52 protein-coding genes (2 of these 52 cut by a window edge) are annotated in these 57671 nt (G+C 49.9%); 11 read left to right on the plus strand and 41 right to left on the minus strand.

Going from position 1 to position 57671, the window contains the following annotated elements:
* On the minus strand, positions 1 to 226 hold the 5' end (the start) of the coding sequence (gene pyrF, locus UNDKW_RS16800) for an orotidine-5'-phosphate decarboxylase (protein WP_162059605.1). The gene continues 596 nt to the left of window position 1, outside the view; only the first 226 of its 822 coding nucleotides appear in the window; its start codon is at positions 224 to 226; its stop codon lies off the left edge, out of view.
* A gap of 179 nt (positions 227 to 405) precedes the next feature.
* Here pyrF and UNDKW_RS16805 point away from each other — a divergent pair, with 179 nt between their 5' ends.
* Both UNDKW_RS16805 and UNDKW_RS16810 read left to right on the plus strand, forming a co-directional pair.
* Entirely contained in the window at positions 406 to 858 is a 453-nt protein-coding gene (locus UNDKW_RS16805; RefSeq protein WP_162042109.1) for a MarR family winged helix-turn-helix transcriptional regulator, read from the plus strand.
* A gap of 256 nt (positions 859 to 1114) precedes the next feature.
* Positions 1115 to 1534 (plus strand): organic hydroperoxide resistance protein, encoded by a 420-nt coding sequence (locus UNDKW_RS16810; protein ID WP_162059606.1) that lies wholly within the window; start codon positions 1115 to 1117, stop codon positions 1532 to 1534.
* 106 nt (positions 1535 to 1640) lie between these two features.
* On the opposite strand, the gene UNDKW_RS16815 is transcribed toward UNDKW_RS16810, so the two are convergent.
* From UNDKW_RS16815 to UNDKW_RS16865, 10 genes are all read right to left on the minus strand, one after another.
* The gene (locus UNDKW_RS16815; RefSeq protein ID WP_174247600.1) at positions 1641 to 2171 is read right to left on the minus strand and encodes a YcnI family protein; all 531 of its coding nucleotides are present in this window, start codon (positions 2169 to 2171) and stop codon (positions 1641 to 1643) included.
* Positions 2172 to 2381: 210 nt separating this feature from the next.
* Positions 2382 to 2831: a copper chaperone PCu(A)C gene (locus UNDKW_RS16825; protein WP_162059608.1), complete on the minus strand. Its 450-nt coding sequence runs from the start codon at positions 2829 to 2831 to the stop codon at positions 2382 to 2384.
* 22 nt (positions 2832 to 2853) lie between these two features.
* On the minus strand, positions 2854 to 3429 hold the full coding sequence (locus UNDKW_RS16830) for an SCO family protein (protein WP_162059609.1): 576 nt from the start codon (positions 3427 to 3429) through the stop codon (positions 2854 to 2856).
* Positions 3430 to 3542: 113 nt separating this feature from the next.
* A complete protein-coding gene (locus UNDKW_RS16835) occupies positions 3543 to 3959 on the minus strand; it encodes a DUF2946 domain-containing protein (protein ID WP_162059610.1) in 417 nt (138 codons plus the stop codon).
* Between the two features lie 178 nt (positions 3960 to 4137).
* Positions 4138 to 11889 (minus strand): putative Ig domain-containing protein, encoded by a 7752-nt coding sequence (locus UNDKW_RS16840; RefSeq protein ID WP_162059611.1) that lies wholly within the window; start codon positions 11887 to 11889, stop codon positions 4138 to 4140.
* 296 nt (positions 11890 to 12185) lie between these two features.
* Positions 12186 to 14642 carry a hypothetical protein gene (locus tag UNDKW_RS16845; RefSeq protein WP_162059612.1) on the minus strand — a complete coding sequence of 819 codons (2457 nt, stop codon included), beginning with the start codon at positions 14640 to 14642 and terminating at the stop codon, positions 12186 to 12188.
* On the minus strand, positions 14639 to 15205 hold the full coding sequence (locus UNDKW_RS16850; protein ID WP_162059613.1) for a hypothetical protein: 567 nt from the start codon (positions 15203 to 15205) through the stop codon (positions 14639 to 14641). Before UNDKW_RS16850 ends, UNDKW_RS16845 begins: the two co-directional genes overlap by 4 nt.
* A gap of 124 nt (positions 15206 to 15329) precedes the next feature.
* Positions 15330 to 15548: a hypothetical protein gene (locus tag UNDKW_RS16855; RefSeq protein WP_162059614.1), complete on the minus strand. Its 219-nt coding sequence runs from the start codon at positions 15546 to 15548 to the stop codon at positions 15330 to 15332.
* Positions 15549 to 15641: 93 nt separating this feature from the next.
* On the minus strand, positions 15642 to 17117 hold the full coding sequence (locus UNDKW_RS16860; protein WP_232063015.1) for an HlyD family type I secretion periplasmic adaptor subunit: 1476 nt from the start codon (positions 17115 to 17117) through the stop codon (positions 15642 to 15644).
* Positions 17118 to 17200: 83 nt separating this feature from the next.
* Complete coding sequence (locus UNDKW_RS16865) at positions 17201 to 19429, minus strand: peptidase domain-containing ABC transporter (protein WP_162059615.1); 2229 nt, start codon at positions 19427 to 19429, stop codon at positions 17201 to 17203.
* A 439-nt stretch (positions 19430 to 19868) separates the two neighbouring features.
* Here UNDKW_RS16865 and UNDKW_RS16870 point away from each other — a divergent pair, with 439 nt between their 5' ends.
* The 6 genes from UNDKW_RS16870 (at position 19869) to UNDKW_RS16890 (ending at position 23904) form a co-directional block, all read left to right on the plus strand.
* Positions 19869 to 20555 carry a hypothetical protein gene (locus tag UNDKW_RS16870; protein ID WP_162059616.1) on the plus strand — a complete coding sequence of 229 codons (687 nt, stop codon included), beginning with the start codon at positions 19869 to 19871 and terminating at the stop codon, positions 20553 to 20555.
* Between the two features lie 6 nt (positions 20556 to 20561).
* The gene (locus tag UNDKW_RS16875) at positions 20562 to 21836 is read left to right on the plus strand and encodes an acyltransferase family protein (RefSeq protein ID WP_162059617.1); all 1275 of its coding nucleotides are present in this window, start codon (positions 20562 to 20564) and stop codon (positions 21834 to 21836) included.
* Positions 21837 to 21853: 17 nt separating this feature from the next.
* The gene (locus tag UNDKW_RS16880) at positions 21854 to 22351 is read left to right on the plus strand and encodes an RNA polymerase sigma factor (RefSeq protein WP_162059618.1); all 498 of its coding nucleotides are present in this window, start codon (positions 21854 to 21856) and stop codon (positions 22349 to 22351) included.
* 1 nt (position 22352) lies between these two features.
* A complete protein-coding gene (locus UNDKW_RS16885; RefSeq protein WP_162059619.1) occupies positions 22353 to 23042 on the plus strand; it encodes a hypothetical protein in 690 nt (229 codons plus the stop codon).
* Positions 23043 to 23314: 272 nt separating this feature from the next.
* Entirely contained in the window at positions 23315 to 23443 is a 129-nt protein-coding gene (locus UNDKW_RS30860; protein WP_255431512.1) for a hypothetical protein, read from the plus strand.
* A 17-nt stretch (positions 23444 to 23460) separates the two neighbouring features.
* The gene (locus UNDKW_RS16890; protein ID WP_162059620.1) at positions 23461 to 23904 is read left to right on the plus strand and encodes a hypothetical protein; all 444 of its coding nucleotides are present in this window, start codon (positions 23461 to 23463) and stop codon (positions 23902 to 23904) included.
* A gap of 79 nt (positions 23905 to 23983) precedes the next feature.
* Here the strand turns inward: UNDKW_RS16890 and UNDKW_RS16895 are convergent, their stop codons facing one another.
* A complete protein-coding gene (locus UNDKW_RS16895; protein ID WP_162059621.1) occupies positions 23984 to 24439 on the minus strand; it encodes a tetratricopeptide repeat protein in 456 nt (151 codons plus the stop codon).
* An 84-nt stretch (positions 24440 to 24523) separates the two neighbouring features.
* Between UNDKW_RS16895 and UNDKW_RS16900 the strand changes: the two genes are divergently transcribed.
* Together UNDKW_RS16900 and UNDKW_RS16905 are read left to right on the plus strand one after the other, a co-directional pair.
* Positions 24524 to 25316 (plus strand): IS5 family transposase gene (locus UNDKW_RS16900; RefSeq protein WP_162059447.1). Its coding sequence is split into 2 segments (ribosomal slippage): positions 24524 to 24789 and positions 24788 to 25316, totalling 795 coding nucleotides; the frame shifts between segments, so codons are not numbered across the junction.
* A 303-nt stretch (positions 25317 to 25619) separates the two neighbouring features.
* Positions 25620 to 26611, plus strand: a protein-coding gene (locus tag UNDKW_RS16905) for an IS630 family transposase (RefSeq protein ID WP_162057283.1) whose coding sequence is annotated in 2 segments (ribosomal slippage) — positions 25620 to 26082 and positions 26082 to 26611 — 993 coding nt in all. Because the reading frame shifts where the segments join, the coding sequence is not laid out codon by codon here.
* Positions 26612 to 26683: 72 nt separating this feature from the next.
* On the opposite strand, the gene UNDKW_RS16910 is transcribed toward UNDKW_RS16905, so the two are convergent.
* The 8 genes from UNDKW_RS16910 to rpsP form a co-directional block, all read right to left on the minus strand.
* Positions 26684 to 27757 (minus strand): acyltransferase family protein, encoded by a 1074-nt coding sequence (locus UNDKW_RS16910; protein WP_162059622.1) that lies wholly within the window; start codon positions 27755 to 27757, stop codon positions 26684 to 26686.
* 44 nt (positions 27758 to 27801) lie between these two features.
* The gene (locus tag UNDKW_RS16915; protein WP_162059623.1) at positions 27802 to 28371 is read right to left on the minus strand and encodes a GNAT family N-acetyltransferase; all 570 of its coding nucleotides are present in this window, start codon (positions 28369 to 28371) and stop codon (positions 27802 to 27804) included.
* Between the two features lie 106 nt (positions 28372 to 28477).
* Positions 28478 to 29428: a CobD/CbiB family protein gene (locus UNDKW_RS16920; RefSeq protein WP_162042128.1), complete on the minus strand. Its 951-nt coding sequence runs from the start codon at positions 29426 to 29428 to the stop codon at positions 28478 to 28480.
* A 276-nt stretch (positions 29429 to 29704) separates the two neighbouring features.
* Complete coding sequence (locus tag UNDKW_RS16925) at positions 29705 to 30373, minus strand: CoA pyrophosphatase (protein ID WP_162059624.1); 669 nt, start codon at positions 30371 to 30373, stop codon at positions 29705 to 29707.
* Between the two features lie 119 nt (positions 30374 to 30492).
* On the minus strand, positions 30493 to 30876 hold the full coding sequence (gene rplS / locus UNDKW_RS16930; RefSeq protein ID WP_162042130.1) for a 50S ribosomal protein L19: 384 nt from the start codon (positions 30874 to 30876) through the stop codon (positions 30493 to 30495).
* A 132-nt stretch (positions 30877 to 31008) separates the two neighbouring features.
* A complete protein-coding gene (trmD, locus tag UNDKW_RS16935; protein ID WP_162059625.1) occupies positions 31009 to 31755 on the minus strand; it encodes a tRNA (guanosine(37)-N1)-methyltransferase TrmD in 747 nt (248 codons plus the stop codon).
* Positions 31756 to 31924: 169 nt separating this feature from the next.
* Positions 31925 to 32467, minus strand: coding sequence for a ribosome maturation factor RimM (gene rimM, locus UNDKW_RS16940; protein WP_162059626.1), 543 nt, complete (start codon positions 32465 to 32467; stop codon positions 31925 to 31927).
* A 17-nt stretch (positions 32468 to 32484) separates the two neighbouring features.
* Complete coding sequence (gene rpsP / locus UNDKW_RS16945) at positions 32485 to 32736, minus strand: 30S ribosomal protein S16 (RefSeq protein ID WP_110255824.1); 252 nt, start codon at positions 32734 to 32736, stop codon at positions 32485 to 32487.
* A gap of 271 nt (positions 32737 to 33007) precedes the next feature.
* On the opposite strand from rpsP, the gene UNDKW_RS16950 reads away from it, so the two are divergent.
* A complete protein-coding gene (locus UNDKW_RS16950) occupies positions 33008 to 33436 on the plus strand; it encodes an NINE protein (RefSeq protein WP_162059627.1) in 429 nt (142 codons plus the stop codon).
* A 292-nt stretch (positions 33437 to 33728) separates the two neighbouring features.
* Here the strand turns inward: UNDKW_RS16950 and UNDKW_RS16955 are convergent, their stop codons facing one another.
* The 21 genes from UNDKW_RS16955 to UNDKW_RS17055 all read right to left on the minus strand — a co-directional run.
* On the minus strand, positions 33729 to 34862 hold the full coding sequence (locus UNDKW_RS16955; protein WP_162059628.1) for an ROK family protein: 1134 nt from the start codon (positions 34860 to 34862) through the stop codon (positions 33729 to 33731).
* 158 nt (positions 34863 to 35020) lie between these two features.
* Complete coding sequence (locus tag UNDKW_RS16960; protein ID WP_162059629.1) at positions 35021 to 35842, minus strand: DUF1868 domain-containing protein; 822 nt, start codon at positions 35840 to 35842, stop codon at positions 35021 to 35023.
* A gap of 38 nt (positions 35843 to 35880) precedes the next feature.
* The gene (locus UNDKW_RS16965) at positions 35881 to 36714 is read right to left on the minus strand and encodes an ABC transporter permease (protein WP_162059630.1); all 834 of its coding nucleotides are present in this window, start codon (positions 36712 to 36714) and stop codon (positions 35881 to 35883) included.
* Positions 36714 to 37559, minus strand: a complete 846-nt coding sequence (locus UNDKW_RS16970; RefSeq protein ID WP_162059631.1) for an ABC transporter permease — start codon at positions 37557 to 37559, stop codon at positions 36714 to 36716. The genes UNDKW_RS16965 and UNDKW_RS16970 overlap by 1 nt, the downstream gene beginning before the upstream one ends.
* Positions 37549 to 37779 (minus strand): TOBE domain-containing protein, encoded by a 231-nt coding sequence (locus UNDKW_RS16975; RefSeq protein WP_162059632.1) that lies wholly within the window; start codon positions 37777 to 37779, stop codon positions 37549 to 37551. Before UNDKW_RS16975 ends, UNDKW_RS16970 begins: the two co-directional genes overlap by 11 nt.
* Before the next feature lie 32 nt (positions 37780 to 37811).
* The gene (locus tag UNDKW_RS16980; protein ID WP_162059633.1) at positions 37812 to 38594 is read right to left on the minus strand and encodes an ABC transporter ATP-binding protein; all 783 of its coding nucleotides are present in this window, start codon (positions 38592 to 38594) and stop codon (positions 37812 to 37814) included.
* Positions 38575 to 39864: an extracellular solute-binding protein gene (locus tag UNDKW_RS16985; RefSeq protein WP_162059634.1), complete on the minus strand. Its 1290-nt coding sequence runs from the start codon at positions 39862 to 39864 to the stop codon at positions 38575 to 38577. Before UNDKW_RS16985 ends, UNDKW_RS16980 begins: the two co-directional genes overlap by 20 nt.
* 16 nt (positions 39865 to 39880) lie before the next feature.
* Complete coding sequence (locus UNDKW_RS16990) at positions 39881 to 42628, minus strand: TonB-dependent receptor (RefSeq protein WP_162059635.1); 2748 nt, start codon at positions 42626 to 42628, stop codon at positions 39881 to 39883.
* Positions 42629 to 43326: 698 nt separating this feature from the next.
* Positions 43327 to 45117 carry an acyl-CoA dehydrogenase gene (locus tag UNDKW_RS16995; RefSeq protein ID WP_162059636.1) on the minus strand — a complete coding sequence of 597 codons (1791 nt, stop codon included), beginning with the start codon at positions 45115 to 45117 and terminating at the stop codon, positions 43327 to 43329.
* A 259-nt stretch (positions 45118 to 45376) separates the two neighbouring features.
* Positions 45377 to 46306: an electron transfer flavoprotein subunit alpha/FixB family protein gene (locus UNDKW_RS17000; RefSeq protein ID WP_162059637.1), complete on the minus strand. Its 930-nt coding sequence runs from the start codon at positions 46304 to 46306 to the stop codon at positions 45377 to 45379.
* Positions 46307 to 46394: 88 nt separating this feature from the next.
* Positions 46395 to 47147 carry an electron transfer flavoprotein subunit beta/FixA family protein gene (locus tag UNDKW_RS17005; RefSeq protein ID WP_162059638.1) on the minus strand — a complete coding sequence of 251 codons (753 nt, stop codon included), beginning with the start codon at positions 47145 to 47147 and terminating at the stop codon, positions 46395 to 46397.
* A 433-nt stretch (positions 47148 to 47580) separates the two neighbouring features.
* Entirely contained in the window at positions 47581 to 47808 is a 228-nt protein-coding gene (locus tag UNDKW_RS17010; RefSeq protein WP_162042138.1) for a sulfurtransferase TusA family protein, read from the minus strand.
* 337 nt (positions 47809 to 48145) lie between these two features.
* Positions 48146 to 48664, minus strand: a complete 519-nt coding sequence (locus UNDKW_RS17015; RefSeq protein WP_162059639.1) for an NUDIX domain-containing protein — start codon at positions 48662 to 48664, stop codon at positions 48146 to 48148.
* Positions 48665 to 48671: 7 nt separating this feature from the next.
* Positions 48672 to 49190, minus strand: a complete 519-nt coding sequence (locus UNDKW_RS17020) for a GNAT family N-acetyltransferase (RefSeq protein WP_162059640.1) — start codon at positions 49188 to 49190, stop codon at positions 48672 to 48674.
* The gene (gene alaS / locus UNDKW_RS17025) at positions 49187 to 51799 is read right to left on the minus strand and encodes an alanine--tRNA ligase (protein WP_162059641.1); all 2613 of its coding nucleotides are present in this window, start codon (positions 51797 to 51799) and stop codon (positions 49187 to 49189) included. Before alaS ends, UNDKW_RS17020 begins: the two co-directional genes overlap by 4 nt.
* A gap of 258 nt (positions 51800 to 52057) precedes the next feature.
* Positions 52058 to 52492 carry a hypothetical protein gene (locus UNDKW_RS30105; protein WP_197892916.1) on the minus strand — a complete coding sequence of 145 codons (435 nt, stop codon included), beginning with the start codon at positions 52490 to 52492 and terminating at the stop codon, positions 52058 to 52060.
* Positions 52493 to 52660: 168 nt separating this feature from the next.
* The gene (locus tag UNDKW_RS17035) at positions 52661 to 53953 is read right to left on the minus strand and encodes a hypothetical protein (protein ID WP_162059642.1); all 1293 of its coding nucleotides are present in this window, start codon (positions 53951 to 53953) and stop codon (positions 52661 to 52663) included.
* 2 nt (positions 53954 to 53955) lie between these two features.
* A complete protein-coding gene (locus tag UNDKW_RS17040; protein ID WP_162059643.1) occupies positions 53956 to 54735 on the minus strand; it encodes an outer membrane lipoprotein-sorting protein in 780 nt (259 codons plus the stop codon).
* A gap of 9 nt (positions 54736 to 54744) precedes the next feature.
* The gene (locus UNDKW_RS17045; RefSeq protein ID WP_162059644.1) at positions 54745 to 56139 is read right to left on the minus strand and encodes an ABC transporter permease; all 1395 of its coding nucleotides are present in this window, start codon (positions 56137 to 56139) and stop codon (positions 54745 to 54747) included.
* A complete protein-coding gene (locus tag UNDKW_RS17050) occupies positions 56136 to 56855 on the minus strand; it encodes an ABC transporter ATP-binding protein (RefSeq protein WP_162059645.1) in 720 nt (239 codons plus the stop codon). The genes UNDKW_RS17045 and UNDKW_RS17050 overlap by 4 nt, the downstream gene beginning before the upstream one ends.
* Positions 56856 to 56904: 49 nt before the next feature.
* Positions 56905 to 57671: the 3' portion of a MerR family transcriptional regulator gene (locus tag UNDKW_RS17055; protein ID WP_162059646.1), read on the minus strand. 295 nt of this gene lie beyond the right edge of the window; 767 of the gene's 1062 nt are visible here — the last part of the coding sequence; its start codon lies beyond the right edge, outside the window; its stop codon occupies positions 56905 to 56907.

Genomic DNA, 57671 nt, shown 5'->3' on the forward strand with positions numbered 1-57671 from the left:
CTTCGAGCTGATCTTCTGCGCGCAGGGCGGCAAAATAGGCAATCTGTGGTTTAAAGGAGCAACCAAGGTCAGCAGTCGCATCAACCACGGTTTTACAGAATGTATAAATAGCATCCGGCTTACCGGCCAGATCAGCAGGGAAGCGGCTGACATCAGGGTCCAGGCCTACGCACAACAGCGAATTATTGGCTGTCCAGGCAGCGGAAAGTTTTTCTATGAAAGTCACGGTTTACCTCTTACAGTGGGGCGTGGCGGCGCACGCGCAATGGCCGACATTATACCTTGTGCGTCTTGCCAGGCTGCGCAAAAGACGATGCCCATACTTTGCAGAAGTGCCGCATTGCTGGCAAAAACTGTTTATCATGCCTGCATATCATCCATTTACGAATTTGCCAGAGTGCCAAAATGAAAACACCCGCAGAAACACCCATCAACATGCTGGCACTGGAAAACCAATTCTGCTTTGCCCTGTATTCGTCGTCCCTGGCGCTGACCAAGGCTTACAAGCCCATGCTCGATGCCTTGGGCCTGACCTATCCGCAATACCTGGTCATGCTGGTCTTGTGGGAGCAGGATGATGTGCTGGTCAAAGACATAGGCCATGCCCTGTTCCTTGACTCAGGCACGCTGACACCTCTGCTGAAGCGCCTGGAAGCCAATGGCATGCTGCAAAGGCATCGTGATGAGACTGACGAGCGCCAGGTAAGGATCACCCTGACGCCATCAGGCAGGGAATTGCGCAATGCCGCCCTCGACATCCCGCAAAAAATCCTCTGTGCCAGTGGGCAAAGCAAAGAGACCCTGATGGAATTGCGCAGCCAGCTCAGTGATTTGCGTAATGAGTTATTAAATCCTTGAGTTATTAAATCCTTGAATTTTCAAGTTATGGGTGACCAAACCCATGAGTTAAAAAATTCTTAATATTTTCCTTCGTTTGTACTAAGCTGTTATTCGCATGCTATCGCGATGATAGAAAAAAACAATCACAATTTAGATTGCGCACAATTAAATTGTTCGCTATAGTTCATCCATCGACTTGATAGTCGTAAGAAAAAACCAGGAAACAAATGCAGCAAACCCCAAATAACCCAGCAAATTAAATCAGGAGTTCATCATGCAAGTACTTTACACAGCAAACGCAACAGCAACTGGCGGTCGTGATGGCCGTGCCGTTTCCAGCGACAATCAACTTTCCGTCAAACTGACAACACCAAAAGAACTTGGTGGCGCAGGTGGCGAAGGCACTAATCCTGAGCAATTGTTTGCTGCCGGTTATTCCGCCTGCTTTATCGGCGCGATGAAATTTGTTGCCGCCGCTGGCAAAATCGCCCTGCCAGCAGATGTCTCCATCAATGGTCTGGTGGGCATAGGCCCAAATGGTAAAGGCGGCTTTGGACTGGCGGTGACCCTGAACGTCAGCCTGCCTGGCATGGACCGCGCAGCAGCAGAAGCACTGGTACACAAGGCACATGAAGTTTGCCCCTATTCCAATGCCACACGCGGCAATATCGAAGTGACTTTGAATATCCTGTAAGTTCAGGTGTCAGACTCGCCTGACAACTCAGGTGTCAGCAATTGAATAAGAAAAAATCCCCAATCGTGATGTCATGACTGGGGATTTTTTAAGCGTATCAAAATACTTAATGATGATGCCCGGCTTCCGCTTTTTCCAGAACCTCCAACACTGGCGCTGGTGTTTTCAAGCCCTTGGCAGTCTGGCCATCTGCCGGGATTTCCACCCAGTCCAGCCTGCCTTTTTCACATAACTGTGTCACCTTGAAATACACCTTGCCTGCTTTCTCTGGCAATTTCACCTGTATCGAAAACTCATCATAATAAGCATCAGGCAAGGGGCCACCAGTCCAGCTGACTTCACGCACATCCTGAGTGATAGTTTTACCGTGTGAGTTATAAGGCACGCTGAGCGGCTGTATGCTGGTATCGATTTTCCAGCCCGCCTTGGGCATGGGTTTGGCACCGCTGACATTTTCAGGAATGCTGACCCTGACCGCATTAGTGGCACTGCCCTCACAACCATGGCCGATTTTGAATGTCAGCTTATGGTAGGTGCCTGCGGCGGCAGTAGCCTGCTCCAGCGTGACGTGGGCATGGGCTGCCTGCGCCAGCAGGCTACTTGCGGTGAACATGCTGATAAACAGAAATTTTTTCATGTGATTATCCTCGGGGTAGTTTGCTGATGTGCAGGCAATGGCAAAAACTCTATCACCGCTGGCCTGGCGACGCGCGACATGGCCTGATGCAAATAAAATGCATAGGCATGCCACACTGCCAGTGCGCAGATTGCCGCAACATTAAAGCACTGCAGCAGCTTGATAAAACTGCTCCGCCCTGCTCTTCTGCTTGTACTCATATTGCCCCCATCAATGCTGTGTTGCCTGGTTCAGGGGCTTGGCAATAGCCTTGATCTCCAGGGTTTCACGCTTCTTGTCCTTGCCTTCTACAACCAGGGTCACAGGCACCACATCCCCCTCCTTGACCTGTGCCTTCAAATCCAGCAGCATGATGTGGTAAGAGCCGGGTTTGAGTTCCACCAGCTTGCCTGCAGGCAGGTCCAGGCCATCGACGGGACGCATCTTCATCATATTGTCGGTCATTTCCATTTTATGGAGTTCAGCCACACCCGCGACTGGCGAGCGCACTTCCAGCAGGCGTACATCCTTGACGGACTTGATCTGCATGAAAGCACCTGTCGCCTTTTGCTGCGCAACCGTGGCACGCACCCAGGCATCACTGACTGTGACCTGCGCCTGTGCGGAGATTGCAAATACAGTAGTAGCTACCGCCATCATGATTTGATTGATTTTGTTCATCGTGTTTTTCCTTTAATGTAATTCAGGCAGTCATCAGTGTGCGCAAGTCTGCTGCACATTGCTCTGCGGTTTGTTCATGCTTCAATGCCAGGCGTATCTTGCCTTTGTCATCAAACACATAGCTGATTGCGGTATGGTCCATGGTATAAGAGCTGCCGCTGGGCACCTTCTGGTAAAACACCTTGAAAGCTGCGGCCACTTCCTGCGTCTCTTTCATGTCGCCATACAGGCCCAAAAAGCTCGGGTCAAATGCTTTCATGTATTGTGCCAGCAATTCAGGGGTATCTCTTTCCGGGTCTATGGTAATGAAAATAACCTGCAATTGCTCAGCCTTGTCTCCCAGCAATTTGCGTATTTGCACTGCACGGCTCAGGGCCGTTGGGCAAATATCAGGGCACTGGGTAAAACCAAAAAATATCAGCAGATGCTTACCCTTGAAACTGGCAAGGCTGTAGTCCTTGCCATCATGCCCGCGCAGATGAAAATCATTGGCATAATTGGCACCCGTAATATCAATGCCTGTAAAAGTCACAGGCGTGTGGCTGCAAGCCAGCAAAGACAGGCTGCCCAGCAGCGTCAGTACAGAACGACGTTTCATGTTGATGTCTTTTCTTCATTCATCGTCATTAATCATAATGAGATGATGGATTGATATCGTCTTACCTGCTCACCAACAAAACAGGTGAACAAGGGGTAAAACAGCAGTGAGAATCAAACCAGATGGAGAGGCGGGCCACGCGGCTGCGCCGCCGTCCAGATGAATAAAACGTGGGGAGATTGATAAAACAACAAAGGCGCTGCCTCGGCCAACTTGCCCTCTGGCGGGCTAGACAAAGCGCCAGGCAACACAAAATCAAGCCCTGCATGCGGCACACAATAAGCACAATGCGCCGCCATATGCTGCTTGTCTTGCGCAGACTTGCCCGCAACCAGCTTGATCAGCTTGCCCGTCACGGCATCAACCAGCTTGACACCCTCGACACTACAAACCTCGACCACCCCAGGCGCGATGACAACAGGCACGCCCGCCCCCATCCCGCCAGCCATGGCAGGCAGCAAACCATTGAACAACAAGGCAAGACATGCAAGCCATATCGTCAGGTGCCGGAATAAGGAAGAAATGCGCATGGGCAGATTATAACAAAACCTGCATCATTCAAAAAAATATGCGGGTAAATGAATCGCAGGTTTGCACTTGCACAAAAAAACAAAAAGGGCTGGTCTTGTGACCAGCCCTCCCGTCCTGCTCATTAGCGCTTGTTCAAAACAAGTTTCAGATCAGACATAGATCAAATACAGATCAAACTCACATCAACAACAAAGCCCCCGTTTCCAGTTGCGGCCTATTGTGCAAAGTCTGGCCCTTGTTATTGTTAAAGTCATTGGCTGCCAGGCTGGTCTGCACGACGCTCAAACCGATACCGGTCAGGTTGCCGTTCAAACCATACTGATAACTGAGGTCACCGCCAATGGCAACCGTATTCGATCCATACAGATGCGCATCGAGCATGGAACTCATGACTGCCCACTGGTTCAGGCTTGGTGTGGCCGCCAGGCTGGCATCAAACTTCTGAACCAGTTTGCTAAAGTCAAATACTTCAACTTTGCTGTTCTTGGTCTTGTCAGTTGATGCAGCATCGTAGTCTCCACCCTCGGTGATGAATTGCAGGCGATCCACACCACGCAAGCCCTGATTGGTGTACCAGTCCTTGAGGGTGATGCTGTCGCCCTGGCCCAGGTTGAGCACCAGGTCCATGCCAGCCTTGCTCAGTGACAGGTCGGCATATTTGATGCCTTTGCCAAGAGAGATCGTATTGCCATTGACCTTGTTGTTTTTGTAGATGTCTGCACCGTCACCACGGTTGAAGGCAAATACATTGAGGCCCTGACCTGGGTCTATGGTGTCATTGCCTTTGCCACCGGCATACCAGTGGTTGCCGACGTTCATGGTGATCACATCATCACCGTCACCACCATCGACCAGCTTGTTGCCATAGTCGCCGGTGATGACATCATTGCCTGCACCACCTTGTGCGACGTCATTGCCGTTGGCGAGGGTGATGGTGTCGATGCCGTTGCCGCCATTGACGTAGTCATTGCCATAACCTGCGCTGATGGTGTCGTCGCCATTGCCACCGTACAAGGTGTCGTCCTGATCACCGCCATCAATGGTGTCGTTGCCGTCACCGCCATCGAGCATGTCATTGCCATTGCTGCCGGTGAGTTTGTCGTCTCCGGCACGGCCATACAGGATGTCGATGCCATCGCCACCATCAAGCGTGTCGTTGCCATTGCCACCGTCGAGGGTGTCGTTACCGCTACTGCCATCGAGCAGGTCGTCACCGTCTTCGCCATACAGGGCGTCGTTACCGCTTTGACCGTAGAGGCGGTCATTGCCGACACCGCCGTAGGCAACGTCTTCGCCATTGCCACCATCGAGCTTGTCGTTGCCGTAGCCACCATACAGCGTGTCATTGCCATCCACACCAAAGATGGTATCGTCGTTACGGCCACCACGCACAACTTCGGCAGCATTACCGCCATTGACAGTGACCTGTTTGACCAGCAGGTCATCCCAACTGACTTGTTTGCCATCGGAGAGGATGAATTTCTCGATAGGGGAAATGACTTTGCCTTGTGCATCGAGAGTGACTTCAAAGTCGATACCCTGGCTTGCATCACCAGTTGCAGTAATCGCGCGGATTTGGGCAATTTTCTTATTGCCTACTGTCGCTACCGAACCGATGAGGTTGTCGAGGCTTAAGCCACTGGCGAAATTGAGGCTGTCAACACCGGCTGTATCGCTGATGAAGTCAAGGCCATCACCTTGGGCATAGTAGTACTGGTCGTCACCTGCATCACCATTCAAGAGGTCATTGCCTGCACCGCCAGTTAGACTGTCGTTGCCGGCACCAGCGGAGAGGGTATCGGCACCAGCGCCGCCACTCATGACATCGGCAGCAGTGGTGCCAGTCAAGACATCTGCGGCATCGGTGCCGGTGAGACCACCAGGTGCTGCACCCGCAATATGCAGGACGAGTTTGTTTGTGGCTGTCAGGCCGCCTTTGTCTTTGGCCTGGATAGTGACGGACAAGTCTCCCACAGCAGCTTGATCAGGCGTACCGCTCAGGGTTTTGGTGACAGCATCAAATGTCAGCCAGCCTGGCAGCGGGCTGCCGTTTGCCAGTGTGGCGCTGTAAGTCAGTACGTCACCTGCGTCGGCATCGGTGAAGGTGCCTGCCGGCAAGGCAAAGCTGAAGACGGCTTTTTCTGTCAGGCTTTGATCTGTCAGGGTCTTGGCTGCCACTGGTGCTGTATTTGGTGCGACATAGTCTGCCACGTGCAAGTTCAACGTTGTTTTAGCTGTGAGACCACCTTTGTCCTTGACTGAGATGGACAGGGACAGGTCACCTACGGCAGCGTGATCCGGTGTGCCACTGAGGGTTTTGGTGGCAGCGTCAAATGTCAGCCAGCTTGGCAGCGGGCTGCCGTTTGCCAGTGTAGCGCTGTAGGTCAGTACATCGCCTGCATCGGCATCTGTGAAGGTGCCCGCAGGCAAGGTAAAGCTGAAGACAGCTTTTTCTGTCAGGCTTTGATCTGTCAGAGTCTTGGCTGCCACTGGTACTGTATTTGGTGGGACAAAATCTGCCACATGCAAATTCAACGCCGTTTTAGCTGTCAAACCACCTTTGTCTTTGACGGAAACGGACAAGGCCAGATCGCCGACAGCAGCATGATCAGGTGTACCGCTCAGCGTCCTGGTGACTGCATCAAACGTCAGCCAGCTTGGCAGAGGGCTACCATTGGCCAGTGTGGCGCTGTAGGTGAGTATGTCGCCTGCATCGGCATCAACAAAGAGCGTATCTGGAATGACCAGGCTAAACGCTTTTGTCTCCGTCAGTGCCTGATCTGCGAGACTGGCTTTCACTTCTGGTGCGGTATTGATTGCTACTGCAGCCGTCACGCTCAAGCTGAAGTCCAGGCTGGTTGTCAGTTGGCCGCCATCTTTTGCGGTCACGCGAATGGCCAGTTCACCTATGTCATCGTGACTTGGTGTGCCGCTCAACTTTCTGGTTGCCGGATCAAACTTGAGCCAAGCTGGCAAGGCATCGCCATTACCAAGACTCAAACTATAAGTAAGAATGTCCCCCACATCCGCGTCGCTGAAGAGGCCATCAGGCAAGGTGAAGCTGAAAACTTTGTTCTCTGCCACTTTTTGCAAAGCGATGGAACCGATTGCAACCGGGGCTGTATTGGCACCCAACATTGGTCTCGCTGGTGCATGCGCTATCATATCCGCAAGAGTGAACTTAGTACCGTCGGCAAATTCGAAGAGCTCGACACCGAAACCAGTGGCATCCTGCTCATTGGCGAGTACGATACTCACACCCTTGCCACCCCAAGAGATATTCAGGGTTTGATGAGGTGTGTCTGCTTCGAACCTGCCCCAGGTGAATTTGAGGTCGGACAGATTAATACCGGCTTCAAAGATAACTGTGTCTTTTGGAAGCGTACTTTGATCAATATCGACATCAACAGAAAACTCACCAGGAGACTTAGTTTTGCTGCTTTCACTGATTCCTGAATCATAAATGACATCCCAACCCTCGTCACCAGCAAATAAGCGATACCAGTCTCCCTGCGCAGCGCCATTCATGAAATCATCACCTGTTCCACCAATAATTTCATCCCTGCCATACGAGCCCAAGATAGTGTCGTTGCCAGCTCCGCCATACACAAAGCTACCAGACATGCCATTATCATTAACGTAATATACTGATTTCAAATCCCCAGGTGTAGAGTCAAAAACACGCATATCTGGGTCTGCCAGATCAAATCCAACCAATTCACTGACTGGTGCAAATTTATCAATGCCACTGTCAACAAAATCGTCTCCGCCGCCAGCATCAACATGCTGATAACCATATCTACCGCCCGCAGCGCCAGCATACAAGATATGATTATCTGAGTTACCGGCTCGTATATCTTCCACACTCATAGCTATTTTTGTACTGGTCTCGTAATATCGCGTCTTCCTGCTAGCTACCACGGGAACGACCACATTGACTGATTGCAGATTCTGGTACAAATTAAAATAACCTGGCTCTTTCTTAATAACGCCGGTCGCTGGATCAATTTTATCGACATAAACCGGCGTAGCATTTGCAGGAGTGATAAAACTCCCATTTGACTTTGCCACTTCATCCAAATCAATTCTGCGCACAAAGGTTGCGTCGCTTTGGAAAGAAGTATTTTGGCTGACCTTGATCTCCTGAGTAGCTATATGATCAGAAATCTTCGTGGTTTGCACATTCACATCGGGGTCAAACGCCGCAATCTCAGCCTCATCTGATACAGTCTTTGTAGTCGTCATCGCCAATACGGTCGTTGTATTCGTTGCAGTTACCCACATATCACCATCCCACCAGTGGTGAACAACAGTCCCGCTAGCCTTTTGATTGGCGGACATAAATTTTTGATGTGCGCCCATGAAGTTGGTTCGGTATGCATCATTTTTTTGCGCACTGCTTGTTCCAGCCGGAACAGACGTTGAAGTCACGGCAAGGCTAGTCAGCGAGGCAGAGACTCCGGCCACCGTCTTGACGTTCCAATTCATACTCGTAGAAAAGTAATTATTAACGGTCAAACCGTCTGCGCCACCGGCGAGGCCAATATACAAATTATCGCCCTGCCGTTGTACTGCTAAATCACTTAACGCAACTCCCGCCTTGAGGCTAACCAGATTAGTTTCACCTGCAACCTCTCTAATCACATCCTGACCACTACCGAAACCCAACATATAGGTATCCATGCCGTGACCACCAACGAGTATGTCATCGCCAGCACCACCATCAAGAGCATCATCGCCTTTACCACCGTACAATATGTCCTCATTGCCAGTACCGGTAAGGCTTACAGAGTCTGCATACAAGCGATCCATGAACTGGTCGTGACTAAGTACACTATCATCAGCAAATTTGAAAATGGTATTGGCCAGGCTCAAACCGTCTTTCAGCAATATCTGGTCACCATTACTCCCTATCTGCACTTGCAGATAACTCTCACCAGCATTTTTCACCAGGTGTCCGCGTAAGTCTGAGATTTGTATGCCCGCGCCAAATTTGATGGTGCTGGTCCCTTCAGCGTCAATAATGGTATCTACGCCATCGCCAGTCCTGTAGATATAAGTATCGTTACCAGTGCCTCCCAGTAAAGTGTCATCACCGCCAGCACCTTTGAGCGTATCTTCACCATCAAGGCCGTTGAGCAGGTCATTTCCCTTTGCGCCCACCAGCCTGTTTTTTTCACTATTGCCGGTCAGGTTTTGCACTTCAGCCCTGCTGGCCAGCAAATCTTCATGAGTCAGCACTACGCCATTGGCAAATTCGTAGGTTTCAATAGCACCGTCTGCGCCACCAAGTATGGTGATCTGGTCGCCGCCGCCATAGGCAACGACCAAGTCCCTGCCATCCTGGCTCACACTGACCTGCAAATCTTCCGCAGTAATTCCTGCACCAAAGCGTATGACGTCGGCTGACATATTGTCATGGAAACTGTAAGTTCCATCTGCAATGACGTCTTTACCGTCACCGCGATTGAACACATAGGTATCACTGCCAAAGTCATCAATCAATCTATCGTTACCGGCACCGCCCTGGTAAGTATCATCACCATAACCGCCGAGCAATATGCCATTACCACTGCCATCTATGAGCGTGTCATTGCCGTAATCTCCACCCAGCACATTATTGCCAAGACCACCTTCTATGAAGTCATCATCCTCACCGCCAAACAAGCGATCATTGCCGTCGCCACCACGCAAGGTATCGTTGCCATCATCTCCAAAAATCAGATCATTACCCGCCCCGCCAGTAATATTGTCGTCACCAGCGCGACCATGTATCAATGCATCACCTTCGCCAGCTTTGAGTTGGTCATTACCCGGCGTACCATCAATGGCAGCAGGCAGGTTCATTTTGGCAATGGCATCCTTATTCAGGACCACGCCATTACTAAAGCTGATGCTGCTGATGTTACCCAGACTGGCAGCACCGTTTTGCAGGGTGATGGTGTTGTTGCCGCTCTTGAACACCAGGTCTTTGGGACTTGTAGCAGCTGCAAGCTTGAAATCAGCACTGCTAAAGCCTGCACCCAGATTCAATACAGAGCTACCGCCAGCATCATTGATGAAAACATTGACAGGCGTACTGTTAGATTGAGCTATGTAGTAAGTATCATTACCCAGACCGCCGTCCATGGTATCGGCTTCACCACCATACAAGCTGTCATTACCGGCACCAGCCAGCATCTTGTCATTGCCATAGGTGCCGTAAATGCGGTCATCAACTGAGGTGCCTTGCATGGCATTGTCGCCATTGACAGATGTGGCCTGTCGGATATCAACACCCTTGGCCAGCAAATCAGCATACGTCACGCTGCTGTTGTCAGCAAACACCACCGCATCAAGCGCGTGGCTGGCTTGCAGATCTTGAATGTTCGTTGCAGACAATTTGATCGAATCGCCTGAGGCCAGGTTCAGTTGCAAGGAGCCACCTGAAGTCGTCAGGCTGATATCACTCGCAGCGATGCCGGCGCCCATGATAATGCGGTTACCGCCGATGGCTGTTTGACCATTAGAACTCAAGCCAGCGTCATTGATCTCATCAGCACCATCGCCTTTTTTGAAGATATAAGCATTATTACCGTTGCGGCCAGTAATTTTGTCGTCACCCGCGCCGCCTGTGATGGTAGATTTGCCACCATTGGCAGTGATATGGTCATTACCAAAGCCACCAACAACGGTATCACTTTCTGTATTTGACTCTACATCCATGCCACCGAGGTGGTTAGCTTCAAGCAGTTGCTGGTTCGTGATTACGCGTCCATCAGCAAACTTGTAGATAGCAATGGTTCCATTCATTCCCCCTTTGATGATGATGGCATCACTTTGTGAGTAACGAAGTATCATGTCACCCGAGCCAGATTCAGTAGCTTTCAAATCAGCCACCGCAATGCCAGCACCAAACTCTATAATGTTAGCGCCAGCATTATCCTCTATGCCATCGGTCATATTCTGTATGGTTTGTGAATCACCTATATTGAAACGATAGGTATCGGCACCGGCACCACCTTCAAGCACATCAACACCAATGCCACCATCCAGCGTATCATCACCGCCATCGCCTTTGATGTGGTCATTACCCTTGCCACCTACCAAGAAGTCATCGCCCTGATCGTTGACTTCTACGCTTTCACTGCCATTGTCGCCGTACAGCACGTCGTCGCCGTCACCACCGATGACAGTATCATTGCCGCCACCACCATCAACAACGTCGTCACCAGCCTGGCCATCAAGGTAGTCATTGCCATAATTGCTGCCCAGCTTTTCCATACTGATGAAACCATCATCACCATACATCTGGTCATTGCCAGTGCCACCATACAAGGTATCTGAACGACCGCCGCCGACGAGAGTGTCATTACCTTCACCACCGTCAAGATAATCTGATCCATGCAAGTCTGCGTCGAGTATTTTTTTACCATCGACGTAGCCATCTCCCCACAAGACATCATCCCCCTTGCCACCATCAAGCCTGTCGTCACGACCACCGCCAGTGAGGGTGTCATTACCGTCACCGCCATCAAGAGAGTCATTGCCATGCACGCTGAGTGGCGTCAAATTATCATAGACATCATCACCATAGATATCGTCATCACCTTCACCACCCAGGACAGTGTCTGCGCCACCCTGGCCGAATAGAATATCGTTACCCTTGCCGCCATCGATCAAATCGGCAGCATGCAGAGAAGATTTGACTTTCCATGCGTCCATTTTGCTGCCATCGAGAAGATCGAGATAATTAGCAGGGGAACTATCACCCCAGATATAGTCCTTGCCATCATTGCCATTCAAGACGTCTGCACCGCCACGGCCCCAGATATAGTCATCACCCTTGCCACCGCTGACTGTGTCATTACCCAGGGAAGCCAGAATCTTGTCATTGCCAGCACCACCGTCGGAAATACTGCCAACATCAATGATATCAGGGTCAGACATAACTCCCGGAAAACTGTATACCTCGTGAACACCATCATTTGTAAAGAAACTATGCACGTCAATAACCGAATAGTCATCCTTACCTGATGTGTAAATTCTATTTGATGATCCATACAAATTTTTTTCATATAATAGCTCGTGCGTTACGAGATCGATGCCGCTGTACACTTTTACACTTTGATTCCAATTAGGATTTCGTTCTAATTGCAAATATCCATTATTAACCAGAGAAACGACTTGCAATTTATAGTAATAATCCCGCATTCCAAAATATTTAATACCAAATTGAGCCTGATTCATAATGCCCCGACTGCAAATATCCAGTCGTCACCATCGCCACCATTGATAGTATCCCTGCCATTGCCGTCTATGATAATGTCGTCACCGTCATCACCATTGAGTAAATCGTTCCCTTTATCCCCACCTATAAGGTCATTCCCGCTACCGCCGTTAACGACATCATTGTCGCTGCCACTGCTACGCGGTATCACGCCATCATATTGCCTACCATCGTAACGTTCACCAGCAATCAAGACGTCATTACCAGCCCCTCCATCCAGTGTGTCATTTCCCCAGCCACTCTCCAGGTAGTCGTCGCCATCATTACCTTCAAGCCAGTCATTTGTTCCTATACCATAGACTGAATCAATCATTTCACCCACACTGCTGGAAAGGCTATCGTTGCCTTCTCCGCCTATCATGTGAACGTTGTCGACATTGTTGCTGAGGCCATCATGCTTGACGACGCCCTGGTCACCTCGTACCACCAAATCAAAACCTGGCTCCGTTTCTTTATCTGGAGGTCCTTCCAGATCAATACCAAGGTGTTTGTTTTCCCATTTCTTGATGGTGATGCTTTTACTGTTATCACTGCCTTCTTTTTTGATGACCAGCTCTTTACCACCCGCGCCATCATCGAGCACGGTGTAAATGTAAGTGACACCATTACTGTCTTTGCCCTTCCAGACCCCTTCAGTGACCTTCTTGCCACCAGTCAGCACGCCACCGTCGATTTGAACAGCACCACCTTCGTCGCTATCGAAAATGGTGTCCTTGCCATAATTGCCGTCGAATAAATACGTGTCATCGCCTTTGCCACCGAGCAGGATGTCATCATCCTCGCCACCAGTGAGTTGATCGTTCCCTTCATTTCCTTCGAGGTGGTCGTTACCTTTGCCGCCATTCAAAGTGTCGTTGCTTGCCCCACCATATAAATCATCACTAAAATCTCCACCGTTCAACAAGTCGTTCAGTTCTCCCCCAAAGACAAAATGCTGTCTCTGTGCGTCACCTGTCATGCCTGAACCCAAACGTATATCTGTTTTTAAAGCCAAATCTTTGAATAATAAATTTGGGCCTTCCATCGTTGTGTCAGTGTTGTCCTTGCTATTGCGCAATCTGAGCCACCCCAACATAGCAGTCCGGTCTATCAGGTATTCGTCACTGAAATTTAATTTTCCGGCTGCGCGATCAGTCACGGATAAGTTCTTATCCTCCTGCCACAAGACGCCCAGTTTCCCTTGCATGGAAATTAATTTCTCTTCTGCTTGAGAGTCCGTCACCTTAACTGTAAACGGAGTAAGATAATGCAAGCTCAGAAATTGACCAATATCCTTGCGGGCATCGGTGATCTCCTCAGCGGAAATTTGAATCTTTCCCTGCAAAGAAGAAAAAGTTCCTGTTGGATTGCCGTTTTCATCTAGGTTCAATAAATTACTTATATTTTTGTGATATTCCAGTCGCGTAGGTGCGCTATTAGATACATCTCCAATTGCGGTATTTAAACCTAAGTCCCCAAATATAACTCTTCGCAATCCGTCAAGCACAAACTCCAAGGTCGACTCTGCTTGATTAGAAGCAGTTTCATAGATAGCATTTAATTTAACAATATCTAAAGAAGGATCAAGTTTAGCAAGTGCGTCCCCCAACCTAAGTGCATCCGTGAGTTTGTACATGTAATGATTTGGCAGACCAGTTCCGCCCTCATTAAATACAGACTGCCTCTGACCAACTTGATTAAACCAAAAACTGTTTGTCGTAACATTGATTCCGTTCTTGGCGAAATAATTTGTCTGCTCAGCGCCATTTGGAAAACGACCAAGCCCGTACCCAATTCCAATTAGGTGATCCAGCTCCTGAAATACAACTTCACTTCCCGGGGCAAATCCTGCGCTATTAAATGTTGTTGTATGTAAAACATGCGCTTGTGCTGAAAATAATCTAGTAAAAGCAGACGCCAGATAACCACCAAGGCTGTGCCCATTAACCTCAATTCCTCCCACCAAACTGGACGCAGGAATTTTTCCAGTACCAGCGACTGAAGGAATAGTTTCAAATCCCCATGGCGGGGTATTCAATTCTGAAAAACTTTCACGGATTTGAATTGCCATCTGGCCTTCTGGGGTTGTCTCTCGCAGCCACCAATTGACCATATCCGTTATTTGAGCTCTAGCGTTTCCGCTGCCCGCCAGATTGACATCGGTTAATAAATCAGTTCCCCCTGCGGTTCCGCGCATCGAAACATAGACTTTATTATTCTTGTCTTGCCAGACAGTCACATCAAACCCTGAAGTTGGCATACTCACTTGCGTCAGTACAACAAAATTTTCTGAAATGTACTTAGCAATATCTGGCGTCATACGTTCTGACAATTTTCCAAATAAATCGCCTGGCGTTTTTGCCTTGTTTAAATCATCATCATATGCAGCGTTGGCTAAAATTGCATTAATAAATGCATCATTAATTTGTGTCATTTCATTCCTTTAAATGAAGGTTCTTTTGATTTATCTTTTACGGTTATCTGCAGCAATTCAAATGAACTTTTACTACTTTCATCCGGCTGACAAAATCCTTTAAATGTCAATGGGGTATTAGCGCTGTTAAAATTAATCCAGCGTGCCACCCATCCACCGCCCGTGTACAATTCTTTGTAGTCCACAACCACTTCATTTTTGATGTCCACAAATCTAGAAGTTCTTTGCCATATTGGAATCCAGAGTTCGGCAATGATTTCATCATTTGTAACTCGACCCTTGACATTTTTTGTAGGCTCGACATCTACAAAGTAAACGGTTCCCCCCCGTAATTTTTCTCTGTTCCAATTAATTGAAGAAGCTTTCTCAGCGCATAACCGATCAAATTCTCTTCGTCCAACAATTTCGTCAGCAATAGGCAGAGGAAATATCAAGAGAAACAAAACAAGCGCAAACAAGCCCTCGAATGATTTCAATTGAATTTTTTCCGTAATAAAAATCGAAATGCCAGCAGCTAGAATCAGCCATATCGCTGCAATTCCCAAAAAAAATAATCCACTCATGTATCTCTCAAAAATTTAATCGTCAAATTAACGAACCATAGAACTGCAACTTACATTCGCATTTTTCACAAATGATGTCAGCATCGCTTTATTTTTCACATCCATCATTACTTCATCTTTGTTCTCAAAATCCAAAATCCGTCTGCTCCTTCAAATCTATTTCACTCACCTGCCTGGCTGGTCTTCCTCGCTTGGATTGCGTTCTTCTCACGCTACTCGCCACACTCATTGCGTCCTTAAATTTCTCATTCCCCAACGCTTGCCCTTGCGCCAGAGGCACACGTAAATCGGCTATGGTTGCCTCATCAAGTTTATTGCGAAATAAATCGCGATACGTTTGCATCCTTGCTCCTACATCCTGCCCAAGCTAAAGTACTATTATCCGAGTTCGTCCTATTCTTCATATTACGCATTTTCGTTTGCAACATCTCAACAATCATCGCTCCCTTGCCGCCTCACTAACCGCCTTCTGCACCGGCGACAACAAGTACTCCAGCACACTGCGCTTACCCTGATTAATTTCCGCCACCACCTGCATGCCTGGCGTGGTACTGAGCTTGTTTCCCTGCCCATCAATCAACGTCTGTTGGTCCAGTTGCACCCTGGCTTTGTAGGTTGCGATGCTGGTGCTGTTACTTCCATTGCTGCCGTTGCTGTCTGCGTTTTGATTGCTGTTTTGCTTGTTGACTTCCGTCGCATCTGCACTGACGTGTATCACCTTGCCGTGGAGCATGCCGTAACGCTGAAAGGGGTAGGCAGCGAGTTTGATCTGGGCTTCTTGCCCGACTTGTACAAAGCCGACATCTTCATTCTTGATTTGCACGTCGGCATACAGTTGCTCGTCTTTGGGGACGAGGGTGAGTACTACGCTGCCGGGTTGGACTACGGCACCGGGAGTTGTCGTGGCGAGGTCTTTGATGATGCCGTCTTGCGGGGCTTTGAGTTCCATCAGGCCTTCTTTGTAATTGCTTTTGTCCAGCGTTGGCTGGAGCTGGGCGATGCGTGCACGGATGTCGGCCAGTTCTTTTTGCAGTTCAGACTGGTAGTTGCTCTGGATCTGGCTGAGCTTTTTTTGTTGTGCGTCAATGGTGGCATTGAGTGCGGCAACGCTGGCGTGCTGGGCGTCGAGGTCTTTGGATTTTTCCAGTGCTTCGCGTTGTTTGTCGGCGCTGGCGAGGTTGCCGACATAGCCTTCTTTTTCGAGCTTGCTGTAGGCGTCTGCGGTCTTTTTATAAGTGGGCAGGGTTTGTTCGAGCTTGCTTAAAATTTCTGTGGCACTTTTGCGTTCATGCTCTGCACGGCTCAGCAATGATTTTTCCTGATCAAGGCTGTCGAGATAGGCTTTGCGGTGGGCGTGGTACTGGCTTTGTACCTGGGCAAAGCGGGTGGCATCATCCCCTGCCTTGATGAGCATGGGCTGGTTGGCGAGTTCTGCTTCTATGCGGCGTACTTGCAGTTGCTGGCTGGCGAGGTCGCTGCTGATGCTGGTTTTGTCGGCACTGGCGAGTGTGGTATCGAGCCTGGCCAGGACTTGTCCGGCTTTGACGCTATCACCTTCTTGCACCAGTATCTCTTTGAGCACGCCTGCCTCTGCCGGTTGCACGATCTTGACCAGGGTCTGAGGTGTGAGTTTGCCTTCAGCCGTGGCGATGATATCGAGCTGGCCTATGGCTGCCCAGACCAGCAGGATGAAGACGAGTGCGCAGACTGCCCACAAGACAATGCGGCCTATGTGGCTGGGCTGCTGGGTTTGTATGAGTTGCAAAGGGTCATGCCAGCGGCTGGGTGGACGCAGGGGGATGACTTTGGCGGTGCTTGGTGCGGTCTTTTCTGGTGCTGCGGTTTGTGCAGTTGATCTCGCATCTGGCGTTGTCATGCCCTGGTCGGGCTGGGGTGTTGGTACTTGCTGCATGGGTGCTTGCCTGTCTGCTTTTTTACTTGCTCAATTTTGGATTTTTTTGTCGGGCTTGTCTTATTTCTTTGCCCTGCTTTGATCTATGCGGCGGTACTCGCCTGCACCACTACTGGTGCCGGGTGCATTTGCTGGGCACCGTCATGGGTCAGGCGATAGACAGCATCGACCTTGAGGCCCTTGGGCAAACCATGGGTAATGAAGAGCATGGTGACTTTGCCTTTGAGGGCATTGATCGTTTGTGCGAAGTGTTCTGCCGTGGTGGTATCAAGGGCGCTGGTGGCTTCGTCAAAGATCAGGATGCTGGGGCGTTTAAGCAGAGCACGGGCGATGGCAATGCGCTGCTTTTGACCGCCAGAGAGACCGGCACCGCGTTCACCGATTTCTGTCTGGTAGCCTTTGGGCAGGCCTTCGATGACACTATGAATTTCTGCCATTTTGCAGGCGGCGACGATTTGTTCAAACCCAGCATTGGGGCTGGCCATTTGCAGGTTGTCGTAGATGGTGCCGGAGAACAGAGTGGTTTCTTGCGGCACTACGCCAAAGTGGCTGCGCAATTCATTGGCAGACAGGTAGCGTATATCCACATTGTCGATGAGGATGCGGCCCTGGCTGGGTTGGTAGAAGCCTTGCATGAGTTTGGCAAGCGTGCTTTTACCGCAGCCAGATGGGCCCATGATGGCGATGGTCTGGCCTTGTGGGATGTGCAGGTCGAGGTTTTGGTAAACGGTGGGCAGATGTTCGCCATATTTGAAGGCGAGATTGTGGATTTGTATGCTGCCTGCCTTGTTGCTGTCGCGCGCTGGGATGACAGAGTAAGGCTCTACCGGGGCGTTCATGAGGTCACCCAAACGAGCGATGGAGAGGCTGGCTTGCTGGAATTGTTGCCACAGGCCGACCAGACGCAGCATGGGCTGCGACAGGCGGCCAGAGAACATCTGGAAGGCGACCAGCATACCGATGGTAAAGGCCGTGTCATGCATGACGGTGTAGGCACCAATTGCCAGTATCAACAAGCTCATGATTTGCTCAAGCAGGTTGGCGAAGGTGTTGTAGGTGTTGGCCAGTTGTTTGGTAGCGAAACCTGCCTGCAGGTAGCTGGCGAGGAAGCCGCTGTATTTGCTGTTGAGTTGAGGTTCCAGCTGCAGCGATTTAACGGTTTCCAGGCCAACAATGTACTCGGTCAAAAATGCCTGGTTGCGTGCGCCGAGCTGGAATTGTTCTTGCAGCCTTTGCTGGAACAAGGGGGCGACAACAGTACTGAGGATGACGATGGTGGTCAGTATGGCTAAAGCGATCAGGGTCAGGGTGACGCTGTAGTAAAACATGATGCCGACAAAGATCAGCAGGAAGGGCAAATCAAGCACGAGGGTAACGCCAGCGCTGGCGATGAATTCGCGTATGGTTTCTACACCATGCAGACGGGCGGCAATGACGCCTGTGGGCCTGTGCTGGAAGTACATGGGTGGCAGTTTGAACAGACGCTCAAACACGGCGGAACCGAGTACGGCATCGACGCGGTTACCAGTATGCAAAATCAGGTATTGGCGCAGCCACGACAAACCCGCCGAGAACAGCATGAAGACGGCCATGCCGATGGCAATGACAATCAGTGTGCTTTGGGTGTGATGCACCACGACCTTGTCGATGATGGCCTGGGTAAACAAGGGAGTGGCCAGGGCAATCAGTTGTATCACCAAAGAAGCCAGCAGGATTTCTTGCCAGAGCTTTTTATGCTTGAGCAATTCTGGGATAAACCAGCGAAAGCCGAATTTGCGTTGCTGGCTGGTGGCCTGGTCACTGTCTGGGTCTGCCGCCGGATCAGCTTGCGGGGTAATGCGGGTAATCTGCCCCTGGTATCTCTGCTGAAATTCAGTCAGAAGTATGCTGCGAGGGCTGGTGTCTGAAGGTTCTACGATGAGGACTTGGCTGGTATCGGCTTGCAGGATCAGAGCGGGGACTAACGTAGGGGCAGGTGCGGAGGCAGGCTCTGACTTGTCCGGTCGTTCGCCCGCCGCCGGACTTCGCTCTTCGGTTTGAAAGGCGACATCGCTGATATCGCTTGCTGTTTCTGGTGCAGGGCTGAGCCAGGCGATGAGAGGGAATGATTCGTGCTGCAATTTGCCGCCCTTGCACTTGCGGGTGTCGGCATTGAAGCCATAAGCCTTGACGGCCATCAGCAAACCATCACTGGTGTAAGGAGCAGCAAACTGTTGTGCTGCCAGTTCAGGGGAATATGGCTTGCGATGGAGCGCACAAAGCCCCTGTAATGCCCAGAACCAGGCATTACGGTCTAGAGAATGGGAGATCATGGAGGATGGATAAAATGAGAGAAATGGTTTATGCCGTAGGATGGATCCTACATATGTATCGTATTGTATCTTTATATTCACAAAAAATGCAATATTTTGTGAATTTCTTGCGCGAAGATCAATTTCCGTGTAGAAATTTCCATTAGGGAACTTTTCACTCTGCTTACTCCTGTTTGCATTCTGCGTTCACCGCATCACCAGTAAAAAAATAGCTTCGCGCTGCCGGTCAAAATAATTTCATAGAGGCTGTAAATTTTTCTTATCCCCTGCGAATAACAGAGCAAGGGTTTAGCGAAGCTGTGCATCAAGCTCGCTAAACATGAACTCATTATTTCTGGGAGATATCATGTACGGTTTGATTTTAATGCGCAGTTTTATACTTGTCTTATTTTATGCATGCTGGTCTTGTAGCGCATTTGCGCAGCATGCCAAAACCAGTTTGGCAACCACTGCCGATATGACGCTGGAGCGCGTGATGCAAGCGCATCTGGCGGCGCTTGGGGATGTGAGCAAGTTGCAGTCGCGCCGCGTTAAATTGCGCATCATAGGGATGGCACCGTTTGAAATACCGACGACAGTAGAAGCAAAGCGCCCCAATCTGTTACGACGGGATGTGCTGGTGCAAGGGCAAACACAGGTATCGGCTTATGATGGGAAAGATGCGTGGAAGATAGACCCCTTCCTGACTAGCGGCAAAAAAGCGGTTGATTTATCAGCCGAAGAATTGCCTGCCATGCTGGAAGAAAGTTATTTTGATGGGATACTGGTGGCGACGCAAAAGCTTGGGTTCCCCTTGCAATATGCGGGTATAGAGAAGCTTGACGGGCGGCGCGTGCATGTGCTGAAGGTGAGCATTCCTGCTACGGGTGAATCGACTATCTATCTGGATGCTGACAGTTTTCTGGAAATCAAGCGCCTGCAAAAGCGCCCTGTCATGGGCCGCATGACTGAGCTGGAAGTCTATACCAGTGATTATCGCCTGCATGACGGCCTGATGGTGGCTTATCGTTTTGAGATAGGCACCAAGGGCTCTGCGCAGCGCATGAGCATTGTGGTGGATGCGGTGGAAAATAATCCGGTCATTGCTGCCAGCCGTTTTCAACGCGCTGCTAATTTGGCGAACTGAGCCATCATGCAAAACGATGCCACTATTAATGCAGGTAATGCAGGCCTCTCTGCAATCGCACCCGCGCATGCCCAAGCCAAGCAAACCGCAGCAACTGGCGAACGCCTGCATGGACTGGATGCCTTGCGTGCCGGGGCCCTGCTGTTGGGCGTGCTTTTACATGCGAGCATTTCTTTTTTGCCTGGCGCCAAATTCTTTTGGATGGTCAGCGACAATCAAAAAACCGCATTGCTGGGGCCAGTGTTCTTTGTCATCCATATTTTCAGGATGCCTCTGTTCTTCATGTTGGCCGGTTATTTTGCCCACCTGGTTTTGCAAAAGAAAGGCTGGGCTGGTTTTATCAAGGACAGGCTCAAACGCATCACCCTGCCCTTGCTGCTTGGCTGGCCTGTGATATTTGCAGCGATCGTTGCCGCCATGGTGCTGGCTGCCTGGGTGCGCAATGGCGGCAGCCTGCCGCAAAAGTCACCACCTCCACCGGCTTTTACGGCTGACAGTTTCCCGCTTGCCCACTTGTGGTTTTTGTATATGCTGACGCTGCTGTATGCAGTGTATCTCGGTCTTTGGGCGGTCTGCAGGCAACTGGGTATCTTGCCCCAACTGAAGCGCTGTGCAGAATGGCTCATGCCCGCAATGTCAGGCTGGTTTGGCCCCATGTTGCTGGCACTGCCGGTGGCGCTGGCCTTGTTTTATACGCCTTACTGGGTGAGCTGGTTTGGCGTGCCTACGCCAGATCAATCACTCTACCCTGGACGGGCAGCCTGGGTCAGTTTTGGCATGGCGTTTAGCTTTGGCTGGATGTTGCAGCAATCAACCGCTACATTGCCACGGTGGCAGCAACGCTGGCGCTGGCACCTGGGCCTTGCACTATTGATGACGGCTATCTGTCTGTATCTGGGCGGTCTGGTACCAAGACTGGTGCCGGCAGTGCATGATGAAAGCAAATTGATTTTTGCCTGGCTATATGCGGCGGCTGCATGGCATTTTTGTTTTGGCCTGACTGGTCTGGCGCTAAAATTCATGAAGCAGGCAACCCCCACGCTACGTTACCTGGCAGATGCTTCTTACTGGATTTACCTGGTGCACCTGCCCCTGGTGATGGTTTTGCAGGTCCTGGTATCGCGTAGTGAGTGGCATTGGACAATCAAACTGGCCGCAGTCTTGCTGGGCACACTGGTTTTGACTTTACTCAGCTATCGCTATCTGGTCCGGTTTACATGGATAGGCAAGCTCTTGAATGGCCAGCGTCATGCTGCTCACCGGCAGCACGCACGGGCCTGACATCGATGAACGGGTATATGGACGAAGAACTCTTCTTGCAGCAACTCGCCATGCATAAACGCCTGCTGTACAAGGTGGCCTATAGCTATTGCCGTCATGCCGAAGACAGGCGTGATCTGGTGCAGGAAATGGTCATGCAGTTATGGCGTTCTTTTCGCAGTTTTGATCAGCGCGTGCAGTTTTCTACCTGGATGTACCGCATCGCCATGAATGTCGCTATCTCGCACTACCGCAGTGAGACACGGCAAGTGCGCGATACGCTGCCACTGGAAGAGTTTGGTCTGGACATCGCCGAGGCAGACCAACTCTACAACGCCCAGAGCGACAATATGCGCACACTGGACAAACTCATCACCGAGCTGGATGAGCTTAATCGCGCACTTATCCTGCTGTTCATGGATGGTCATGACAATGATGAGATCGCCAGCATCATGGGGCTCAGCACTGCCAATGTTGCCACGCGCATGACACGCATCAAACAGAAATTACAAGCCCGCTTTGCAGAAGGAAATTAAGATGGATCTCGATCTCTTGAAAGCCGAATGGCAAGCCCGCGACCAGCGCCTCGAGCAGGCTGTCAGGATGAATACCCAGATGCTGCGCCTGTCCTTGCTGGAACAGCACAGGCGTGAAATTGCAAAATGGGGCTGGGTCGATAAATATGAAATCATCGCAGGCACCCCGGTTTTTATTTATCTGATCTGGTTCCTCGGGCATTACGCCGGCGTATGGCAATTTGCCCTGCCCGCCTTTGCCATGCTGGCCTGGACTATCGCCCTGCCAATTCTCAATCACAGACTGCGCCATGCCCTGCAGGATATGGATTTTGGCCAACCCGTGACCGAGGTACAAAAGCAATTGGCCGTGCACAAGGCCAGACGCCTGAACCTGTTCAAATGGGCGTTCTTGCTGGGCCAGATAGTCTGGTTCATTCCATTTCTGCTGGTATTTTTTAAAGGCGTGTTCGGAGTTGACTTGTACCTGAAAACCGAGAATTTCATAGGCCCCAGCCTCATCGGTGGCGTCTTGTTTATTCCGCTGGCAATTGGCATATCCAAACTACTGTCAGGTCGTTTGCAGCACTCTGCCCGCTTCCAGGCTTTTACCGATATGCTGGCTGGCAAAGATATTATCCAGACACGCCAGTTCCTGGCCAGGATCGCGCAGTTTGAAGAAACGCCGGATGAAGCCAGATCAGGTAATTGATTCTGATGATTTTCTTGCAAATTATATTATCTTTAAGATCATTTTTAAAATAGCTAATTCCCTGATACTGAGGTGACATATGTGCTTTCGCCGTCATCTGGCAAGTCTTGTTTTTTTACTCCATATACACAGCTCTGTTTTAGCCCAGCCCACTGAAGTACAAATCACGCTGGATGGGCCAGTCTCGACGCAAACAACAGGTATAGAAAAAACCATGAGCATCCTTGCAAAATCCCTGCTTGAACGTAACGGCATGGAAGGAAAACCATGGAATGCCAATCAATTACGGTACGGGCAAGGATGTCAGTGATGAGACTATGGCCGACGCAGGCCAACCGGTTGAATTGCAACTGCTTGGTAACAGTTATATCCGTGTGCCCGTGGGCCAAACTACGCAATAAGATTGTCAGGGCTTGTCATGGGACTATTTGATTTTTTCTGCAGCAAGAAAGCCATACAGCAAACCATCCATGATCAGTCAATGGGAATCATCGTCTGGAGCGGTGAAGAAAAGTCCTGGTGTGGTTCATGCAATGGAGTCAAATTTCAAATAGTGCGTGAAGCTGGCCAGGATAGTCCCTCTTCAGAATTGATGGCCTATGCCAGGAAAATATTGTCTGGCAAATTTTTACAGGGGTCATTAGAAAAGGCGAAAGGAGACTGGGTAAACAGATACCCGCTGGCTAAGGATGAAGTTGATATCTTGCGCTATGAATTACTTAGCATATATCTTTACAAAAACGAGAACAGGATTTGGGCAGAACTTGGTCCAGAATTTCCAGACCGTTGCTGGCGTATGGAATATCATGAGCGTATGGAATATCATGATTTTGTTTGCGAAGGTCTGGGATTTGATTCCTGATTTATATGACTGAGCTTGCCAGATGTGCTATCGGGATTGGTAGCAAAAGTACGCGTTCGAACGAGCTGGATATCATGTGTTAATGTATCTCTCCAGAATTTTTCCTGTACTCTGCTATCAGCCTGAATGTCTCAGGCAAATTATCCATCCCCGCGAGTGCATTAATCGCTTCTTCATAAGCGGGATTAATCTGTAGTGCACTCTTTAAACTGTCGATTGCCTGTTCATACCTGCCTTGTGCGCGGTAAGCGAGGCCCAAATTGAAATAGGCTTCATCTTTCAAGTCATGGTCTTCACGCAAGGCTGTCTCGAAGCAGCTAATCGCTGCATCAAATTCCTCCATATACATGAGGTTTGCTCCCCTGAGTATCCAGGGCCAGCCAAGATCAATATCGGCATGCTTGCAACCCGCCTCAAACCAGGGACGTGCCTCTTTGGGGGACTGAAAATCCTGCACCAGTACGGCAATCTGCATTGCGACGAACCCCTTGTATGTTTCGGGTGCCAGTTCATAGGCGGTGATCAGGGCCTGCAAACTCTCATTATTTCGGCTCAGATCCTTAAGAACCTGTTCGAGATCTTATTGTAAACAAAAGGAATATTGCGTAAACTCGGTTAGATGAGAAAAATCTACCCAAGCGACATAAGTCGAGAACAGTTTGCAAAGATAGAAGATATTCTGCTGAGCGCACGCAAGAAAACCAAGCCGCGCCAAGTGGATTTATATGATGTTTTTTGCGCGGTATTGTACGTGTTAAAAAGTGGCTGCCAGTGGGACATGATACCGAGCGACTTTCCTCCTAAAAGTACGGTGTACACGTACTTTAAGCAATGGAAAGAGAAGCCGTTGGGAAGTGAGTTAAGCCTGCTGGAGCAGGCTTTAAAAAAATCAGGTTGGCGCGGCCCGTACCAAACATGGTCGGAACGTACACAGCACCTTTTTGATTGTTGACGCCCAGAGTGTCAAAAACACGGATACGGCAAAACACAAAGGCTACGATGCAGGGAAGAAAATATCAGGAATCAAGCGCCATATTGCCGTTGACACAGAGGGGCTACCTCATGCCATTGCCGTGACAACAGCCGACATCACGGATAGAAAGGGAGCACTGGAAGCGTTTGAGCAGCACAAGCATTCCTTGGGCAAGGTTGCCAGCGTGCTCGTCGATGGTGGTTATACGGGACGCCCTTTTGCTGAGGGTGTCCATCAAATTCTGGGGGCGTCCGTACAAGTTGCCAAGCGCAATGAACTCCACACCTTTAGTGTCATGCCTCAGCGGTGGGTGGTGGAACGCTCTTTTGCCTGGCTTGAGAAATGCCATCGCCTTTGGAAAAACTGTGAGCGACAATTAAATACCAGCTTGCAATTCGTTAATTTGGCATTTCTCACTTTGCTCTTGCGGCGCGGGTGATCAAAAAAGATCTCGAACAGGTTCTAAGAGCTTCACCATAGAGTGACCAGGCTCTGGCATGCTGGGGTCGTGATTTTACATATACGTCCAGAAGTTCTACCACATGGCTTGGATGAAGATCTGTCTTTGACAGATATTCTGCGCGTTTATAAATCTCATCGAGAAGCTCACTGGTCATGGTAGTCATTGTCCTTTTTTGACCTTGGTACATGTATCGCAAATTATTGATTTTTACGTAAATCATGACAACCGTTTTTGATTTCATTCGTTATCCCAATATGATGTCCGTATTGGAGGTTTGAGATGGCGAAAGAAATAGAAGATGGAGCAAAGCGACGAGTCAAGGCGGGTCGGCTTCTGCTGCAAGGCAGAGGGTGCGCCGAAGTAGCGCTGGTGGTCGGTGTAGCACGCAACACGGTATATACCTGGAAAGCCATACTCGATGAAGGAGGGCTTGACGCGCTGCGCGCAGTAGGTGGAAAGGGGCGGCCTGCACAACTTGATGCCATGGAATTAGGGGAGTTGCGGCGCTGCCTTCTCGATAGTCCGACGGAACATGGTTTTGGCACCGAGTTGTGGACACTTAAACGCGTGCGTCTACTTATTGAAAGAAAGTTCGAAGTGTCGTTCAGTGAAGTGCACGTTTGGCGCATTCTTGGCGCACTGGGATTCAGTAACCAAAAGCCGGAGCGTCGCGCCATCGAACGTAACGAAGATGCTGTACAGGAGTTCAAGAAAAAGACCTGGCCTGCGCTCAAAAAAAAGCCTCGAGAGAGAATCGACTGATTGTATTCATCGACGAGTCCGGAATCAGCGAACGGCCTACCCGTGTGCGTACTTGGGCACTCAAAGGGAAAACGCCGATTATTCAGTTTCATTTCAACTGGAAACATTTGTCCGTGATTGCAGGTGTGACCAGGAAGAACTACTTGTTCCGCTTCCACGAGGGTAGCATCAAGAAGGAGCAAATTGTCGAGTTTCTCAAGGCGCTCAAAGCGCATTTGAAGCAGCCGCTGTTGATCATCCTCGATGGGCTCAGGGCGCACAAATCGAAACTGGTGCGCGAATACCTCGACAGCACCAATGGGTACATTCAAATCGCATTCCTGCCCCCGTATGCGCCGGACCTCAATCCTGTCGAATATCTCTGGGCCTGGCTCAAGCGACATGCGTTGGCAAACTTCTGCCCGAACAACCTCGCCGAATTGCAAACAATTGCCCGCAATAAACTCAAAAGCGCACAACGCCGTCCATCCATCATCATGGCATGTTGGAAGCAGGCGGAGTTGTGGTGATGTCATCAATTATGTAAAGCTCAATAATAATCAATTTAGCGCAGTATGCAAAAGCAAACGCACTCGATCTGATCAGGCACTGCCGCGCACTTTGGGTATATGAGTCCTGGGCAAGAGCAGGCTATGCAAGAATTTGTTCTTTTTGACCAGCATCAATAACAACAACGGTAGCAATAGTCCAGCCACAAATGCCAGGCTGGCATTCAGGTAGGCATATGTGCTCACCCGCGACAGCATGCCAAATATTTTCCACTCTGTCCATGAGTGAAAAATCATGATGAATAAACTGCTGGTACCCAGATAGGCCAGCGCTTTGCCTGGCAGGCCAGCGTACTGCAGACAGCTTGATAGCGACAGTACCAGGTAGATACCGAGGATAGCCTGGGCGGTCGAAATCCACCAGTTGCCATACAGGCGCATGTTCAGGTCTATGGTTTCGTCAAAAAAGAAATGCAAGGCAGCAAAAAGGAGCAAGGCAATTGCAAACATCCAGGGCTGGAACCTGAAGCGCATGACATGCTCGTGCATGACATAACCAAGCAGGATGAAAGCAGTACTGATGCCGACCAGATCCAGACTCCAGGGCAAGCCGGGGAAATTGTGCTGGTGATTACCTACAGCCCGGTTCAGACCTTCAAACTGCTGCGCATCCATTCCGGCAAATTGCTGAGTCATGACGATGCCCAGGGCTAGCAGGATGGCAGTACTCAGTGCGGGCAATAACATGCCGGGCCGCAAACGGTGCATCAGACGCAAAAGTATCCAGGCTAATATAATGGCCAGGAACAAATGCGGCAGATACCACAGCGGCACCCATTCTATGGTACTGCCTGTGCCATATAACATACCCCAAAAATAGCTGCGGGCATCGATACCAGACCAGACTATGCGCGCCAGCCCCCAGGCTGACAACACGACGAAGAAGGGCTTTAACAGCGCATCAATCTTGAAGACCAGAAAATCCCTGAAGTCGGCATCCTGATGCAGGACAGCCCCGGACAAAAAGAAAAACAGGGGCATGTGAAAAGAAAAAATAATGCGGAACAGCTCGCCATGATCATGGGCAATGATCCAGTTATGTCCAAAGACAACCAGGATGATGCCTATGCCTTTGGCGATATCAATGCTGGTGTTACGTTCTGACATGGATCTCCATCAATGAAAACGCAAGTACGACTGTACACAAAGACCTATTTTTGTACCAGGTAATTCAATTCGGCATGCCAGTCTTGCGGCAATAATGAATGCACGGCAGCAGTCACTGGTACGCCACCTACCACTAGGCGGTTATGCGCCAAGCATTCCAGTTGTGCACCTACTTTTTTTGCGACGGCAATGCTGGCGACATTGCCCTCAGCAGCGACGATCTCTATGCGGTGAAAGCCCAGTTGCTTAAAGCCTGCGTCGGCCAGCAACATCGCCGCCTGGCTGGCAATGCCACGCCCTTGTACAGACTGTCTGACCCAGTAACCGAGATTACAATAATTATGCAGCTTGCTGATCATGTTCAGGCCTGCACCGCCGAGCAATTCCTTGCCATCTTCGCTGAAGATGCCAAACTCATAGGCCGTACCCTCTTCCCGCCCTTTATCACAAACCGCAAACCAGTCGCGCGCATGTTCACTATTAAAATCAGCATGACACCAGCTCATCCAGCGCCCAACCGTCGCTACCGATTCACATACTACTGCAGCAAACATGTCAGCATCAGCAGATTCATAAGCGCGCAGGCAGATACCGGGGGCAGTGATTTTTCTCATCATAAATAATTAATATGTACACAGCACGAGTATAGCCTGAGCAATACACCCGGTGGTAGTCAGCTGGATCAATGAAAAAAGCCCTGTTGTTTAACAGGGCCTCTATTTATATCCAGACTGCGAAGGAAAGCAGCAGTAGCAGCAACATCCACAGCAGCAGCGCCCGCCAGACCAGGCCGACTGCACTTTGCAGGGCGCGGGGTGAGGCTTCTGCGCCCGGCTGGCTTTCCAGTTCCAGGCTATCGACATCAACGGCGGTGGCATCTGCCTGCAAGACCATGGCTTTTTCTTCTGGCTCGCCCAGGCGCACGCCAAGGGCACCGCCACCGGCAGACAGGATGATACCGACCAGTTCATCCGACCAGCGGTCAGCGTAATTGCGCCAGGAGTAAACCGCGTCTTCAAAATTGCCGACCACGGCGAAGGCAACAGCAGTCAGGCGCGCCGGTATCCAGTCTATCCAGTAAAAGACTTTGGCTGCATAGACGCCAAATTCTTCGTTTTTCATGTGTTCGGGTTCATTCCAGGCGCGTGCCAGATATTCTGCTGCACGGTACATGACGGCACATGCTGGCCCTACGGGCATGAGAAACCAGAAGAACACACCAAATACATTGCGGTGTGTGGCGATTAATGAACGTTCGACGGCAAGGCGGGAAATTTCTGATACCTCCATGCCGGTCGTATCCAGATGCGTCCATTCGGCCAGATAACGCCGGGCGGTATCTTCATCGCCAGAACTCAGGGCGAGCTGTATGGAGGTGAAATAATGGCTATAGCGGCGAAAACCCAGGGTCAGATAGACGATGAGCACATTCCACAGCAAGGCAGCGATAGGATTGAGGCGCAGGCACAGCCAGTAAATCAGGGCTGTAGGCAGGGTCAGCAAGGCAATCACTATCCACCAGCCCAGGCGGCCATGCTTGACCTTGCCAGCATTGAAGGATGCTTCGATTTTGTCAGCCAGCGTCTGGATTTGCGTATAGATGGGGTTATCTGCCCGCAAGGGCTTGAGCTGCTCAATCAACAGCGCTAACAGAATGGAAATAAAGGTCATGATAGACTGGGCTTATGCTGCAGCGCAATGCTGCAAACAATCAATTTGCAAATGCGGCAAGTGTAAACCGAATTGCCCGGATTATGAAGCTTTGTTCTAGTGCTCTGAGTTATTAATTCATTCAATAACAAATCTGGAGAAATCGTTACGAGGCAAGGAGCAAAGCACAGCAAGGCTGGTGCCTTGCGCGCATTTGAGACGCAGTATCGTGGCGATTCTCGCCAGATTTGTTGAATGAATTAGTATCTCAGGGCACTAAAGGCAAGAACTTAAGACTCATGCACGCAAGAAATGAAACAGATTGCGCAGCATGCCCGCCGTTGCTCCCCAGATGAAATGCTGCTCGTAGGGCATGGCATAAAAGTGCCGTTTGCCTGCATTGTCGGGCAAATCAAAGCTACGGCGCTGGTGGTTTTTGCCGTTCATCAAAAAGTCCAGCGGCACTTCAAAAATCGAGGCGACTTCTGAAGGATCAGTACGCACCTGAAAGCCGGGGCTGATCAAGGAAACGATGGGGCTGACCTGATAGCCTGTGCCGGTCTTGTATTCTGGTAGTTGTCCCAGAATTTCGACGAATTCGCGTTGCAAGCCAATTTCTTCTTCTGCCTCACGCAAGGCAGTGGTCACCGGGTCGATATCTTCTTCCTCAAAACGCCCGCCAGGAAAGCTGATTTGGCCGGGATGATGATTAAGGTGCGCAGCCCGCTCAGTGAGTAGCATGGTCAGGCCCGCATCACGCATGACGATGGGTATCAATACCGAGGCAGGCCGGAAAGGCAGGTTTTTTGAAAAAAAACTCTCATCGACAACTTCTGGCGTCCATTCTTGCTGCTGAAGAAAGCGTTGGCGCAACCATGCGGGAGACAGATGAGCAGCAGGAACAGCAGACTCCTCACCCAAGGAATGGATAGGGAAAGTCTGGGGATCGAAAACCGGTTTACTCACAATGACTATTCGTTTTTATTGTTGATTTGCATATAGGAAAAAGTTTGCCATGGCCTGACAAAATTTCCAATAAAAAAAGGATGCCGGAGCATCCTTTTTCAATACGGCTAAAACAGATATTACTCTGCTTTTGCTGCTGCAACTTTACGTGCTGGCAATTTCTCTTTGATACGAGCAGATTTACCAGAGCGTTCACGCAGATAGTACAGCTTGGCACGACGTACGTCACCGCGACGTTTCACTTCGATAGAAGCGATCAGTGGGGAGTACAACTGGAATGTACGCTCAACGCCTTCGCCGGAAGAAATCTTACGGACGATGAAGTTGGAATTCAAACCACGGTTACGACGGGAGATAACTACGCCTTCGTAAGCCTGTGCACGTTTGCGTGTACCTTCAACAACGTTGACGTTCACAACAACTGTGTCACCTGGTGCAAAGTCAGGGATGTTTTTGCCGAGGCGAGCAATTTCTTCTTGCTCTAATTTTTGGATCAGATCCATTTTTTACTCCTATGACCATCTTGCCGACGCTGCAGAACCTGGTTCTGACTGATGCCCGGTAGAGGATGGGGTTTAACATGTGAATCAATGAAGATTCACGCTTGAAAATTTCAGCCTTGAGGCTGAAAAATACTACAAACTGCTTAAAAATTTCTCGTCGGCACGGCTCAACAAGCCTGCCGCACGCGCTGCGATGATTAAATCCGGACGCTTTAACTGACTGGCTTCCAGTGCACGCTGACGCCGCCACTTTTCGATTTCAGCATGATTACCACCCATTAACACGGCTGGCACAGCCTGGTCTTCAAAGACTTCTGGCCTGGTGTAATGCGGGCAATCCAGCAAGCCATTGACAAAACTGTCCTGCACTGCAGAGGCGTCATCATGCAAAACGCCGGGGATTTGCCGTATGACAGCATCCATCAGGGCCATGGCTGGCAATTCACCGCCGGACAAGACAAAATCGCCGAGGCTGATTTCTTCATCGACGTAATTATCCAGCAGGCGCTGATCCACTGCCTCATACCTGCCACATAACAAGACCAAGCCAGGCGTTGCCGCCAGTTGCATGACCTTTTCATGTGTCAGCGGCTTACCCTGAGGTGACAGATAAATCACTTTGGGTGCCACTGCAGACAAGGTAGTCTGACGCTCCTTGGCAGACTCGATTGCGGCCTGCAAGGGTTTTGCCAGCATCACCATACCAGGGCCGCCGCCATAAGGCCGGTCATCCACGGTACGATGCCTGTCAGTTGTAAAATCACGCGGATTCCACAGCTTTAATTCGCATTTTTGTTGCTCGAAAGCCCGCCTAGTTACACCTGATTGTGTAATGGCAGCGAACATTTCGGGGAACAGCGTAATGACATCGAACTGCATGCTTATGCCTTCTGAGAACCTATTTACGATCTTACTGCGCGAGCGTGATCGGGGCTCATGTGCTGCTCAAAATGCTCATGTACCAGAGTACATTCCGCTTTTTGCGCTGCTCTTCACCCCGCTGACGCACGCTCGCTACAGATCGCAAACAGGTTCTGAGTTCCTCACCTTAATAATCACTACCCCAGTCGACCTGGATTTTGCCTGCTTTTTGATCGACTTCCTTGACGAAAGCTTCTACAAAAGGGATCAGGCGTTCGTGTTTCGCCAGTTCATTTTCAGGTACATCCGCTGCCGCCACCCGTAAAATCGGATGCGCACCGTTGTCCATCAAATCCCTGACCACACCTAAATTCTCACCCTGAAGATTTTCCACCTGCAAACCTATCAGATCGAGCCAATAGAATTCACCGGATGCCAAAGCAGGAAAATGCTTGCGAGAAATTTGTACAGTTGCACCTTTCAGTGCTTCTGCGGCATTTCTGTCAGGCACACCCACCAGCCGCGCAACGACGTCTTCGCCCTGGATTTTAACTTCCAGACGATCGACATCACGCAACTCAGGCTTATCCAACCACCAGGTTTTTACTGACATTAATGCGTCAGCATCAGCAGAATAAGGACGTATCCTTACCCAGCCATGAATACCAAATGCTCCCGAGATATAGCCAACCAGGACCAGATCATCAGGAGCATGGACTGCAGCAGTCATGATACAGCTTGCAGCAATTAAGCTGCTGCTTTACCGGACTGAGCTACCAGGCGAGCAACTGCTGGAGACAATTGAGCGCCAACACCTTGCCAGTAAGCCAGGCGATCAGCTGCAACGCGTACTGTTTCTGCATTGCCAGTAGCTACTGGATTGTAGAAACCGATGCGCTCGATAAAGCGACCATCGCGACGATTACGTGAATCAGTTGCAACGATGTTGTAAAAAGGGCGCTTTTTTGCGCCACCACGAGCTAAACGAATAACGACCATAATATTTCCAAAAAATGTCTGAACGCGGAAAAAGCTGTAGATTATAGCCCGCTTCTTGAGCAAGTCGCAAGAACTATCCCACTTTTCCTTTCTGCAACTGCATTTTTATCTTTCAATGTGATCATTGCGACACACAGCGAGCCGCCTTCCGGCGTAGATCAATGCAAGAAAGATATCACTTGATCAATATTATCCATGCATCCGGATTGATCAACACAGTCTGGCCCGGCTTGGCTTACAATCACAGCTTCGACTTATACGACTTGCTGCAATGACATCAATCGACAAAACACCACACAAAAATAAAACCCTGGCAACCTTTCTCGCCGCCGTATTTGGCGCTATTGGCATGCATCGCTTTTACCTGAACGGCAAAAAAGATAAATGGGGCTGGCTGCACTTTGTCACCCTGCCGGTCAGCATGGTCGTACATTATTTCTATTTTGGCCAGCCAGACATCGTCCAGTACAGCCTGTTGCTGATTTCTTTCCTGGTGGCGGTGATCGAAGCCCTCGTGCTGGGCCTGACACCTGACGAGAAATGGGACGTCCGCTACAACGCCGGCTCAGGCAAGACCAGCGCATCGAACTGGCCACTGGCCTTGTTGCTGGTGCTGACAGTAGGCTTTGGCGCCACGGCCCTGATCGCGGCCATTGCCCGTACCTTTGATCTGTTATACACCGGTGGTGCTTACGGCTGATCCAATTATCAGGCGCACATTGCGAATTCGCCATATGCTCCAATTAAAAAAGCCCTCAACCTTTGTTTGAGGGCTTTTTTAAATTTCACCAACGACATTAACGAACGAACAAGGCAATCAGAATAACGATAGGAAGAGTTACTGCGCGACGCTATTTTGGGCCTGGGATGCTCGCCGTAGAGTCGTACGACTGCGCTTCCGAGCTTCCAATGCGTCAAACTAACGCCGCTCGAAACGCTTGATCATAGATTCCTTAAATATAAATAATTCGAAAGCAAGAACTGCGTCAATTTCAACTTGCGTTGGCTGACAACACAAAATGGATAGGTAAGCTAGCCGCACCGATTTCCAACCCAGATTGCGCCAGTTTGGAAACAAGTATCTCAGGCATGCCGAAACCGCTGAATATCAAACGTGGCAAACGGATACGCATAGCTTGCGCCAGTACGGATAATATTTCGGTAGGAAGCAATCCATTAAAAATAATTGCCTCCAAGTCTAATGCCGCCATCAGTGTGGCGGACATGTCGGCCAAGCCATCCACAACCCTGTCTACCCATTGTTGAATAAGATTGGCAGGTATCTTTCGTTCATATAATTCACGAATGTGCGTTGGCGGATTTTCCATATGCTCTTTTAAGAACAGCAATAAATCCCGTCCAGAAGCGCGCGTTCCTTCATAGGGGAAAGCCCCTCCAAATTCGCCAGCCCTGCCAAACGCGCCACGATATAGCTGACGATTCAGGATCAAGCCACCACCAAGCCCAAAAGCAATATGAATAGATGCGAAATGGCGCAAAGACTGCCCAGCCCCAAAATAGGCATCAGCCAAAGTTGCAGCTTTTGCGCTATTTTCAAACCAGACAGGCACGCCAAGCAAAGTGCTAAAAAATGGTTCCAACTCAATGTTTTTCCAAGCGTGGAACTCGTCCGGCAAGAGATGTGGAGGCTCACTAGGCAAACCAGAACCTAATGCGCTCAATGCCAGACCTGGCATACATATGCCAGCCCCCAGAAAACGGTCCGCAGGAATCTGGCACTCCGTCAATAATTGTCTGAGTAATTGTGCACTTAACTCACCGATGAATTTAGGCTCTGGATAATCTAAAGGTCGCGTTATCGTTCCCTTGACCCCTCCAGACAGATCCACCACACAAACAGACAAATATTCTGATTGAAGAGAAATTCCTGCTGAATAGGCGCCATCAGGATGTATAGCAACCAACTGTGCCGGCTTGCCGGGATATCCATCCCTTACCTTATGCAGCTCACGCAAAATACCTAATGACGTCAGTGTCTGCGTAATTTTCGTCAGCGTTGGCGCACCCAGATCCATATCACGAGCGATACTGGCCCGCGACATAGCTCCCCTCTGACGCAAAAGATCAATGACACGACGTTCGTTAATTCCAATCTGAGAGATCATTAGTGTATTGCACTTAAATGAGTTGAATAACAAGGAAAAAGCGAACAAAAAAGGATGAAATGATAACTAAGGGAGCGAATTGTAGCATGTGCTCCTATTCCACTGACTTTCTTCTCATTGCAAAAACTTCACTCTCAAAAAATGGAAAATCACCCAATTCAACTATCACTTCCAAGTAAAAACTGTGGTCTGAATTCCGTCATATCGTTAAAAAGACAGTATTCAGGAGCTTGTAATTCAATCACCGGAATCGTTTTCTTTAATTGTCTTAATAATTTCTGAAAATTCGCCTGATATGCCTTTTCTTCAGATTCGGAAAATTGGCGGACGTAATATCCGAATGTGGTATGAAATTCATAGCCATCGTGGTTAGCGTGCCGAACCCCAATCGCTTTTGAAATAATGTCACGCAACTCATATAGCCTCCTGGTTTCGGCATCATTCATGCCACGTAAGCGAATTGAAAAACGGGATTGATAGGCTGGAGTTTCATCTATTACCATACGAAAAGGTGCCATCGGTTGCAGTTTCAAACCCCGAAGCTTTTCTGCGACATAATTGTTGCACGCTTCCATACTCGCGTCCAAAGGCAAGCCATGGGGCCAATCGCCTGGACGGCGTTGTTCATCGGTAACGCCATCAAATACAGTCATGTGATAAGAGCTGGCCGGCAGGAACGTAACGTTATGATCTCCGGTATTTGCCCTGAATTCTGCGTAAGCCGCAACCATTTCATCGAACACCTTGCTTGGCCGTGGAATGTGGCAAATCACTGTATTACCAGGGTAACGCTGAACTTTTCCATTCAGGTCAAATTTTTTGTGTGGCCCTGTATTGTTCGCTTTGACTCTGGGCACTGGGAGGCAATTGCTTGCGTCAACAGACGAAGTTTCAGCATTTCCAACTGCTGGCGCTACAGCCAGCAAACTGGCGGAACTGTAGCCTATCATATTGAGAAACTGACGACGGGAATAAATCATATAGATATCTCTTGCAATGGGTGGTAGTGGTTTGTGGTTTAGAAAAAGCGTAATCTGGCCAGCAATTGGCTCGTTTTATTGTGGAGAAAGGAAATAATCAGAATAGGGAAAATCAGAAGAAGGCATGCAACAGCCGCCTGGGGGAAGGACGCTGTCGCTCCATCCAGCAAAAAATATAATCTGACGGGCAAGGTTTCTGTCACTGGTGCGCCGACCACAAAGCTGCGGTCAAAGTCTTCAAAACTGGTAACTGCAGCAAGCATTCCTACCGTCATCAAGGCTTTTGATGACATAGGCAACAACACGTACACCGTCGCCTTCCATGAACTGGCCCCCAACGACCGGGCAGCCCACCATATTTCAGCAGGAAAACGCTGAAAACTTGCAGTCAGCACCCGTATCGTGAGTGGCAATACGCCTATGATCTGGGCAAGTATTACAGCGCCCACGCTATAGGCGATGTCAAGTGTCAGAAATAATCGCCCTAACCCAGCTGCAACCAGCAAACCAGGAACAATCAGCGGTGCAAGGATAAATAACTCCACTCCCCGCCTGAATGATGCATTCGACCGGCTGAGGGCCCAGGCTGCCGGTATGGCGAATACCATGTTCGCAACTGTTACCAGACAAGTTATACCTATGCTCCGCAGCAAGGCAGCCAGCAGGGATGCATCTAGTCCGGCGTCAATCCAATGTCTCCATGTGAATTGAGATGGAAATAAACTATCCGAAAACCAGGTATCTGATACAGACCATAAAATCAGAACGGTTAGCGGCAATACCAAAGACATGCCCAGGACTATCCACACAATAACCACTGTGGCAGATCGTGACAATTGTAGAAAAATCGTTTTCATTGCACGCACTTCCATCACTGCACCCTGTCCTGATTGTATTGATGAATGAATACGTCGTAGAAATATAAGATAAGGACAGAACACAGACTCAGCACAACACCGATAGCACAAACCTCGTTCCAGCTTCCCTCGCGAAATGCATCAACCATCATGACAGACAGTGGTGCCGGGAAAATGGGACCAATGATTTGTGGAATCGCATAGGCACCAAGTAATTTAATAAAACTTAAAACCATTGCAGCCGAGATGCCAGGCCATGCAAGCGGAAGCTGGACATGCCAGAAGGTCATCCATTGATTTGCCCCCAAAGAACGCGAAGCATTTAGCAATAAAGGAGATATCGATGAAAGAGTTGCACCGATCAACAGACTCATGAAGGGCAATTCCTTTATAGCCAGTGCCAGAATAGCGCCCAATCCCAGGTAATCACGGATAATCCTGGGCGTATCTACATTCACGAACCGGGAAACCAACCCACCCTGATCGAACAAAGCCAGCATCACAAATGCCAGAACAATGCCCGGCATGGCAACAGGTATTTTAAATAAAATCAAGAACCAATCACGTCCGAAAAAGTCTCTTTGCAATTGCATGGCAATACCAATACTCAGAGGAAGTGCCAGCAATACAGGGACAACGCTGTAGTACAACGACATGATCAAACCTGTTCTTTTTGTCCGATCAGTCAGTACATTCAGCAGCAAAGAAAGATCCCAGTTTTGATTCAAGTGCACATCAATATTGAGACTGCTAAAAATCACCCAGAACATAGGGACACCAAACAGAGCAATCAATAGAATCGCTGTTGGAAGCAACAACATCAGTACTGAAGAATTCGTCAAAGGAAGTTCATGTCGCATGGAATTCATCCTGCAAGACATGTATAAAAGATTGATTCACGTTCAAACGAACACGTGTACCTATACCTAGTTTGTCATTGGCGTTCAACATATCTGCCTGCCAACGCTCCCCTGCGGCAGACACTATATAGCTAGTAATTTGTCCGCGGTATTGCCTTTCTTCAATGATGCCTTCTCCTGATTGGTCCGCATATAACATCAGATTTTCAGGACGCAACATGACAGTCACTCTTGATGTCTTTGCTGCCTGATTCAACTTGATGAATGCCCCCAAGGCAGTATGCCAACGCTGGCATCATCTTTATTGACATCAATATGGAATAACTTTGCCTGACCAAGAAAACTGGCAGTGAATGCTGTGCGAGGAGTGACATACATCTGTTCAGGCGTTCCCGTTTCAATCAGCCGTCCGCGCTCCAATATCGCTACCCGGTCTGCTAGTATCATCGCATCGTCCTGATCATGGGTCACATATAAGCAGGTCATTCTCAGGTTGCGCTGTAGCTGTCGAACCTCTTCCCGCAACTGTATCCGCAATCCACTGTCCAGGCTGGAGAAAGGCTCATCCAGTAACAATAACGATGGCCGCATGACTAATGCTCTTGCCATTGCAATACGTTGTTGTTGTCCGCCTGAAAGCTGATGTGGCTTTCTGTCAAGGAAAGCACCGATATGACACATCTCCACAATTTCATCTATGCGTTGAAATTGTTCCTTCAACGGTACCTTCTTCATTCTGAGGCCGAATTTCAGATTATTCAGTACATCAAGGTGGGGAAATAAAGCATGATGCTGAAACATCATCGCCACGTCTCTTTTATCGGGTGGAAGCTGATCTATGCGACAGGCATCAAGAATAATTTCACCCCCACTGGGTTTCTGTATGCCCATCAACACGCGCAACAAGGTGGATTTCCCACTCCCTGACGAGCCAAGGATCACCATGCACTCTCCCAAAGATAATTCAAGATCGAGGGAATGCAATATGGTAGTCATGCCAAAAGAAGCGCTGACGCTACGTAACTGAAGACTCATGACGGATCGTCTTTCTGAAGTACATTTTCAACAAAGGCATCAACCAGCGCTTGTACAACTTGAGGAGATGGCCATGATGTTGACCGCTCAACAATTTGCTTTTCGCTGATCTGGTTGATGATGACCTGCGAATGATCAAGATTGCGTCGCGCACTGCGTGACGCATTCTTTTCGAGCTTCCATTGCTGTATCTCTTCAGACAATGCAAAATCAATGAACAAAGCTGCAGCGGCGACATGTCTCGCTCCTGTAGGAATAAACAAACCATCCATTCCCCCGGCAAGCCATCCGAAGGAATAATCATTCTGAACGTTGAAGGCAATTGTTTGTTCATGATGAAGGTGTAGGCCTGATCTTCCCATATGGCGGCAATCGAAGCGCGCCCATTAGCAATCAGTCTCAAGCTTTCTGCATTTCCGTTCGTGATCTCTGACAGCGAACGAAGTTTTCGCAACCATTCCCAGGCTTGAGCAAAGCATCCACTTTCACGCATCCAAAGACGGATACTCTGGGCAGATGCAGCATAATCGTTGGCTTCAAAGCGTTTTAGACAAGCAACTGACATCGTGTGTCTTGCCACTGCAACCAGCAACGCCCGACCACTTCCCCCTCGCAAAGGGGAGGACCAGGCAAAACGCCCAGGGTGAGCCTCAACCCATGTCATTAGCGCGTCAAGCGATTGAGGCACGGCTTCATTGCTCATCACCACACTGTCGTAGCCAAGAGCAGCCTGATTGCGATGAAAAGGCATGAAACGACCTTCATGGTCAATGCCCTGATTTTGTTGAAGCGCATCCAAATCGTAAAACATGGCTTCTGGCAAGCGATCAGCCAAAGATATGTCAAGTAATAATCCCTGACTCTTATAGGCAGGTAAATGAGCACCGCTAGTAAAAAATACATCTACGGGTGCCGGGCGTTGGGCTACATGCGCAGCCATCAACTGTTGGTGAGCCACGTTATCCTGGACATTGCGCAAAATGACTCTTACACCATACTTGGCTTCAAACCGGGGAATAACAATGTTTGACCAGAGTGCGGGGAACGATGCAGCATGGTTATATAAGATGAGCTGCGATTCCTGTCGCGCCAAAGGAACAATGTTCCGATAAAAATCTTCCCGCGATGTTTCTTTTAGCATCTGTAAGACGAACTGCTCATCAGGATTCTTATGCAAACGGGTAGGAAGCAGATGTTCTGCAATGGCCAGCAACAGCCCGCCCAGCAGCAATAGCAGGGCGGCGACGCTCAATATTCGGCTGGGATACATGGTTCTCTTTGCCCGATTACATTTGCCACTTAGCTCCAAGCCACAATGTACGACTGACAAGATAGGTATCTTTCAGCAAGTCACGATTCACCCCCGTTAAGCTGGTGACTCCTTTTGAAGTCAAATTCTTTACTTCAGCGAATATTGTCAGGTTTTTATTCCAGCGATAACGGGTTGAAAAATCGACCTGTGAACGCTCTTTCCAGAATACATCATTCCAGGGAGCGTTGACATCGACTGCCCGCAAACTCTTGCCTGTATAGTTAAATGCAAGACGTGCTTCCAGTCCCTTGTCGATATAAAAAATCGATAGATTGGCGATGGCATCTGGCTGTCCCAGCAATCGATCAATCGATCTCACTGACTTGTCTGTTTTTGTCACATCAAGCTTACCCTTCATCCATGTCAGATTGGAGGACAGTCCAAAATTACTTAACTTAGGGTGGATGTCTTGTAAAGAATTCAGCAGGAACCCTACCTCTATCCCTGTAACATGAGCGCCACTAGAGTTTTGTGGCTGACTGATCGTGGCAGAACGGGTTGTTCCATCACTGTAAAGATATGGCTGGTTCGTTGCCGTCGCGGTGTAAATTTCGTTATCAATTTTCTTGTCAAAAACAGCCAGCGAAATAAGGCCGTCACGCAGATATCTCTCAACAGACAAATCCAGATTGATGGACTCACGCGGCTTAATATCCGGATTTCCTTTAGAGACACTTAATGTACCGTCATTTGCTTCCGACACTGATATTCTAGGTGCGTAAAAAGAGAAATCGGGCCGGCCGATTGTTTTCGCGACAGCAGCACGTACTTTAAGGTTTTTCTCAATATCATATGAGGTGGAAAAGGATGGCAAGAGATAGTGATACGAGGCGCTCGCGGAAACCGGTGCCCAATTTGCTATACCACTCTTGGTCACGGATTGATTACCGGTTGTTGCAATGTCAGACATATCGTACCGCACACCAAATAGAGAGCGAGATTTTTGAGTGTTGTACCCAGTCATCACATACGCTGATTGCAGCAACTCTTTAAATGTGTAGTCGTCTTGTAAGAATTGAGCGGTATTAGTCACGTTGTTGGCTGTCATGTAGCCAGGGTTATTTACTAATTGTTGCCTTGCTTTTGCCGGATCTATAATCAATAGCGGCAAACCTCCGCTTGATGGAAGAATGGAATTGGTGACAGAAAGAATACCTTCCGCAGTCAGGCCAGCCCGGCTTGGCCCCTGATCGAACTGATTACTGTCGTAATTGAAGCGATTCATGGTGCGGCCTAAACCTGCACCCACTCCCCATCCCTTACTTTCCTCATCCAGATTCTTTTTCCAATCCAGACGTGTGTCATCCAGGCGATTATCCATCTGAATATTAGAACCATCACGGTAATAGTCAGCCAACCACTTGCTGGCGTCAGTCCAATTGGCAGGATTCGTCAAGTAAATAACCGGCTGACCATTGACCATGTTGTACGTATTTGCCAGACTTGCCACATCTGTTGTTGAGGGCAATTTTCCACTACCATTAAATTTCAGACCCTGGATGTATTTGTACATTGTTCTGATTTCAGTCGAACTTGCTTTAGACCAGCCATGACGGAACGATAATTGCTGGTCGCCCTGAAAACTCCAGTCTCCGCCCAATTGCAGTACGTTGGTAGTTCGTTTTTGTGGCTGGTCGGAATAACCAAGCTCCGCCTCACCGGTAGCAAAACGTCCTGAATTTGCCGTTTGTTCTAAAGGTGTACCTGATAAAGTGGTACTGATATAGTTTTCGTTGCGAGTTTCTTTTAAGGTTGTCTGGTATTTGCCAAAGGTAATGAAGCCAGATAAATCTGCTGATGGTTTCGCTTCCAGCTTGCCTGTAATACCCTGACGCTCGCGCGAATCCTGAAACCAGAAATATTTATTGTTTTGTGGGACGGCATAACCATTGCTGAGTGAAGGGTCGGTGACTTTCGTCCCTGTGTTACTGAAATAATTATAGTAAACGGAATCCGTCGTTGCATGACCAACCGTATAGGTGTCCACTCTTTCCTTGTATGCCCCAACGGAAAAACCGTATTGATTATCTGCTCCCCAGGTATTCGAAATACTGAATCCTCCCTTCTTCGGCAATCCATCATCAGAAAAAGGCTCGCCGTGATTGCTAACGTTACCAGCAGCCAAGGACATCGAAGCATGAAAACCACCGCCTTTGGCAAAGGCGCTACGAGTTACCACATTGGTACTTCCGCCGATTGCATTCGGATTAAGATCGGGAGTCCATGTTTTAAACACTTCCAAACGGTCTATCATGGATGAAGGCAATAAATCAAGGCGGGCACCGCGCACTGTGTTTGAATCAACAGAAGCGATCCCCAGACCATCAACTGTCGTGTTGTTATAGCGCGCATCTAATCCACGCAGCACTGGACGTTCAGCCTCATCCCGGCCATGCACGTTGTCATTATTAAATGTCACAGAAGCACCAGGAATGCGCCGCAGGGTTTCTGCAACAGTCGAGTCTGGTAATTGCTGGACATCATCAGCCGCAACCGAATCCATAATACGGGTGGAAGCTTGTTTGCTGGCGATGGCCCGGCGTGAAGCCAGACGCTGCCCGCTGACGGTAACGGTTTCCAATTCTGGCGACGCTGCCCCTGCTGCTGTTTCAGTGCTGGTTTGTGCCTGTACGAAAAGAGGAATAGCGAAAATGATCGCTGCCGAAATCGGTTTAAGCTTCCATTCTGGATGACATTTTCTGTGCGACATAGTAACTTCCATGAGTGTTATTAAAAATAGTCGTAATTACTTCACACAAAGAATATATTATTTTTTTATGACATTGAAATGACATTGAAATGTCATTTCAATGAACAGAAACACTTAACCATCTGACAAAATACCTATACAAACTCGTATTTCTATCTAAATTCAGATTTCCATTTCATATTTTAATTTTCAATTAGTTAATTAATTATTTTAACTAATTACCGGAAATTTCATGAGTAGCGCGGAAACAAAAAAATCAAATGCGTTTAAGGTATTTGGGATAGGCGCCAGATTGCAACTTCAAGTTACCAGTGATTACAATAGTGCCAGGAGCAAGTAGCGGAACACGGTCGTGACGGACCTGAGCAAACCGGATGATCAATATTGAATAGGTCGTTACCCATCAGGAAATGCGTTATCAATACAGCTACGCTATCCATGGCGATAGATATCTACAGATATCCGCTGGTATGAACCCTTGATTTGATTGAAGAATAATGCGGATGAGATTGAACCACCCGTCACATCATGGCAACAGCTTAAAGCGCTATGTAGAACTGAATAACCATCAGTTTACTTTTTCACGATGGACCGATGAGAACCTTGATTGCGGAATTAAGCTTACGCTTAGAGCATGTTGATATTTGGTGCTGCAAGTAGAAATGGCTCATGAAAATGAGCCATTTCTATTTAGTTTTTCAAAAACAAGATCAGAACTGATCTTCCGACAAGGCCATGACACCGGCACTGCCATCCACAATCGCGGAACGCAAACCTTGTGCTGCCGACAGGATATGGTCAGCAAAATAGCGAGCAGTTGCGATCTTGGCTTTCAGGAAGGCGGCATCGCCCTCGCCTGCATCCAGCTTTTGCTGGGCGATGATGGCAGCACGTGCCATTTGCCAGCCGCCGAAAACGATACCTGCCAGTTTCAGATACAGGACACTGCCGGCGAACACACCTTTGATGTCTTGCTTGAAGTTGGTGACAACATAATCGACCACGCTTTCCAGCGCAGCAGTACCTGCGGCCAGTTGACGCTGTATCGCCAGCGCATCTACAGAACCGATCGCCGTCAGTTGTGCTTCTGTTGCACGCATGTCGGCGATAAAGGCTTTGGCAGTGGTGCCGCCATCGCGTGAAGTCTTGCGGCCTACCAGGTCATTTGCCTGGATGGCTGTAGTACCTTCATAGATGGTGAGGATCTTGGCATCGCGGTAGTGTTGTGCCGCACCGGTTTCTTCGATGAAGCCCATGCCACCATGTACCTGCACGCCAGTAGATGTGACATCGAGCGACATTTCTGTTGACCAGCCTTTGACGATAGGCACCAGGTATTCATACTTGGCCTGGTTAGCCTTGCGTACCGCTGCATCTGCATGATGATGGGCAAAGTCACTGATACCGGCAGCGACGTAGGCCAGTGCACGTGCGCCCTCAGTCTGCGCACGCATCGACATCAGCATGCGGCGTACGTCAGGGTGATTGATAATGGCAACCGGGCCAGCAGATCCTGCCAGGTCACGCGATTGCACACGGTCTTTGGCATATTGCACTGCCTTTTGGTAAGCGCGTTCTGCCACGCCTATGCCTTGCATGCCAACGCCAAAACGGGCAGCATTCATCATGATGAACATGTATTCAAGGCCACGGTTTTCTTCGCCAACCAGCGTGCCTATCGCGCCACCGTTGTCACCGAATTGCAATACCGCAGTCGGGCTGGCCTTGATACCCAGCTTGTGTTCTATCGATACGCAGTGCGCGTCATTGCGTGCACCCAGTGTGCCATCAGCATTGACCAAAAACTTAGGCACGATGAACAGGGAAATACCTTTGACGCCTTCTGGCGCATCAGGTGTACGTGCCAGCACCAGGTGGACGATATTTTCTGCCATATCGTGTTCACCATAGGTAATGAAAATCTTGGTACCGAATACTTTGAACGTACCATCGCCCTGCGGCACGGCACGGGTGCGCACCATCGCCAGGTCAGAACCGGCTTGCGGCTCGGTCAAATTCATCGTGCCTGTCCATTTACCGGAGATCAGGTTTTCCAGGTAGATGGCTTTTTGTTCGTCGCTGCCTGCGGTCAACAAGGCTTCAATTGCGCCATCAGTCAGCAATGGGCAAAGGGCAAACGAGATACTGGCCGCATTCAACATTTCTATGCAAGGTGTCGCCACCAGCTTGGGCAAGCCCTGGCCACCAAATTCCTGCGGATGCTGCACACCCTGCCAGCCTGCCTCTCCAAACATCTTGAAGGCTTCTTTAAAGCCCTTGGTGGTGAAGACTTCACCGTCCTTCCAATAACTCGGTGTCTGATCACCTGGCCAGTTCAGCGGCGCGACCACTTCACTGGCAAACTTGGCGTTTTCTTCCAGCACTGCTTCTACTGTTTCTGCCGTTGCATCTTCACAGCCAGGCAAGGCATTCACTTCCGCCAGACCAGCCAGTTCATTGATGAGGAACAGCATGTCCTTGACAGGGGCAACATAGCTCATTTTTGTATCCCAAAAAAAGAAAAAGGGGCAGGTCAGGAAGATCGCCAGAAATAGTGCGATAAACCGCTTACCTGCCCCAATCAGGCCACCGTAGCGGCCAACAAATTAGAACCTGCTCACGATCTTACTGCGCGGGCGTGATCGAGGCTCATGCGCTGCTCAAAATGCTCATGTACTTAAGTACATTCCGCTTTTTGCGCTGCTCTTCGCCTCGCTGACGCCCGCTCGCTACAGATCGTGAACAGGTTCTTAGGTTTTTTTAGCCCAGTTCAGCAACCAATTGCGGAACGATATCAAACAGATCGCCCACGATGCCATAGTCAGCGACCGAGAAGATCGGTGCTTCTGGATCTTTGTTGATAGCAACGATAGTTTTAGAATCTTTCATACCGGCCAGATGCTGGATCGCGCCCGAGATACCGACGGCGATATACAGCGTTGGAGCAACGATTTTGCCGGTCTGTCCAACTTGCCAGTCATTCGGCACAAAGCCAGCATCCACTGCAGCACGGGATGCACCCATGGCTGCACCCAGCTTGTCGGCCAATGGCTCCAGAATCTTGAAGTTGTCGCCAGAACCCATGCCACGGCCACCGGAAACGATGACTTTGGCTGCTGTCAATTCAGGACGGTCAGACTTTGCCACTTCGCGGGAAACGAAAGCCGATTTGCCAGAATCAGCAACGGCAGCCACAGTTTCCACAGCAGCAGAACCACCAGTGGCAGCAGCATCAAAACCTGTTGTACGTACAGTGATGACCTTGATTGCATCTGTCGATTGTACGGTAGCGATGGCGTTACCAGCATAGATAGGACGCTCGAAAGTGTCTGGGCTATCCACCTTGGTGATTTCAGAGATTTGCGATACGTCAAGCCTGGCAGCTACGCGTGGCAAAATGTTTTTGCCGTAGGCGGTTGCCGGTGCCAGGATGTGGCTGTAGCCAGATGCAATTGCCAACACTTGCTCAGCAATGTTTTCTGCCAGGCCGTCAGCAAAATGTGGTGCATCTGCATGCAATACTTTGCTGACGCCAGCGATTTGTGCAGCAGCAGTTGCGGCAGCACCGGCATTGTGGCCAGCAACCAGTACGTGTACATCTGCGCCGCATTGTGCAGCAGCAGTGACGGTATTCAATGTGCTGCCCTTGAGGCCAGCGTTGTCGTGTTCAGCGATGACGAGTGTAGTCATGATGTCTTCCACTTGATGTGTTGTCAGGATCAATATCCCGGCAACAAAAATTATTCTTAAATTCTGTCTTTATGAAAGCTGAAAGCTATCAGCCAATAACCTTGGCTTCATTGCGCAGCTTGGCAACCAGGGTCGCTACGTCAGGTACCTTGATACCGGCGCTGCGTTTTGGTGGCTCAGTGACTTTCAGAGTCTTGACGCGGGAAGCAACGTCCACACCCAGGTCTGCTGGTTTGACATTGTCCAGTTGTTTTTTCTTGGCCTTCATGATGTTAGGCAAAGTCACATAACGTGGCTCATTCAGACGCAAGTCTGTGGTGATGATCGCTGGCAATGTCAGGGACAATGTTTCCAGGCCGCCATCGACTTCGCGGGTGACTGTGGCTTTACCATCAGCAACCGTCACTTTGGAAGCGAACGTCGCTTGTGGCCAGCCCAGCAAGGCTGCCAGCATCTGACCAGTCTGGTTGCAATCATCATCAATCGCCTGTTTGCCGAGGATGATCAATTGTGGTTGTTCTTTGTCAGCCAGTGCCTTGAGCAATTTGGCTACGGCCAGCGGTTGCAGCTCTACATCGCTTTCGACCAGGATGCCGCGATCAGCACCAATCGCCATGGCAGTGCGCAGGGTTTCCTGGCATTGCGCCACACCGCAAGAAACAGCCACGACTTCAGTCACGACGCCAGCTTCTTTCAGGCGGGTCGCTTCTTCAACAGCGATTTCATCAAATGGGTTCATGGACATTTTGACGTTGGCGATATCAACGCCAGAGCCATCAGATTTGACACGTACTTTGACGTTGTAATCGACGACGCGTTTGACTGGTACCAGGACTTTCATAGTTCTGCCTTTATGAGCTAATTGGGGAATACCGAATTTAATACCGATTTATACGAAACTTGCTACGAATGTTAATGCTTGATACTGAAAACTTGCTGCCTGACGTACTTTTACATTGCGGGCGACCTGGGCGGCGTGCACCGCACTGCTGCACCAAACATCTTATCTTACTGCGCTTTCGCGCCCGCAAATTGACGTATACGTAAATTCTATTGATTATAAAACGAAAACATCAAGATTTTGCACAATTTAGCACGAGCGTTCTTTTTAATCCACTTTGCCACTAGAGCAGAATGCCTAATCCACCCATGCTTGAGACTGGGCCAGAGATACGTCAAATATGAAAAGTGCATTCCTGAATACAAAAAACCCGCAACAGGTTGCGGGTTTTTATTTGCTGCTTTGCCGATGGGTATATGCAGACTGGACAGACTTATTTGCGCTTGATGAAATACTCAAACTCTTTACTGCCTTCCTGATGCGACAACAGTTCATTGCCGGTTTGCTTGGAAAAGGCCTTGAAGTCCCTGACCGAACCAGGATCTGTCGCCAGCACATGCAACACTTCACCAGTGAGCATTTCGGCCAGTGCCTTTTTAGTCTTTAAAATTGGAAGAGGACAGTTCAGTCCACGTGCATCCAGTTCTTTATTGAATTGCATGATTTCCCCAGAAATACAAATTGAGTAAGCTAATTCGCCCGACAATTGATGCACCAATTCTACCGGAATTTTCATTCGTATGGTGCATCGCAGCAGACTAACAACAAAAGACCAAATATTTTAAAAAGTTTCCGCACGAAAATGGTGCAAAACCAAAGAATCTTCGTTTAAAGCCTACATTCTCATCTTAGACAGTAAACTTACTGCTGGCTTACTTATTGGAGGTATTTCACCAAAACAATTGTTAAACTGGTTTTTTTATTGGTAATTACGCATGTAGCCCTGCCCTTCCGGGCATTTTTAGCCCATCGTCGTTTTGCATTGCAAAAGACTCAAGCTATTTACTTTCCCACTCCCTGTAAACCGGTTCCAGGCCTCGTGTACGCATCCAGTCTGCCATGGCATGACCAGTACCGGCATTCCATGGCCTGAGTTTTTCGGGTTCTATAAGACGGTATTCCAGCAACTCTGGCGACAGGCTGACCGTGCCGGATGCTTTGACGTGATAGGCGATGATGAGCTCGTTTTTACGGATGAACTCATAGACACCAATGAGCTTTACTTCATCGGCATCGAGATTGGTTTCTTCCTTGAGCTCACGGGCTACGCCCTGCTCCGGGGTTTCGCCGCGCTCCATGAAGCCGGTGATGAGGGCAAAGGTATTTTCTGGCCAAGCAGCATTGCGTGCCAGCAGTATCTTGTCTTCAAACTCGACCAGGGCAGCCAGTACGGGCAGGGGATTGTCCCAATGGGTCCAATGCCCTTCAGGACAGGCCAGCCTGAGCTTGCCTGCTTCCTGTTCATCGGGACGTTCTATGAGGGATGTTGCACATACAGGGCAAAACTTCAATTCCATGCTGACCTCAGGTTTCCCTCAACGGTATCATCGCCTGCTTGGGATGCAGGCGCGCCATGGCATAACTATCGACATACTGGCCATTGCGAAAAGCGTAGGCACGCATGGTACCCTCTTTTTCAAAGCCAAATTTTTTATACAGATGGATGGCGGCCGTGTTATCACAAAACACCGTCAATTCCAGACGCAGGAGGTTGAGCCAGTTATCCGATAAATTCAGCAGCTCGGTCAACAGCGCCGTGCCTATTCCGCGTCCGGAAAAAGAGTCGGCCACGCCCATGCCTAGCGAGGCAACATGACTACGCCTTTGCTTTTTTTCCATATGCAGGCTGGCCATACCCACCACCACGCCATCATAGATGGCAACCAGGCGGGTATCATTGGGGTCAGCCTTTTCCAGCCTCTCTTGCCATATCTCTGTTGTTGGATGTGGCAATTGCAAAGTACCTGCATAGGTGCCGCCACTGGCGAACACCCTTTGCAGTTGGGCCGCATCTGAAACTTCAGCGCGGCGTATATGTATCATAGACGTGAAGTTACCCATTCAGTCACACCCTCCAAGGCTTTTGTCAGACCGCTGGCATCCGTACCACCTGCTTGCGCCATATCAGGGCGGCCACCACCTTTGCCGCCGACTTGCTGCGCTACAAAGTTGACCAGGTCACCGGCCTTGACTTTGGATGTCGTATCCGCTGTCACACCGGCAATCAGGCTGACCTTGCCGTCATTGACTGCGGCCAGCACGATGGCGGCTGTTTTCAGCTTGTCCTTGAGCTTGTCCATGGTTTCACGCAGGGCTGTCACATCAGCGCCTTGCAGCGTTGCAGCCAGCACCTTGATACCTTTGACATCGACAGCCTGGGTCACCAGATCATCGCCCTGGCTGGAAGCCATTTTGGATTTCAGTGTTGCCAGTTCTTTTTCCAAAGCCTTGACATGATCCTGCACCTGGCCGATACGCAGCGTCAGTTCTTCTGGCTGGGTTTTCAGGGCGGCAGCAGCTTCATTGATGCGGCTGTTCAGGTTTTGCACCAGTGCCAGCGCAACTTCACCAGTCACGGCTTCTACACGGCGAATACCTGCAGCCACACCGCCTTCAGCAACGATCTTGAACAGGCCGATATCGCCGGTGCGGGATACGTGAGTACCACCGCACAGTTCGCGGGAAGAACCAATATCCAGCACGCGCACTTCATCACCATATTTTTCACCAAACAGCGCCATGGCGCCATGCTTGACCGCGTCGTCATAACCCATGACTTGTGCCTGGGTAGCGGCGTTCGCCAGAATTTCACGGTTGACGATGGTTTCTACCTGACGGATTTCATCGGCAGTCATAGGACCATTGTGGCTAAAGTCGAAGCGGGTTTTATCCACATCAACCAAAGAACCTTTTTGCGATACGTGGCTGCCCAATACTTCACGCAGGGCCTTGTGCATCAAATGCGTGGCGGAGTGATTGCGCATGGTTTGTGCGCGGATTTCCTGATTCACTTCTGCCTTGAGTTCCTGTGCAATAACCAGACTGCCAGACTTCAATACGCCGTGATGGCCGAATACATCTGCCTGGATTTTTCTGGTGTCAGCAACTTCAAATACTGCACCATCCACGCCAACCAGCACACCAGAGTCACCAGCCTGACCACCTGATTCTGCATAAAAAGGTGTGGTATCAAGAACGACGATCGCTTTTTGGCCTGCCTTGATTTCATTGACTGCAGTACCATCAACATACAGGGCAATCACTTTGGCTGCATGTTGCAATTGATCGTAACCGACGAATTTTGTTTTTTCGCCGCTGTATTCAATTGCAGCAGCCATTTTAAAGTCGTCGTTATCTTGTCCGCCCTTCTTCTGTATCGCCATACACTCATGGAAACCGGCCTCATCCAGCACAACATTGCGCTCACGGCAAATGTCAGCCGTCAGATCCAGCGGGAAGCCGTAAGTATCATGCAATGTAAAGGCTGTCTTACCATCGAGATTTTTACTGTCTTTGACAAGTGCGGCTTCCAGTATCTTCATACCGTTACCCAAAGTTTCACCGAAACGCAATTCTTCCTGTTTCAGTACTTGAGCGACCCGATCTGCCATTTCTGCCAGCTCCGGATAAGCGACACCCATTTCCTTAACCAGATCAGGCACGAGCTTGTAGAAGAAAGGCTGGCTTTGACCCAGCTTGTGGCCATGACGCAAAGCGCGGCGGGTGATGCGGCGCAGTACGTAGCCACGGCCTTCATTGCCAGGGATGATGCCATCAACGATCAAGAAGCAAGCGCAGCGGATATGATCGGCAATCACGCGCAGGGAATTGTTTTCCAGATCGGTACAGCCGGTTTCACGCGCAGCTGCCTTGATCAGGTTCTGGAAAGTGTCGATTTCATAGTTGGAATGCACATGCTGCAAGACGGCAGACAGGCGCTCCAGGCCCATGCCGGTATCGACGCATGGTTTAGGCAAAGGGTTCAAGACACCCGCTTCATCTTTATTGAACTGCATGAACACCAGGTTCCAGATTTCAATGAAGCGGTCACCGTCTTCATCTGCTGAACCTGGAGGGCCTCCCCAGATTTCCGGGCCGTGGTCATAGAAAATCTCGGTACAAGGGCCGCAAGGGCCAGTGTCGGCCATTTGCCAGAAATTGTCGGATGCATAACGCGCACCCTTGTTGTCGCCGATGCGGATGATACGTTCTACCGGTACGCCGATTTCGTTTTTCCAGATATCGTAGGCTTCGTCATCTTCCTGATAAACGGTGACGGTCAGCTTGTCTTTTGGCAAACCATAGACTGTCGTCAGCAATTCCCAGGCATAGTGAATCGCATCTTTCTTGAAGTAATCGCCAAAGGAGAAATTGCCAAGCATTTCAAAGAAGGTGTGGTGACGCGCGGTGTAACCCACATTTTCCAGATCATTATGTTTGCCGCCAGCACGTACGCTGCGTTGCGCTGTCGTGGCGCGGGTGTAGGCACGTTTGTCCTGGCCGAGGAACACGTCCTTGAACTGCACCATACCGGAGTTGGTGAACAGCAGGGTAGGATCATTGCCGGGTATCAGGCTGGAAGAGCGCACACGGGTATGGCCCTTGGATTCGAAAAAGCTAAGGAATTTATCGCGGATTTCTGACGAGTTCATAAATGATGGTTCTAAGCTGAAAAATGGGTGTAATAAGGGTTGTAACCACCGATTATACGGTATAAATTAAGCCGTATAGGCTAGTGAGGTGATGGTAAGTAGGCAAGCTTGCCTGAAAATGACTTCAAAACTTCAAGACCTCTCAACACAGAGACACAGAGTCACAGAGAAAACCAGGAGAGGACGTAGAGAAGAAACAGGAAAAAAAGCCATGGTAGCAGTGTTGCAAAAACACCATCCAACTACGTCTAGCAACTGTTAGATAACACCACAATCCGCACCGCAGCAAAGAAAAAACCGCTGGTATCTGCCAGCGGTTTTGCTTGCCTGTTCAGCTTTGGCTCTTAACTTAGTTAGTCGTCGTTGCTGCACTGGCGTTGTGCTTTTTATTACGGATTTTTTGCTGACACGGTTTTCTTCGTGCTCAAGTTTGGCGCGCTCTGCCGGTGTCACTACACCATCTGCCTTGGCAGCCTGTTTGTCACCCTCTATCTTGGCTTCACGCTTTTCAAGATTGCTGGCTTCTTTTGCTGTCAAAGCGCCGCTTTCAACACCCTTGGCGATGCGTTTTTGTTGTCTGTCCTGGCGTTTTTCTACATTTGGCGTTGCCGGGTCCTGGGCAAAAACAGAACCGGTGATCAGTGTCAGGGCAAGGGTAGTAGCCAGAGCGGCGGCGAGCTTGATGGATTTCATCGGTATTCCTTTGATTAAAAGTAGGCTTCTTGGGTCGATATGAGCACGCTGCCCATACACATATAACGAAGTCGCTGCTTTTTCCGATGACGGCAAAAAATGTAATCGATGTAAGTGCTGGTAACTACTACCGCTGTCTTGTAACAGACTAAAAATCCTTGTAACAGGCTAGAAATAATAACGCGCCAGCAATTGCCAGCTTTGCATTTGCGGTGCAGCGCCGTAATTGCTCAGGCTCTTGCCGCTGTTGCGCTGCCATTGCAGCGCGAACTCTGTATGCTTCAGGTGGTAGCGCGCCTCCATCCATGACATGCGGCTGGAATCGGCCATGTCATAGCGGCTCATCGCCGCCAGGTCCAGGTGGTTGATCAGCGCATCCTGCCGGCTTGCATAGACAAAGACAGTGCGCTTGGCCGGTGTCTCTTGCACGCCCTGCAAAAAACGGCGGTAGATGCCATAGCTTTGCAGGGAAGCCTGCCCGAGGTTATTCCATTTTTCCTGGTCCAGGCCACCGCCGTTGTATTCGAGTTCGGCTGTCAGCGATATCCTGTTACTGGTGGTGTAGGTCAGGCCGGTCGCACTGTGATTGCGAAACGCACTGTCATCAGGATAAGTTATTCCGATTTGCCGCATGGCTTGTGTAAAGCTGGACTGGCTGCGCCCGCCCGACCATTCGGCAAACACGACCGTGGAATCATTGAGCAAGGCCGTCAGGTTCAAACCGATTTGCACCGGCTGTTTTTCTGCCTTGTACAACAAGAGCTGTGGTGTAATGCCGTCCATCACTTGCTGACTCAAAGTCAACAGCCAGCGGTCTTGCCCATTGGTAGCGGCAACATCAGGGCTAAAGCTGGAATAGTTGCGCTCGTCAGCCAGTTTGGGTGAATACAGCGCGGTCAAAGAACCGCCATTCCACAGTTTTTGCCCACGCAGCATGATACTGCCCTGACGGTTTTCCTTGAGGCTCGCAGGATCTACTGACACCACAGAGCGCAATGCAGAAGTGCGAAAATAATCGGTAGGGTTATAACCCAGCGCCACGCCATTGCGTGCGTTGATGCGGCCCAGGTCCAGTATCTGATCGGTCTGCACTTGCCAGCTCAGGTAAGCTTCTTTGATGGTATTGATGTCACGCGACAACCCGGTGGCCTGTGGTGGCCAGCTCACATCCAGGCGATCAGACAGAACCGCACGCCAGCCTGGCGCGAAGGAGTTGTCGTATTGCAGGTCCAGCGACAGGCGCTGGAATTGCTGGCTAGCGCCACCAAGACGCGCGCGATTTACCCCGGCTCCGGCCTCAATAAATAAACGCCAGTTGCTGGGCTGCTCAACTGTAGCAGGCATCTGGTCCGCGACTTTCAACGCATCAAGATCAGGGTCTTGCCGGGCATAAACGTTCATTGCCAGCAAACCCATCAAGGCACAAATACCGGGTTTGAATACAGATGGTTTGCGGCGCATCGTCATTCTGGCTTGAAACGTGGCAGATAATCGCGCTGCAACCACTGATCAGGCACTTCACGCCTGACCAGGTTGGAATAACGCATGACCGTCACCCATGTTGGGTCCAGGCCATCAATGATGACGGTCTCTGTCGGCCTGTCTATGCCCAGCTGTTTTTCATAACGGCGGTAATAGGCGGTCTTGAGCAGCTTGCCGCTTTCGGTATAAAACTTTGCCTTGACCGGGTGATTATTGCCCACCTCTATCCACATGTCGATGTGATGATAAGTGGCGTCCGGCGTGCTGGCATTCATGCTCAACTTGTTGCAATGTTTGGTCTGGCGGTCACCGTCCTGGGTGTCTTCTTCTACTGCACTTACGGCCTGATAATCCTTGGCCAGATTGACAGTCACCACGTCGCCATTCGATGCCTGGCCCAAAAGGCGCTGTTGCGGTGACATGCGTATGCTGGCCTTGCTGCTGGGGTCGTAAAACCACAAGTCCTTGCCGCTGAAGAGGATGAGCTTGTTGGCGTCCCTGGCTGGTGCAACATAGCGTATCAGACTGCGGAACTGGCCGCTATTGGGGTCAGCCTTGGAGTAGATAGACAGGGTGCTGGTATCCGTCTGTTTGCCTGCACGGTATTCGATGAGGGTATTGGTCAGGCCAAACGGATAATCAGGATTGCGCACCACATCACTGGCAGCCAGTATCTCTTGCGGGCTCTGGGCTGCCTGCGCAGTTCCCATGAACAATCCAGCTATGACGAAACAAACTACGGACGACTTTAAATAGTTCATGATATTTCCTTATACATGTCTCAAAGCATCGACAATCATGAGCCTCGATGCCCGGTTAGCAGGCAGCCAGGCCGAGATCACCGTCACCAGCAAAAGACCAATGATACTGCCTATCAGTAAAGGGATATCTTGCCATACACGCACCTGTATCAGGTAGGCATAGGAGTAGCCTGGCGGTGTCCACGCTGCACCACTGTTGTTGATCAGATAGGCAATCACCAGCGAACCAAGCAGACCGCATACCGCACCTATCGCGCCCAGCAACACACCTTCACACAGGAACAGCCGACGCAAACCGGAACGGCGCAAACCCATGGCGCGCAAGGTGCCTATCTCTACCGTGCGTTCCACCACGGCAGTGCTCATGGTATTGCCGATAGTGAAGAGGACAATCACGCCTATCAGTATGGAGATAAAGCCGAACATGGAATTCATGAACTGCACCGTCTGACCATACATGGGGTTGAGTACCTTGAAATCGAGCAGTTCCAGCGTTTGCCCCTTGACGTTCTGATCCAGCAACTGTTGCAGACGGGCGCGCGCCGCCTGCATCTGCGATGTATGTTTCAACTGTATCTGTATCGCGGTTACCTGCGCCGTGCCATTACCATAAATCAGCTTTTGTGCCTGACTCAAATGCATGGCCATATACACGTCATCCAGGGCCTTGATACCCATGTTCCTGGCTGTGATGACACTGAGGCTGGCAACATTCGGTGCGCCATGTGAAGTTGCCGCCAGCATTTCTATGCGGGTGCCCTCTTCCTTGACGGTATTGCCCTGCTCCAGTGCGGACAGCGCTGCGATATCGCCGGGGGCCTGTGCGCTATTGTCTGCTGGTGCGGCGGGGGTGTCGTCCTGCTTGCAGTCTGGTATCTGCAAGGCCTTGCACAATTTGATCTTGCGCGCCACGCCCTCGCCTATGACCACTGCATCGGGGTTGCTGCCATTCAAAGGCAGGGGCTTGGCATAGCTTTGCATGCCGTAGTCATTCCATTTCAGCATCTGGTTGCGCTCGGGTACAACGACGCCTAAAGCAAGTACTGAGCGTGAAACACCGGCAGAAAAATTACCGGCGAGGCCACCAAGCTGCAAGGTTGGCGTCACCACCACCAGCATGGAGGCTAGTTCCTTGTCCTGTTTGACGAGGTCAATGATGTGCTGATAATCAGCGATGCCATAGGCGGTAGGATTATCGCCACCTTCGAGGAAATAACCCTGACGCTGGATTTGCAAGTGGCCGCTGCCCTGGATAAAACCGGTTTCCATGCCATAGGTGATATTGGAGCGGTAACCGCCAAACAGCAGGATGGCAGTCAGGCCCACCACCATGGCCAGCAAGGTGGTTAATGAACGGCGACGGTTTCTGAGCAGGTTGCGCAGGGCGAGAGAAAAAGTTTTCATGCGCTCAACTCCACCTCGTTATTTTTTTGTTCTGCCTGCCGTTCTATGCTCACGATGCGACCATCCCGGATGAATATCGTGTCATCTGCCTCGGCCTGCACTTGCGGATCATGAGAAGAAAACACGAAGGAGACATGGCGCTCACGCTGCATTTTGCGCATCAGGCTGATGATGGCAGCACCGGTCTGGCTGTCGAGATTGGCAGTTGGCTCATCGGCCAGTACCAGTCTGGGTTCAGTTGCCAGTGCACGGGCAATCGCCACACGCTGACGCTGGCCGCCAGACAATTGACCAGGCAGATTTTGCGCCCGGTCTGCCAAGCCTACCGCGTCCAGCAGGTCAAGCACACGCTTCTTGCGCTCCCCTGCAGCGACCTTGGCCAGGATCAGCGGGTATTCGACGTTTTCATAGGTATTCAGAACAGGCAGCAGATTGAAATTCTGGAAAATAAAACCCAGGTGACGCGCCCTGAAGTCTGACAGCGCATCATCAGACATTTGATGCACGGCCTGATCTGCGACAATCACTTCGCCACTGTCTGCCCTGTCTATGCAGCCGATGAGATTCAGCAATGTGGTTTTACCGCTGCCGGAAGGGCCAGAAATCACAGTAAAACAATTAGCCCGCAATTGCAGGTTGATATCGACCAGTGCAGGCACATCGACCGCATCGAGGTGATAGGTTTTCATGACTTGCTTCAGTACTACGGGATACATAGTTACTCCAGTATGAAAATATAAATAATGAAACTCTTGTGGTGTGCTGTCAGCCGGCTGCATGGTCCGACAGATTGGCAGACATATCACTGACCATCAACGCCAGCATGCCTTGTTCAACAAATTGCTTCATGTCTGCTGTATAGCCACTGCCAGCCAGCATCTCTGGATGCTGCTCGTGAGCAGTCTGGACTTTCGCATGCGTAATGGGGTTTGCGCCCCAGGTGTCAGCAATCAGCCATTGCCAGTGGCGCATGAGTTTCATGATGTCGGGATGGCCAGGTGCGGGCTTGCTTTCCATCAGTTGCCGGGTCTGTGCAAATGTGTTCAGCCATTCCTGCATATTCTGCTGGCCATGTTTGCGGTAATGCTGCAACTCATCCTGATCCAGGTAGTTTGCAAAGACATCGCAGCGTATTTCATGCAAGGCCTGTAAAATAAAATCGAGCAATTCACCGTCAATGCCGGTGATGGCCTGGGCAGAAAAATCTGTCCTGTGCATATTGCTGAGTTTGGCGAAGAAACGCGGATCATCCCCCATGCTGGTCTTGCACAAGTCTATCCACTCGCGCGCCAGATTTTTGGCCTGTATATCAGTGGCAGGTATGCCGTTCTCCATGAGGCTGCGGACGGCGGTCACCAGTTTGGGCCATTCCTGCCTGAAATCGTTTTGTGCTGCCCGTTTTTGGAAGATGGCAATTTCTTCGGCACTGAAATACTGGCGCTGTGTCGCCATCAGGCGCAAGGTGTTGAGCCACTCATCAAGCTCCGGCTCTTTTTCTGAAGACAGTTTTTCTTCCAGTGTAGCCAGGCGAT

This window comes from Undibacterium sp. KW1 (assembly GCF_009937955.1).
In the GTDB taxonomy this organism is placed as follows: Bacteria; Pseudomonadota; Gammaproteobacteria; order Burkholderiales; family Burkholderiaceae_D; genus Undibacterium.

Excerpts from the sequence above, each read along its gene's own strand:
- UNDKW_RS16810 (WP_162059606.1), top strand. The coding sequence starts at position 1,115 with ATGCAAGTACTTTACACAGCAAACGCAACAGCAACTGGCGGTCGTGAT.
- UNDKW_RS16835 (WP_162059610.1), bottom strand. The coding sequence starts at position 3,959 with ATGCGCATTTCTTCCTTATTCCGGCACCTGACGATATGGCTTGCATGT.
- trmD (WP_162059625.1), bottom strand. The coding sequence starts at position 31,755 with ATGCAGTTCGATGTCATTACGCTGTTCCCCGAAATGTTCGCTGCCATT.
- UNDKW_RS16850 (WP_162059613.1), bottom strand. The coding sequence starts at position 15,205 with ATGAGTGGATTATTTTTTTTGGGAATTGCAGCGATATGGCTGATTCTA.
- UNDKW_RS16980 (WP_162059633.1), bottom strand. The coding sequence starts at position 38,594 with ATGAGTCTTCAGTTACGTAGCGTCAGCGCTTCTTTTGGCATGACTACC.
- UNDKW_RS16840 (WP_162059611.1), bottom strand. The coding sequence starts at position 11,889 with ATGTCTGACCCTGATATCATTGATGTTGGCAGTATTTCCGACGGTGGT.
- UNDKW_RS16920 (WP_162042128.1), bottom strand. The coding sequence starts at position 29,428 with ATGACCTTTATTTCCATTCTGTTAGCGCTGTTGATTGAGCAGCTCAAG.
- UNDKW_RS16880 (WP_162059618.1), top strand. The coding sequence starts at position 21,854 with ATGGACGAAGAACTCTTCTTGCAGCAACTCGCCATGCATAAACGCCTG.
- UNDKW_RS17035 (WP_162059642.1), bottom strand. The coding sequence starts at position 53,953 with ATGCGCCGCAAACCATCTGTATTCAAACCCGGTATTTGTGCCTTGATG.
- UNDKW_RS16960 (WP_162059629.1), bottom strand. The coding sequence starts at position 35,842 with ATGATTTATTCCCGTCGTCAGTTTCTCAATATGATAGGCTACAGTTCC.
- UNDKW_RS16865 (WP_162059615.1), bottom strand. The coding sequence starts at position 19,429 with ATGATCTCCCATTCTCTAGACCGTAATGCCTGGTTCTGGGCATTACAG.
- UNDKW_RS16975 (WP_162059632.1), bottom strand. The coding sequence starts at position 37,779 with ATGTTGCGTCCTGAAAATCTGATGTTATATGCGGACCAATCAGGAGAA.
- UNDKW_RS16855 (WP_162059614.1), bottom strand. The coding sequence starts at position 15,548 with ATGCAAACGTATCGCGATTTATTTCGCAATAAACTTGATGAGGCAACC.
- UNDKW_RS17005 (WP_162059638.1), bottom strand. The coding sequence starts at position 47,147 with ATGAAAGTCCTGGTACCAGTCAAACGCGTCGTCGATTACAACGTCAAA.
- UNDKW_RS16970 (WP_162059631.1), bottom strand. The coding sequence starts at position 37,559 with ATGCGACATGAACTTCCTTTGACGAATTCTTCAGTACTGATGTTGTTG.
- UNDKW_RS17050 (WP_162059645.1), bottom strand. The coding sequence starts at position 56,855 with ATGTATCCCGTAGTACTGAAGCAAGTCATGAAAACCTATCACCTCGAT.
- UNDKW_RS17010 (WP_162042138.1), bottom strand. The coding sequence starts at position 47,808 with ATGCAATTCAATAAAGAACTGGATGCACGTGGACTGAACTGTCCTCTT.
- UNDKW_RS16830 (WP_162059609.1), bottom strand. The coding sequence starts at position 3,429 with ATGAAACGTCGTTCTGTACTGACGCTGCTGGGCAGCCTGTCTTTGCTG.
- UNDKW_RS16990 (WP_162059635.1), bottom strand. The coding sequence starts at position 42,628 with ATGGAAGTTACTATGTCGCACAGAAAATGTCATCCAGAATGGAAGCTT.
- UNDKW_RS16995 (WP_162059636.1), bottom strand. The coding sequence starts at position 45,117 with ATGAGCTATGTTGCCCCTGTCAAGGACATGCTGTTCCTCATCAATGAA.
- UNDKW_RS16915 (WP_162059623.1), bottom strand. The coding sequence starts at position 28,371 with ATGAGAAAAATCACTGCCCCCGGTATCTGCCTGCGCGCTTATGAATCT.
- UNDKW_RS16890 (WP_162059620.1), top strand. The coding sequence starts at position 23,461 with ATGGGACTATTTGATTTTTTCTGCAGCAAGAAAGCCATACAGCAAACC.
- UNDKW_RS16825 (WP_162059608.1), bottom strand. The coding sequence starts at position 2,831 with ATGAACAAAATCAATCAAATCATGATGGCGGTAGCTACTACTGTATTT.
- rplS (WP_162042130.1), bottom strand. The coding sequence starts at position 30,876 with ATGGATCTGATCCAAAAATTAGAGCAAGAAGAAATTGCTCGCCTCGGC.
- UNDKW_RS17045 (WP_162059644.1), bottom strand. The coding sequence starts at position 56,139 with ATGAAAACTTTTTCTCTCGCCCTGCGCAACCTGCTCAGAAACCGTCGC.
- UNDKW_RS17015 (WP_162059639.1), bottom strand. The coding sequence starts at position 48,664 with ATGGAATTGAAGTTTTGCCCTGTATGTGCAACATCCCTCATAGAACGT.
- UNDKW_RS30105 (WP_197892916.1), bottom strand. The coding sequence starts at position 52,492 with ATGAAATCCATCAAGCTCGCCGCCGCTCTGGCTACTACCCTTGCCCTG.
- UNDKW_RS16815 (WP_174247600.1), bottom strand. The coding sequence starts at position 2,171 with ATGAAAAAATTTCTGTTTATCAGCATGTTCACCGCAAGTAGCCTGCTG.
- UNDKW_RS16985 (WP_162059634.1), bottom strand. The coding sequence starts at position 39,864 with ATGTATCCCAGCCGAATATTGAGCGTCGCCGCCCTGCTATTGCTGCTG.
- UNDKW_RS16955 (WP_162059628.1), bottom strand. The coding sequence starts at position 34,862 with ATGATCTCTCAGATTGGAATTAACGAACGTCGTGTCATTGATCTTTTG.
- UNDKW_RS16805 (WP_162042109.1), top strand. The coding sequence starts at position 406 with ATGAAAACACCCGCAGAAACACCCATCAACATGCTGGCACTGGAAAAC.
- UNDKW_RS17020 (WP_162059640.1), bottom strand. The coding sequence starts at position 49,190 with ATGATACATATACGCCGCGCTGAAGTTTCAGATGCGGCCCAACTGCAA.
- UNDKW_RS17040 (WP_162059643.1), bottom strand. The coding sequence starts at position 54,735 with ATGAACTATTTAAAGTCGTCCGTAGTTTGTTTCGTCATAGCTGGATTG.
- UNDKW_RS16875 (WP_162059617.1), top strand. The coding sequence starts at position 20,562 with ATGCAAAACGATGCCACTATTAATGCAGGTAATGCAGGCCTCTCTGCA.
- UNDKW_RS16950 (WP_162059627.1), top strand. The coding sequence starts at position 33,008 with ATGACATCAATCGACAAAACACCACACAAAAATAAAACCCTGGCAACC.
- UNDKW_RS16860 (WP_232063015.1), bottom strand. The coding sequence starts at position 17,117 with ATGCAGCAAGTACCAACACCCCAGCCCGACCAGGGCATGACAACGCCA.
- alaS (WP_162059641.1), bottom strand. The coding sequence starts at position 51,799 with ATGAACTCGTCAGAAATCCGCGATAAATTCCTTAGCTTTTTCGAATCC.
- UNDKW_RS30860 (WP_255431512.1), top strand. The coding sequence starts at position 23,315 with ATGCCAATCAATTACGGTACGGGCAAGGATGTCAGTGATGAGACTATG.
- UNDKW_RS16885 (WP_162059619.1), top strand. The coding sequence starts at position 22,353 with ATGGATCTCGATCTCTTGAAAGCCGAATGGCAAGCCCGCGACCAGCGC.
- UNDKW_RS16910 (WP_162059622.1), bottom strand. The coding sequence starts at position 27,757 with ATGTCAGAACGTAACACCAGCATTGATATCGCCAAAGGCATAGGCATC.
- UNDKW_RS17000 (WP_162059637.1), bottom strand. The coding sequence starts at position 46,306 with ATGACTACACTCGTCATCGCTGAACACGACAACGCTGGCCTCAAGGGC.
- rpsP (WP_110255824.1), bottom strand. The coding sequence starts at position 32,736 with ATGGTCGTTATTCGTTTAGCTCGTGGTGGCGCAAAAAAGCGCCCTTTT.
- rimM (WP_162059626.1), bottom strand. The coding sequence starts at position 32,467 with ATGACTGCTGCAGTCCATGCTCCTGATGATCTGGTCCTGGTTGGCTAT.
- UNDKW_RS16965 (WP_162059630.1), bottom strand. The coding sequence starts at position 36,714 with ATGGAAGTGCGTGCAATGAAAACGATTTTTCTACAATTGTCACGATCT.
- UNDKW_RS16845 (WP_162059612.1), bottom strand. The coding sequence starts at position 14,642 with ATGACACAAATTAATGATGCATTTATTAATGCAATTTTAGCCAACGCT.